At 36.3% G+C, this 57,671-nt stretch carries 42 protein-coding genes (2 of these 42 running past the window's edge); 18 read left to right on the plus strand and 24 right to left on the minus strand.

What is annotated here, in order from left to right:
• Nucleotides 1-713, plus strand: partial view of a hypothetical protein gene (locus KORDIASMS9_RS03990; protein ID WP_162819751.1) — the 3' end only. Its footprint begins 1,117 nt before the window's first position; only the last 713 of its 1,830 coding nucleotides appear in the window; the start codon falls outside the window, past its left edge; the stop codon is at nt 711-713.
• 20 nt (nt 714-733) lie between these two features.
• Nucleotides 734-2,134 carry a hypothetical protein gene (locus KORDIASMS9_RS03995; RefSeq protein WP_162819752.1) on the plus strand — a complete coding sequence of 467 codons (1,401 nt, stop codon included), beginning with the start codon at nt 734-736 and terminating at the stop codon, nt 2,132-2,134.
• A 203-nt stretch (nt 2,135-2,337) separates the two neighbouring features.
• Here the strand turns inward: KORDIASMS9_RS03995 and KORDIASMS9_RS04000 are convergent, their stop codons facing one another.
• The 4 genes from KORDIASMS9_RS04000 to KORDIASMS9_RS04015 all read right to left on the minus strand — a co-directional run bounded on the left by KORDIASMS9_RS04000 (nt 2,338) and on the right by KORDIASMS9_RS04015 (nt 11,045).
• Nucleotides 2,338-5,214 carry an alpha-amylase family glycosyl hydrolase gene (locus tag KORDIASMS9_RS04000; protein WP_114901601.1) on the minus strand — a complete coding sequence of 959 codons (2,877 nt, stop codon included), beginning with the start codon at nt 5,212-5,214 and terminating at the stop codon, nt 2,338-2,340.
• Nucleotides 5,215-5,428: 214 nt separating this feature from the next.
• On the minus strand, nt 5,429-6,490 hold the full coding sequence (locus KORDIASMS9_RS04005) for a SusE domain-containing protein (RefSeq protein WP_114901602.1): 1,062 nt from the start codon (nt 6,488-6,490) through the stop codon (nt 5,429-5,431).
• A gap of 12 nt (nt 6,491-6,502) precedes the next feature.
• On the minus strand, nt 6,503-8,083 hold the full coding sequence (locus KORDIASMS9_RS04010; RefSeq protein ID WP_114901603.1) for a RagB/SusD family nutrient uptake outer membrane protein: 1,581 nt from the start codon (nt 8,081-8,083) through the stop codon (nt 6,503-6,505).
• 31 nt (nt 8,084-8,114) lie between these two features.
• Nucleotides 8,115-11,045 (minus strand): TonB-dependent receptor, encoded by a 2,931-nt coding sequence (locus tag KORDIASMS9_RS04015; protein ID WP_114901604.1) that lies wholly within the window; start codon nt 11,043-11,045, stop codon nt 8,115-8,117.
• A 303-nt stretch (nt 11,046-11,348) separates the two neighbouring features.
• Between KORDIASMS9_RS04015 and KORDIASMS9_RS04020 the strand changes: the two genes are divergently transcribed.
• The 9 genes from KORDIASMS9_RS04020 (at nt 11,349) to msrA (ending at nt 27,716) form a co-directional block, all read left to right on the plus strand.
• On the plus strand, nt 11,349-12,389 hold the full coding sequence (locus KORDIASMS9_RS04020; protein WP_114901605.1) for a LacI family DNA-binding transcriptional regulator: 1,041 nt from the start codon (nt 11,349-11,351) through the stop codon (nt 12,387-12,389).
• Nucleotides 12,390-12,590: 201 nt separating this feature from the next.
• On the plus strand, nt 12,591-14,198 hold the full coding sequence (locus KORDIASMS9_RS23800) for an MFS transporter (RefSeq protein ID WP_240321120.1): 1,608 nt from the start codon (nt 12,591-12,593) through the stop codon (nt 14,196-14,198).
• Nucleotides 14,191-14,847: a beta-phosphoglucomutase gene (gene pgmB, locus KORDIASMS9_RS04030; RefSeq protein ID WP_114901606.1), complete on the plus strand. Its 657-nt coding sequence runs from the start codon at nt 14,191-14,193 to the stop codon at nt 14,845-14,847. The genes KORDIASMS9_RS23800 and pgmB overlap by 8 nt, the downstream gene beginning before the upstream one ends.
• Nucleotides 14,848-14,949: 102 nt before the next feature.
• A complete protein-coding gene (locus tag KORDIASMS9_RS04035; RefSeq protein ID WP_114901607.1) occupies nt 14,950-17,256 on the plus strand; it encodes a glycoside hydrolase family 65 protein in 2,307 nt (768 codons plus the stop codon).
• 357 nt (nt 17,257-17,613) lie between these two features.
• Nucleotides 17,614-19,575, plus strand: a complete 1,962-nt coding sequence (locus KORDIASMS9_RS04040) for a glycoside hydrolase family 13 protein (RefSeq protein WP_114901608.1) — start codon at nt 17,614-17,616, stop codon at nt 19,573-19,575.
• Between the two features lie 225 nt (nt 19,576-19,800).
• Nucleotides 19,801-21,867: an alpha/beta hydrolase gene (locus KORDIASMS9_RS23805; protein ID WP_240321122.1), complete on the plus strand. Its 2,067-nt coding sequence runs from the start codon at nt 19,801-19,803 to the stop codon at nt 21,865-21,867.
• Between the two features lie 3 nt (nt 21,868-21,870).
• Entirely contained in the window at nt 21,871-24,255 is a 2,385-nt protein-coding gene (locus KORDIASMS9_RS04050) for a TIM-barrel domain-containing protein (protein WP_114901610.1), read from the plus strand.
• 18 nt (nt 24,256-24,273) lie between these two features.
• On the plus strand, nt 24,274-25,713 hold the full coding sequence (locus KORDIASMS9_RS04055; protein WP_114901611.1) for an alpha-amylase family glycosyl hydrolase: 1,440 nt from the start codon (nt 24,274-24,276) through the stop codon (nt 25,711-25,713).
• Between the two features lie 1,463 nt (nt 25,714-27,176).
• Nucleotides 27,177-27,716: a peptide-methionine (S)-S-oxide reductase MsrA gene (gene msrA, locus KORDIASMS9_RS04060; protein WP_114901612.1), complete on the plus strand. Its 540-nt coding sequence runs from the start codon at nt 27,177-27,179 to the stop codon at nt 27,714-27,716.
• A gap of 97 nt (nt 27,717-27,813) precedes the next feature.
• On the opposite strand, the gene KORDIASMS9_RS04065 is transcribed toward msrA, so the two are convergent.
• The 9 genes from KORDIASMS9_RS04065 to KORDIASMS9_RS23915 all read right to left on the minus strand — a co-directional run bounded on the left by KORDIASMS9_RS04065 (nt 27,814) and on the right by KORDIASMS9_RS23915 (nt 32,075).
• Nucleotides 27,814-28,389: a DUF6624 domain-containing protein gene (locus KORDIASMS9_RS04065; protein WP_114901613.1), complete on the minus strand. Its 576-nt coding sequence runs from the start codon at nt 28,387-28,389 to the stop codon at nt 27,814-27,816.
• 59 nt (nt 28,390-28,448) lie between these two features.
• Nucleotides 28,449-29,522, minus strand: coding sequence for a grasp-with-spasm system SPASM domain peptide maturase (gwsS, locus tag KORDIASMS9_RS04070; protein ID WP_114901614.1), 1,074 nt, complete (start codon nt 29,520-29,522; stop codon nt 28,449-28,451).
• Nucleotides 29,523-29,526: 4 nt separating this feature from the next.
• Nucleotides 29,527-29,733 carry a hypothetical protein gene (locus tag KORDIASMS9_RS04075; protein WP_114901615.1) on the minus strand — a complete coding sequence of 69 codons (207 nt, stop codon included), beginning with the start codon at nt 29,731-29,733 and terminating at the stop codon, nt 29,527-29,529.
• 2 nt (nt 29,734-29,735) lie between these two features.
• A complete protein-coding gene (gene gwsG, locus KORDIASMS9_RS04080) occupies nt 29,736-30,737 on the minus strand; it encodes a grasp-with-spasm system ATP-grasp peptide maturase (RefSeq protein WP_114901616.1) in 1,002 nt (333 codons plus the stop codon).
• Between the two features lie 4 nt (nt 30,738-30,741).
• Nucleotides 30,742-30,924: a hypothetical protein gene (locus tag KORDIASMS9_RS04085; protein ID WP_162819753.1), complete on the minus strand. Its 183-nt coding sequence runs from the start codon at nt 30,922-30,924 to the stop codon at nt 30,742-30,744.
• Nucleotides 30,925-31,266: 342 nt separating this feature from the next.
• Nucleotides 31,267-31,428: a hypothetical protein gene (locus KORDIASMS9_RS23075; RefSeq protein WP_162819754.1), complete on the minus strand. Its 162-nt coding sequence runs from the start codon at nt 31,426-31,428 to the stop codon at nt 31,267-31,269.
• 35 nt (nt 31,429-31,463) lie between these two features.
• The gene (locus tag KORDIASMS9_RS23080; protein WP_162819755.1) at nt 31,464-31,634 is read right to left on the minus strand and encodes a hypothetical protein; all 171 of its coding nucleotides are present in this window, start codon (nt 31,632-31,634) and stop codon (nt 31,464-31,466) included.
• A gap of 36 nt (nt 31,635-31,670) precedes the next feature.
• Nucleotides 31,671-31,838, minus strand: a complete 168-nt coding sequence (locus KORDIASMS9_RS23085; RefSeq protein ID WP_162819756.1) for a hypothetical protein — start codon at nt 31,836-31,838, stop codon at nt 31,671-31,673.
• A gap of 75 nt (nt 31,839-31,913) precedes the next feature.
• Nucleotides 31,914-32,075 (minus strand): class IIb bacteriocin, lactobin A/cerein 7B family, encoded by a 162-nt coding sequence (locus KORDIASMS9_RS23915; RefSeq protein WP_114901618.1) that lies wholly within the window; start codon nt 32,073-32,075, stop codon nt 31,914-31,916.
• Between the two features lie 400 nt (nt 32,076-32,475).
• On the opposite strand from KORDIASMS9_RS23915, the gene KORDIASMS9_RS04095 reads away from it, so the two are divergent.
• Both KORDIASMS9_RS04095 and KORDIASMS9_RS04100 read left to right on the plus strand, forming a co-directional pair.
• Nucleotides 32,476-34,287 carry a helix-turn-helix domain-containing protein gene (locus KORDIASMS9_RS04095; protein ID WP_114901619.1) on the plus strand — a complete coding sequence of 604 codons (1,812 nt, stop codon included), beginning with the start codon at nt 32,476-32,478 and terminating at the stop codon, nt 34,285-34,287.
• Between the two features lie 411 nt (nt 34,288-34,698).
• Nucleotides 34,699-36,858: a prolyl oligopeptidase family serine peptidase gene (locus KORDIASMS9_RS04100; RefSeq protein WP_162819758.1), complete on the plus strand. Its 2,160-nt coding sequence runs from the start codon at nt 34,699-34,701 to the stop codon at nt 36,856-36,858.
• Between the two features lie 173 nt (nt 36,859-37,031).
• Here the strand turns inward: KORDIASMS9_RS04100 and KORDIASMS9_RS04105 are convergent, their stop codons facing one another.
• From KORDIASMS9_RS04105 to KORDIASMS9_RS04120, 4 genes are all read right to left on the minus strand, one after another.
• The gene (locus KORDIASMS9_RS04105) at nt 37,032-37,256 is read right to left on the minus strand and encodes a hypothetical protein (protein WP_114901621.1); all 225 of its coding nucleotides are present in this window, start codon (nt 37,254-37,256) and stop codon (nt 37,032-37,034) included.
• Between the two features lie 227 nt (nt 37,257-37,483).
• On the minus strand, nt 37,484-37,873 hold the full coding sequence (locus KORDIASMS9_RS04110; protein WP_114901622.1) for a hypothetical protein: 390 nt from the start codon (nt 37,871-37,873) through the stop codon (nt 37,484-37,486).
• A gap of 279 nt (nt 37,874-38,152) precedes the next feature.
• Nucleotides 38,153-39,559 carry a DUF5689 domain-containing protein gene (locus KORDIASMS9_RS04115; RefSeq protein ID WP_114901623.1) on the minus strand — a complete coding sequence of 469 codons (1,407 nt, stop codon included), beginning with the start codon at nt 39,557-39,559 and terminating at the stop codon, nt 38,153-38,155.
• Nucleotides 39,560-39,621: 62 nt separating this feature from the next.
• Nucleotides 39,622-42,429 carry a carboxypeptidase regulatory-like domain-containing protein gene (locus KORDIASMS9_RS04120; protein ID WP_114901624.1) on the minus strand — a complete coding sequence of 936 codons (2,808 nt, stop codon included), beginning with the start codon at nt 42,427-42,429 and terminating at the stop codon, nt 39,622-39,624.
• 138 nt (nt 42,430-42,567) lie between these two features.
• On the opposite strand from KORDIASMS9_RS04120, the gene KORDIASMS9_RS04125 reads away from it, so the two are divergent.
• A complete protein-coding gene (locus KORDIASMS9_RS04125) occupies nt 42,568-43,614 on the plus strand; it encodes an endonuclease/exonuclease/phosphatase family protein (RefSeq protein ID WP_114901625.1) in 1,047 nt (348 codons plus the stop codon).
• A gap of 253 nt (nt 43,615-43,867) precedes the next feature.
• Here KORDIASMS9_RS04125 and KORDIASMS9_RS04130 read toward each other — a convergent pair whose 3' ends face one another.
• The gene (locus KORDIASMS9_RS04130) at nt 43,868-44,308 is read right to left on the minus strand and encodes a hypothetical protein (protein ID WP_114901626.1); all 441 of its coding nucleotides are present in this window, start codon (nt 44,306-44,308) and stop codon (nt 43,868-43,870) included.
• Between the two features lie 125 nt (nt 44,309-44,433).
• Here KORDIASMS9_RS04130 and KORDIASMS9_RS04135 point away from each other — a divergent pair, with 125 nt between their 5' ends.
• Genes KORDIASMS9_RS04135 through KORDIASMS9_RS04145 form a run of 3 tightly spaced genes read left to right on the plus strand, consistent with a single transcriptional unit; the run spans nt 44,434 to nt 46,479 of the window.
• Nucleotides 44,434-45,495 (plus strand): lanthionine synthetase LanC family protein, encoded by a 1,062-nt coding sequence (locus KORDIASMS9_RS04135; RefSeq protein WP_114901627.1) that lies wholly within the window; start codon nt 44,434-44,436, stop codon nt 45,493-45,495.
• 10 nt (nt 45,496-45,505) lie between these two features.
• Nucleotides 45,506-46,255 carry a nucleotidyltransferase domain-containing protein gene (locus KORDIASMS9_RS04140; RefSeq protein WP_114901628.1) on the plus strand — a complete coding sequence of 250 codons (750 nt, stop codon included), beginning with the start codon at nt 45,506-45,508 and terminating at the stop codon, nt 46,253-46,255.
• A 29-nt stretch (nt 46,256-46,284) separates the two neighbouring features.
• Entirely contained in the window at nt 46,285-46,479 is a 195-nt protein-coding gene (locus KORDIASMS9_RS04145) for a hypothetical protein (RefSeq protein WP_114901629.1), read from the plus strand.
• A gap of 86 nt (nt 46,480-46,565) precedes the next feature.
• Here KORDIASMS9_RS04145 and KORDIASMS9_RS04150 read toward each other — a convergent pair whose 3' ends face one another.
• The 6 genes from KORDIASMS9_RS04150 to KORDIASMS9_RS04175 all read right to left on the minus strand — a co-directional run bounded on the left by KORDIASMS9_RS04150 (nt 46,566) and on the right by KORDIASMS9_RS04175 (nt 56,923).
• On the minus strand, nt 46,566-49,319 hold the full coding sequence (locus KORDIASMS9_RS04150; RefSeq protein ID WP_114901630.1) for a carboxypeptidase-like regulatory domain-containing protein: 2,754 nt from the start codon (nt 49,317-49,319) through the stop codon (nt 46,566-46,568).
• Between the two features lie 123 nt (nt 49,320-49,442).
• A complete protein-coding gene (locus tag KORDIASMS9_RS04155; RefSeq protein WP_114901631.1) occupies nt 49,443-52,016 on the minus strand; it encodes a TonB-dependent receptor in 2,574 nt (857 codons plus the stop codon).
• 157 nt (nt 52,017-52,173) lie between these two features.
• Nucleotides 52,174-53,817, minus strand: coding sequence for a glucose-6-phosphate isomerase (gene pgi, locus KORDIASMS9_RS04160; protein ID WP_114901632.1), 1,644 nt, complete (start codon nt 53,815-53,817; stop codon nt 52,174-52,176).
• 6 nt (nt 53,818-53,823) lie between these two features.
• Complete coding sequence (locus KORDIASMS9_RS04165) at nt 53,824-55,101, minus strand: peptidoglycan DD-metalloendopeptidase family protein (RefSeq protein ID WP_114901633.1); 1,278 nt, start codon at nt 55,099-55,101, stop codon at nt 53,824-53,826.
• On the minus strand, nt 55,098-56,063 hold the full coding sequence (locus KORDIASMS9_RS04170) for a tryptophan 2,3-dioxygenase family protein (protein WP_114901634.1): 966 nt from the start codon (nt 56,061-56,063) through the stop codon (nt 55,098-55,100). The genes KORDIASMS9_RS04165 and KORDIASMS9_RS04170 overlap by 4 nt, the downstream gene beginning before the upstream one ends.
• 83 nt (nt 56,064-56,146) lie before the next feature.
• The gene (locus tag KORDIASMS9_RS04175) at nt 56,147-56,923 is read right to left on the minus strand and encodes a DUF3108 domain-containing protein (protein ID WP_114901635.1); all 777 of its coding nucleotides are present in this window, start codon (nt 56,921-56,923) and stop codon (nt 56,147-56,149) included.
• Between the two features lie 255 nt (nt 56,924-57,178).
• On the opposite strand from KORDIASMS9_RS04175, the gene KORDIASMS9_RS04180 reads away from it, so the two are divergent.
• Nucleotides 57,179-57,671, plus strand: the 5' portion of a protein-coding gene (locus KORDIASMS9_RS04180) for a helix-turn-helix domain-containing protein (protein ID WP_114901636.1). 1,283 nt of this gene lie beyond the right edge of the window; only the first 493 of its 1,776 coding nucleotides appear in the window; the start codon lies at nt 57,179-57,181; its stop codon lies beyond the right edge, outside the window.

Here is a 57,671-nt window from a genome sequence, read left to right on the forward strand (position 1 = left end):
CTAAAATACAAGATTGTTTCAAGTTTGTACGTGGAGAAGTTCAGAACAAACCTAATCAAATGGCATATCCAAACAACATGATTTTACACATGATTATGGAAGTACCAGAAAGTTGGGACGATAGCATTACGCTGGAAGACTTTAAAGTATTTGGTAAAAAAATAACCTACGGTTCTCAAGTGATGGAAACCATCAAAGTACAATTGGCAGCCGCTGGGAAACCTGCTTCTGTAACAACCAAAGCCAAAGAACTCGATTGTACTTCCGATAATGGAATTGTAGGTGTTGACTATTTTGTAGATGCCAATATTTTGAAAACAAGTATTAGCAATTACAACAAGCTGAATGTGTATGCAAATGTAACGTGTAATATTACACAAGTTGCCCAAGGAACTACCGTGGACAATCTTGCCGTAGTAATTAGCAATGTAGTGGATAAGTTTGGCAATGGAATTCCTCCGAATAAATTTGACCCTAAAAACTTCAATATTAGTTTTCCAGATACCAATATAGAAGTGACTTCGAGCTATGTTGGAAATGACCCAGCGTATGCAACACTGACTAAAAATGAAGAATACACATTCAATATTAGTGTAAACGTTCCTGAGGATTTGCCTGTGGGACAGTACCCTATTTTAGTAACACATACTAATTTTGGACTCGCAGTTCCACACATGCTTGAAGTGGTCGCTGCGGATGCCATCGCACAGTAATAACCATTAAAATTTATACAATGAAGACAAAAATGATCAGTTTCGTAACTGTTGTAGCAATCCTTATGGTTATTGGCTGCAAAAAGAAAACTACAAAGTATACAGATTTAACAGCTTCTAATGCCTGTGGTGTTGGTTGTGACACCTTGGTTTTTTTACCAAACAATCCTATTGATGTAAAATTGTTGAATCAGCAATGTGCAAACACCTTTGCTTGGCAATCGTTTATTGCGTTGACATGGCCGTCGAGTCCTGTTGAAGCTGGACAACCAGATCGATCAAAAACTATTGAAGATTGGGGAAAACCGGGCGATTTAACGCCGATGGCTTTAGGAACGTATAAAAGTGCTGAAAATATTTTTACCAAGCACAAACCTACCCAATGGGGAAGCAATCTCGATCAATTGATGGACACCAATCCAGACGATAATATTTCGCACAGAGAAGTAGCCGATTTTAGTAAGTTTGATGATGATAAGGAAGTGGTAAACGAGTTGTTTCAGGCTTCTGGTGGAACTTCTTGGCTTACCGATCAGAATGGAAAGTTGATTTGGTATGAGATTAAAGTAAATCATACCGAGTTTGATTTTATTACGACGAATATGTTATACGATCCTGTGCATCAAAATAAAATGGCGGAAAATGGTGGTATTTGGATGCCAAATGGTTCTATTGAAATTAAAGCTTCTTGGCGTGAAATAGCGGATGAAGATTATGAAAAACTTAAAAATCGCTATAAGATTATTACGGCGTGGGTTCCACAAAATGTAGTCGTGAAAAGCAGAGAAGATGTAACAATGACCGATTATAAGGAAACAAAACTAGGTTTGGTAGGATTGCATATTATTCAAAAAACACCGACCATGCCACAGTTTCATTGGGCAACTTTTGAGCATGTAGATTTAGCACCTGAAAAACAATTGAAAGAATCTGAGGTTGATTGGTTATTGTACAATCCGGAGAAGTATACCGAAACACCTAATCAGACACCAACTGTTGGAAAAGATCCAATTGATCAACCAGTTCAAGTAATCAAAGAACATGAAGCTACCGTTGGGTTGGATGCGAAAGTACTGAACAAATTTGTACATGAACGCATTGCCGAATTGGCTCCAGAAAGTGTGTTTAAGTATTATAAATTGGTGGACAGTCAATGGCCTTCCAGTGCAGTTTCTGACGATGATAATGTAACGTTTACACCGTTGAAAGATGGAGGAAAAACACCCATAATTATGACCAATGTAACCATGGAAACATACATTCAAAAAATTTCATGCTTGGATTGTCATGTGGGCGCAGGAATTAATCACACTAAAGATGGACAAGAGTATGCTTCTGATTATAGTTTTATTTTCGGAATGGCGCAAACACAAGATTCCACCTCAGTGATGGCAAAGAAAAAGGTAAAAGCTTTAAAATAATACCAATTTACATTTAAAATGGTATAAAAATCAGTCAACTACAACAACGTGTTATCAAACGATAACTATACAAAAAGGTCGCTCACTGGAGCGACCTTTTTTAAACACTTTGTTCTCAATTTTTAAAGTTGTAATAACACTAGCTACGAACAAGTTTAGTCAAATAATGATAATATAGCTGATTCATTCATCAGAAAAAAGTGTTAGTCTATTAATAGTCTTTTAGTAGCTGTTCCTTGATTGGAAACAATTTTTACTAAGTATAAAGCGCGTGTCAATTCTGCCACATCAAAAGAGTGTCCGGCATTGAAACCGCCTGTAAATGTCTTGATTTGCTTTCCTGTAATATCGAAAATCTGAACTTCTTCTACGTTTTTGTCTAGTTTAAAACTGTCAGAAGCTGGATTTGGATATAATGAAAGTGTGTTGGAGTTTAGTTGGAATTCTTCCGTACTCAACACTGATTGTTGGTTTCCAAAGATTCTAAATTGTCCCGCAGGAATTGAAATTGGATCGGCCGTATTGCTGACGCTGATGCTTGTACTTCCTGTATCGTCCATTAAATCATACCAAGTTCCTGGATAAGGAAAATCTGGAACAATGGTCAAATCTGCCACAGAGAAGTTACATAAAATCACCACATTTTTTAAATCCGTAGCTGGAATGTTGTCATCAAAAATATAAATACGTTGTCTGATGTCATTGATATACGGACTGATAGCATAGTTTCCTTCAAATACAGGTTCATCTATTTTAAGTTGAATCAATCGTGCCCAATCATCGTAAATTTTAGCTCTGTTTGGATCGCCTAGCCAATTGTTTGTCCATTGCGGTTGTGGTTTTGTGTCTAGTTTACAATCGCCAGGTGTTGGATCGGCAGGTGTATTTACACTTCCATTGTTACACGTAAAGATAGAATTTTCCATTCCCAATGCTCCAAAGTGCCAAATCATTTTTGGTCCAGGAATCGTTAAAGAAGCCGCACCTAAAGCTGACATTCTTGATAAAGAAGTATTTAAGTCTTGCACATTATGAGAAGCTAGTGCAGCGTTTCCAAATTGCAAGTTTCTGTACATGATACGTTCTTCATCATGACTTTCAGCATACCCAACCAAACGTTTTCCGTTGAAACCTCTACTGGTGTGTCCCATTCTGGTTATGTCTGCATTGGAAGCAAATCCCATCGTTAATTGGTTGTACTGATCGGTCATTTTTCCCCACATCATAATTCCTTTTCCTTCGCCTAAACGGTAATCTGCCCATTCTTTTTCTTCGTTGTCTTGCCCTAAGTGTTCAAAGATTACATAGTGCGTATCGTCTAAACTCCATGAATAATCTGCATATTGTTTTAAGATGGCTACACGGTCGTTTCTGTATCCGTTGGTGCAACCTTCATCTGATGCAGTACATTCTTGTGTGAATCCTTTGGTTAAATCCCAACGAAAACCATCAATTTTGTATTCTTCAATCCAATGTTTTACTACACGTTCTGTATAGTATTGCGTTCTTGGTTGTTGGTGATTAAAATCAGAACCAACACTGTAACTGTGCGTTGCCACTTGGTTGAAATACGGGTTTTCTGAGCTTGGTTCTCCCCAACCATCGTTGTCTGGATCGTTCATCCACATACGTACCATTGGGTTTCTTCCAAAAGCATGATTTAACGCAATGTCTAAGATAACTGCAATTCCATTTTGATGGCATAAGTCTACGAATTCTTTGAATTTATCGGCTGTTCCGTAGTATTTGTCTAATGCCAAGTGGAACGATGTATTGTATCCCCAACTTTCATTGCCTTCAAACTCCATGATTGGCATGAGCTGAATGGCATTTACGTTTAAGTCTTTAAAGTAATCAATACGATCAATTAAATTTTGATAGTTTTTATCCGCATCAAAATCACGAATTAATACTTCATAAATGATTAAGTCTTCTTTTTTAGGCTTTGCAAAGTTTGGCACTTGCCAGTTGTAAGGTGTTTGACCTGTTTGTAATACTGTAACTTCGCGTTCTTGTCCCGCAGGATACGCAGGTAAGTTTGGATACGTCGTTGCCGGAATGAAAGGATCATCAAATGGTGATAATACTAAGGTAGAATATGGATCAGCCGCTTTCACTAATGATGGTGAATTTGCAATTGGGGTTTCGTCCACTACCCAATATTGGTATGTGTAGTTTTGTCCTGGTGTTAATCCTGTAAGTTCTATCCAGAATTTTCCAGAAGCTCCATCTTTTTTCATTGCATAACTTCCGTCTGGTTGCCAGTTGTTGAAGCTTCCTGCAACGTATACGAAATCTTTGTTTGGCGCATCTAAGACTAAGGTTGCTTTTGAAGTATCTGCATCATAATTGATTCCGTCTTCTAAACCTGCTGCCATGGATTGTGTTACCGTTCCAGGATTGATAACTACACTAAAAGTTCTTGTAATGGTTGTTCCACCTAACGTAACTTCTAATGCATAGTTTGTATTTTCTGTAATGTTAGTGTCTGTATATGAATACGATGTTCCACTACCGGAGTTGATCGTTGTTCCATTTGCTTTTAATACATACGCGGCACTTCCACCTGTGTTGTTTGCTGTAATTGTTAGGTTTGATCCTGAAGCTAATATGGTTGTGCTCCCATTATCTGGCGTTACCAATGTAGTTTGAAACGCTCCTACATCAAAGAAGAAGTCAGAACAACCGTTATCTTTAAATTCTTGTGTTCCGTTTTCGTTTCTGAACACCATTCCCATTTTGGTAATGGTTGCTGCTTGTGCAGTGGTTAATCCGTAGTGAGTTTCAGGCACAATGGTAATTTGCCATAGTCCGCCACCCATATCTGTCATTTCTCCAACGCCATCGTCTTGTCCCCAGTTTCCTGTAACATAGGTCCAAGGGTTGGCATCGGTTCCTACACCTGAGTGTAGGTATACTTTACCTGGATTAGTGATTCCGTCACAATCCGTTGCTGTACTATTGATATCAACCGTAATCGTGATCGATTGGTTTACCTCAAAAGGATTTGGTGAAATGGTTACTTGACCAAATGCAATACTCGCAAACAGCAAACATACAATAAGTAATTTTTTTTTCATTTGTGTCTTTTTTTGTCAGACAGAAGTTGCCATCCGAACGCAATTCGTCATGGCTATTTCATAGCTTTTGTTTGAACATTGATTGATTACTACCTTTTCTATGAAATATGATTCACTATCAGTTTGTCTCTCTGAATGATATAGTAGAATTGGTATAAGGATAAAAAAGGCTGTAACAGTTTGAGTAGTTACAGCCTTTTGGATGATCATTATATTAATTTTGCGTCAGTGTGTATGTGTATTCTCTTGGATTGCTCAAGTCTAATACCACTGTATAGTTTCCTGCTGCAGGCACTGGAATGTTATCACCTCCAGGATTTAAACGTCCGTCTGCTCCAGTATCTCCGTAGTTCCAATCCCAACCATCGTTTGCTCTAAACTTGATTTCGTCAGCTGTTAAATCAATTGTAATTGAGAATGTTTGTGTTGCTGGGTCATACGTCATGTCGTTATCACTATCCCAACCTGTTGGTGTTCCAGATCCAATTAATCCCCAGTTTGAGTACTGAGCAGCACTGTATGTTAAGTTTTCAGTATCTACTTGTAATAAGTAGTATCCTGGTGTTGCTGGCACATTTGATTCTCCATCATCTACTAAGATTCCAGAGAAACTTCCGTCATCTCCCCAATCTGTATTTCCCCAAGCGAAGTTTCCTGTTTCGTCTGGTGCTACAAATTTGTATTCAGTTTCTAACCAAACATATCCTTCATAATCAGAAGCTCCAAAGTCAGAAGCTGCTAATCTTGGTGCTGTTGCTGGATCCCATCCTTGGTGATCTCCTGGTACAGCGATCATTGGTAATGACGTTGTATATGGAGTTACATTTAATGTGATTGTTTCAGAAACTTGCTCTTGTGCATCTTGTGTTCCAATAGAAGAAATTACACGCACATCAATGTCACCTGCTACAAAAGGGCTCAATCCTAAGCCGATTGCTGCATCGTTTAATTGTAAGTGTGTCCAAGAAAGGAATCTTTCATTGGTAGATCCACCTAAAACTGGTACTGCAAAGTCTGTTCCTCCAAGTGCAATTTCTACATTGTATGTGATTGCAGTTTGCGCATCATAGTCTGCATCGTCCCAAACAAGGGTTGTTGCTACATCTTGTTCATTGTCAGCATTTAAAATTAATGCTGTTCCTGAACTTGGAGTTCGTAATTCTGGTCCTCCTTGAGGAGAAGCTATAATAAAGTTGTCATCATCGCTACATGCGTTAAATCCAACAAAGGCAACTATTGCCAAAAAGCCTGTAGTTATTTTGTTTAATTTTTTCATTTTTATTTTTTTTTAGTAACCTGGGTTTTGAGTTAAATTAGGGTTTGCGGTAATGTCTGTAGCTGGAATTGGGAATAAATCTCTGAATGCTTCAGTAGTTGTTCCAGTTTCTACATTTCCTTTCCATGGCCATACACCTTGGTCTGAGAATTGTCCAAAACGAATTAAATCCGTTCTTCTGTGTGCTTCCCAGTGTAATTCTCTTGAACGTTCTGCTAGTAAGAATTCGTCTGTAACATCTGCAAAACCTCCAATTGGGTTTGCGTTTGAACGCTGTCTTACCATATTGATGTATTGTACTGCTAATCCTTGATCGCCTTGACCACTTCTTTTTACTGCTTCTGCATACATTAAATACGCATCTGCTAAACGGAATAATGGGAAGTCTGTATCGATGAAATCTCCTCCTGCATCAGATCCAGGAACACCTTCACTTGTTACATTTTTAAACTTTTCAACAGCATAACCATCATTAAAGTTGAATACATCTTCGATTTCTAATTCTTGTCCGTCTGTAAAGAAATTTGCTCTAGCATCCGTTGCTAATTCAGAAGCTGAGAATTGATTTACGAATGCTTTCGTAGTTCTAATTCCGCCCCAACCTCCGTTGATACCGAATGCTGCTGCGCTCATGTTTCCTCCAACTGGTGCGTGTACCAAGAATGTCATTGCCCCAAATCCTTGCGTGTTTAATCCGTCAGAATTCAGCGTGAAAATCATTTCGTTTTGGGCTCCGTTGGTATCATTATCCGCTAAGAATAATTCATCATAATCATCATGCAAGGTATATCCTGCACCGATAATGTTTTCTAGGAGTGGAATTGCTTGTGCACTTTGATCAGTTCCTGTATACACTTCTGCATTCAAATACACTTTTGCTAATAACATCCAAACCGCTGCTCTATCAGCTCTTCCGTATACATTTTGGCGTGCGCCTACCATTAATGGTTCAATTTCTGTTAATTCAGAAACGATAAAATCATAAACTTCTTGGCGGCTTCCTTGTTCAGGCAAAAATGCGCCAATAGGATCTGCTTCTGTTACAAAAGGAACATTTCCAAACATGTCGATTGCATGCCAGTAGCTCATTGCTCTTAAGAAGCGAACCTCAGCTTTAAAAGCTGCTGGAAAGAATTCTGATTCTGGAATATCGGCAGTACTTCTTAGAAATTCATTCGAGATTGAAATCTGAAAGAAAATTCTATTATACATTGCCGTAATAAATTCGTTTGCTGGCGTCCAAACTTGCCAGTTAAGGTCATGGATAGTACCGTCGTTCCAAGCAATTAAGGCTTCATCTGTCGTTAATTGTTGGTGTTTCCAGTATTGTCTCAAATAGTTTGAGAACCCTTCATCAATTCCTGAAATATCAGGATTACCAGCAGGACCTTGTTGTCCACTTACAACAAAACCTGCATAAATTCTCGCAAGGAATTGTTCAATGGCTGCAGGATCGTCAAAAACGTTCGCTCCAGTCACTTCTATTACTGGCTCTAGGTCAAGTTCGCTTTCACAAGAAGTGAAACCAAAACTCGCTACGAGCAGTAATAGTACAATACCGATACGATTTGATTGTTTTCTAATTGTTTTCATCATTGTGTGTATATAATTTGGTATTACTTTATTATAGGTTAAAATTCAATCCCATCAAAATATTTCTTTGTCTAGGGTAGAAGTTGTTATCAATTCCTCCATTGATTTCAGGATCTAATCCATCATAATCTGTAATCGTGAATAAATTTTGTCCTGATACATACACTCTCAATCGCGCTTTATCGAATAAATCATCAATAGTGTATCCGATTGAAATGTTATCTAGTTTTACAAATGATGCATCTTGAACATAATAATCTGAAAATAATTGTTGGTTTTGAAAACCAGTGTCTAAAATAGATGTATTTACGTTGTTGATTGAGTTTGCACCAAATAAAGATTGTACGTTTCCTGTGTTTGAAGCTACGTTGTTGTATGCATAGTTTCCAATATTAGCTCTTAACGTAAAAGCAAAGTCAAAGTTTCCATATTGCATGTAGGAAGAGAATCCAATTACAGCATCTGGATTTGGGCTTTCACCTATATATCTATCACTATCGTTCACAACACCATCTCCGTTAATGTCTACATAAGCACCTTCAATTGGCGCACCATTCGCATCATATATTTGTTTAAATGTGTAGAAAGAGTTGATTTCATTACCTACAGAGTTAATTTGAATGGTATTACCAACACCACCTGCAATTCCTCCAGTTAAAACACCTGGTGAATCTGTATTGTCTGTTAAGAATAATTTTGTGATTTCATTGTCAAAGAAAGAAACATTGAAGTTGGTATCCCATGTGAAGTTTTCAGTTTGAACAATAGAAGCATTTAAGCTAATTTCTAAACCTCTTGCTTCTAAGTTACCAACATTGGTCAATAACATGTTAGAAAGGTTGGTTCCTGCTGGAATTGGAATATTATTTAATAAGTCCTCTACTTTGTTTTCATATACTTCTATGGAACCTGTTAAACGATCGTTGAAGAATCCGAAATCTACACCAAGGTTGATTGATTTAGAACGTTCCCAACGTAAGTTTTCGTCATATTCTTCTGGACGAAGTGTGGTTACAAAACGAGGAGAACCATCTGAATTGTATCCAAATTGGTATTGAACGCGTGCATCTCCAAACGTAAAACGTGGAAGGTATCCATAATCTTGTCCTGCAATTTCTTGCTGACCTGTTTCTCCGTAACCTGCTCTTAATTTTAATTGAGAGAATACTTTTGAATCTTTCATGAAGTTTTCTTCAATTATATTCCATCCTAAAGAAACACCTCCAAAAATATCAGAACGATCATCTGGATTTAAACGTGAAGAAATATCATTTCTAAGATTTACATTGAATAAATATTTACCATCATAATCTACATTTATTCTACCAAAGTATGATTCTATGGCGTTTTCTCCAATACTCTTAAATTGGTTTGTTACACCAACTCCCGTAGTTGATTCAGAGATGTTTGATCTGTAATAACGTTGAAATGAGTGTCCAACCGTTGCATCAACCGTAGTTTTAATGTCTTCAAAAGTTTGCTTGTAGTTCGCATATACATCTAAAAGTCTGTTTCTACTCAAGTTATCGTAGAATCCTGTAACTCCTTGTTGGTTAAAGTTAGAAGCCGCTTCCGCTGGAATAAACGTATTTCCTTTCACTTCATTATAGTCATACCCTCCAAGAGCTGTTAATTTTACATTTCTGAAAAATGGTAACGTATAGTCAATTTTCAAACTTCCTGTACTTCTTCTCGTGTCTGCGATATTACTGTTTTGTTCTAATAATCCAACTGGGTTACGTACTGCTATTGGATTGATGTCTCCATTTTGATCTACAATTTCAGTGTAGCCACCAAATGGGCTGTTTGGATCAAATACAGATTGCGTAGGATCAAAAGAAACCGCTGCTCCAATAGCACCAGTATTTGCAAAGGTATCTTCAACCAAAGCTCCTAAAACATTTGCTTCAATACGTAAATCATCATCTAATAGGCGCTGAATAAACTTTATAGAACCAGACCAACGATCTACTCTGGAGTTTCTTAAAGTTCCTTCTTGTGTTACATACCCAACAGAAGCTCTATAGCTAGAATTGCCAAAACCTCCAGATACAGTTACATTAGTATCCGCAGTTAACGATCCTCTATAAATTTCATCTTGCCAATCAGTACTTGTGCTTCCTAATTGTGAAATTTGGTTTGCATTTCCATTAGCGGTTACTAAATCTCTAAATTGAGTCGCCGATAAAACATCTACTTCATTAAAGTTATCTCCAACTGCCGTGTAGTGATTTACACTAATATTAAATGGTGACCCTGATTTTCCTTTTTTCGTCGTAATTAAAATGACACCTGCTGTTGCTCTAGATCCGTAGATAGAAGCGGCAGAGGCATCTTTTAATACTGTAAAAGATTCAATATCGTTAGGGTTAATGTAGTTTAATCCTCCACTTGTAGGATCTAAAGGAACTCCGTCAACAACAATTAAAGGATTTGTGCTTGCTGCTAATGAAGAAACTCCACCTCTTACTCTAATAGTAGAACCAGAACCTGGCGCTCCACTAGGAGGTGTTACTTGTACACCAGCAGTTTTACCCGCAATTAACTGTTCTGGCGAAACAATAGCTCCACCATTGAAGTCTTCTGTGCTTACCGATTCAACGGAACCTGTAACGTCTTTCTTTACAGCAGAACCGTAACCGATAACGACAACTTCATCAAGTTTGGAAGCATCTTCTTCCATCGCTACATTAAGAGTAGCCTGTCCTGTATATGCGATTTCCTGAGTTTTGTATCCCACATACGTAAATACAATGGTTTGGCCATTTGTAGCACTAATTTGATAATTACCATCAAAATCAGTGGTTGTTCCAGTGGTTGTTCCTTTGATAACCACATTCACTCCTAATAAGGGAGTTCCTGTAGATTGCTCAGTAACAACACCTGTCACTTTTGTTTGGGCAAGCATTCCGATGGGAATCAAAAAAGCCAAAAACAAAATAAATTTTTGCATTTTCTTCATTTGTCTAATTTTTTATTTTCAAAATTGTCGTAAAATAATCACGTTTTTTTCAATCATTTCTGATTCTTTTTTTTGACAAAATCCGTGATATTTTTGATTAAATACTTTATATTTTTACCTCTCGATGTTAAAACTATGTAAAATTTGAGGAAATCAAAATCTAGGCACAACTTTTGATTCCACGCAAACGTTTTCGTGTTGAAAACTTTTATAAACATTGGGGTTTATCCATTTAAAACAGTGTATTTTTAACAAAAAAATAAAAAATCGTAGCTTTAATTATTGATCTTATAATAAACCCGTATGAAGCGAAAAGTAACTCTCAAACAAATAGCCAAAGAATTAGATGTTTCTGTATCAACTGTTTCGAAAGCATTAAGAAATAGTAAAGAGATCAGTTTGGACACCAGAACGAAGGTTCAGGCATTTGCCAAACTCTATAATTACCGTCCAAATAACATTGCGTTGAGTCTCAAAAATAAACGCACCAAAACTATTGGCGTCATTATTCCCGAAATTGTTCACCATTTTTTCTCTAAAGTCATTAGCGGAATTGAAAAAGAAGCCAACAATCGAGGATATAATGTTATTATTGGACTTTCCAACGAGTCTTTTGACAAAGAAGTTATTAACATTGAAATGCTTGCCAACGGAAGTATTGATGGTTTTATCCTCTCTGTTGCTAAAGAAACACTGCTTTTACAGGATTACCATCATTTCTATGAAACGATTAATCAGGGAATGCCAATTGTGATGTTTGATAGAGTTGTAAATGAAATCGCGTGTGATAAAGTGGTGGTGGATGATAAACTCGGTTCAAAAAAAGCAGTTGCCAAACTGATTGATAGTGGCTGTAAAAACATCGCACTCATTACAACCAAAGATTATGTAAATGTTGGAAAACTGCGTACACAAGGATATCTCGAAGCTTTAGAGGAACACAAAATTGCACCCAAAGCATCGCTTATCATTAAGGTAGAAGAAAACAAAGACAAGGAAGTAGAGATTGAAACGCTAGAAAAAGAAATTTCAGCCTTGTTAGAAAAAGAGAAAGATATCGATGGAATTTTTGCTGTAAATGAACTCTATGCCATCTCTGCCATGAAAATAGCAATTCACAAAGGTTATAAAATTCCAGAAGAAATGTCAATCGTAGCTTTTACAGATGGAGTATTGTCCAAACATTCCATTCCTTCATTAAGTACCATCAGTCAGCATGCAGAAGAAATGGGCTCAAAATCAGCTACGATGTTAATTGACAAGTTAGAAGAACTAGTGGATGAAGAAAAATACCAAACAGAAGTCATCAACACCACATTAATTGAACGAGATACCACACGGTAAACCTATGATATTCAAGTGCTAAATTGTTAAATTTTGACCCAATTACCGTTCAGAATTGCAATTTTTTAGTGGCTGTTTCAAAAAAACAACTATATTTACAGAACAAAAATCAAGACTTATATTTTTACTTCTCACCCAAAAAGTAAGTTTTGATAAGTGTAAACGCTTATCGTATAGAGTACTAACTAATACATTACGATAATGGAAAAGCGTAGATTAAGTTTCTGGGAAATATGGAACATGAGTTTCGGTTTCTTGGGAATTCAGTTTGGATTTGCCCTGCAAAATGCCAATGTCAGTAGAATTTTTGAAACCTTAGGAGCCAGTAAAGACGAATTGCCCATTTTATGGCTAGCTGCGCCAGTGACAGGCTTATTGGTTCAACCCGTAATTGGGTATTTTAGTGACCGCACTTGGCATCCAAAACTAGGAAGAAGAAGACCTTATTTCTTAGTGGGAGCCATTCTGGCTTCAATTGCGTTGATCATCATGCCAAATTCACCCATGCTTTGGATGGCGGCAGGTACGCTTTGGATTATGGATGCGTCCATAAATATATCTATGGAACCTTTTAGAGCATTTGTTGGCGACTTATTACCTAAAGAGCAACAAACCAAAGGTTATGCCATGCAAAGTTTTTTCATAGGAATTGGAGCTGTCGTGGCATCAATGCTTCCTTATATGTTAAAAAACTGGTTTGGTTTTGTAGATGATCCAAGTGAGACAGGAATTCCCTCGTCTGTAAAATGGTCTTTCTATTTAGGTGCAATTGCTTTTTTTGGTGCTGTACTTTGGACTGTTATTTCTACAAAAGAATATCCTCCCGAGGATATGGAAGAACACGAAAAAGAAAAAAATGTGGGTGTTTTTAAAGGGCTTAAAGAATCATTCTTAGGAATCTTTAAGATGCCTAAAACGATGCAACAATTATCGTGGGTACAATTCTTTAGCTGGTTTGCATTATTTTCTATGTGGATTTACACAACGACCAGTATTACAAGTCACGTATACGATATGGACGTTTCTCAAGAACAATTTACTGAGATGAAACAAAGTTTTGATCCCTTAATGACTGAGGAAGTGAAGAAAAAAATCATAGAAGTAGAAAATCTTAGCTTCTCAGAAAAGATCAAAGGAATGTTTGTTCCCAATCCTGAACGAAGTAACCTAAAAAAACTAAGTGCTATTAATGGCGAATTGAATGCTACTGCCGATAAATATGCAAAGGAAGATAACGTTCTTCTATCAAAAGGACTCATTAGTTTCTTTCTAAGTAAAGACATCACCATAAGCGATACACTAAAAGAACGTCTTAACTACAACAATTCACAATACGAAACAGGAGCCGACTGGGTAGGAATTTGCTTTGCCGTATATAATGGTATTGCAGCTTTATTTGCGCTACTCCTTCCTTTTTTAGCAAGAAGATTGACTAGAAAAGTCACGCACATGCTATGCTTAATAGCTGGTGGACTCGGGTTAATTTCCATTCTATTTATTAGTAATGATTGGTATCTTCTTATTTCAATGATTGGCGTTGGAATTGCTTGGGCAAGTATATTGTCCATGCCGTATGCCATGCTTGCGGGCGTTTTACCAACAAATAAGATGGGATATTATATGGGAGTTTTCAATTTCTTTATTGTCATTCCACAAATAATATCCGCAGGAATTTTAGGATACTTATTGAACAAGCTATTTAATGGCGATTCAATTTATGCCTTAGTCATTGGAGGAATTATGATGATTCTTGCTGGAATATTAACATTACGAGTAAATGATAACCCAACAGCAGAAATTAATGAATAAAAAAGGATTTATATTTGATTTAGATGGTGTCATTGTTGATACTGCAAAATACCATTACCTCGCTTGGAAACAACTTGCCAACGAGCTTGGTTTTGACATCACACTAGCACAAAACGAACAACTCAAAGGAGTCAGCAGAATCCGATCACTAGAAATTATTCTAGGATGGGGAAATAAAACACTTTCCGAAGAAGAGTTCAACAAATACATGGCAGAGAAAAACGATAACTATTTATCGCATATTGCACAAATGGACGCAGGAGAAATTCTACCTGATGTTCCAAAAACACTCAACTATTTACAAGAAACACAGCAAAGAATTGCACTTGGATCCGCCAGTAAAAACGCGCGCAAAATTCTACAAAAAGTAGGCTTATTCGATGTTTTTGAAGGTATTGTAGACGGAAATGACGTCAGCAAAGCAAAACCCGATCCAGAAGTATTTCTCATTGCTGCCGAAAAACTAAACATCACACCGAAAAATTGTATTGTATTTGAAGACTCTGTCGCTGGCGTTACTGCCGCAAATACCGCCGACATGATTTCTATCGGAATCGGTTCCGAAGAAGCACTCGGTCATGCCGATTATGTCTTCAACGATTTTACCGAAATACAAACCAATTTTATAAACGAATTAATAAATAGATAGCTTGGAATCAGATCGCTTCTCGCAAAAAGCCTAAAAGCGTTCACACTGAGCGCAGCCGAAGTGAAGCGATCTAACATCTAATATCTAACATCTCATAAAATAATGAATCAGAATTATATACAGCCAGACAACTGGTCAATCATCGAAGAAGGATTTGATATAGAAAGTGTTAAATCTTCGGAAAGTCTCTTTAGCATCGGAAACGGCGCTATGGGACAAAGAGCTAATTTTGAAGAATACTACTCTGGACCAACGTTTCAGGGAAGTTACATCGCTGGAGTATATTATCCAGACAAAACAAAAGTAGGTTGGTGGAAAAATGGCTATCCCGAATACTTCGCCAAAGTACTCAATGCACCAAACTGGATTGGTATTAATGTAAAAATCAATGACGAAGCACTCGATTTGAATGCCTGCAAAGAAGTCAAAGATTTTCGCCGCGAACTCAACATGAAAGAAGGTTGGTACGAGCGTACATTTATAGCTACTTTACAAAATGATATCGAAGTAGCAGTTTCCGCAAAACGATTTCTAAGTTTAGACATTGACGAAGTTGGTGCTATCGCGTACAGCGTACAACCACTCAACAGCGACGCAACCATCAAATTGACACCCTATTTAGATGCCGGAATCAAAAATGAAGATGCCAACTGGGAAGAAAAATTCTGGGAAACCATTCAAGTCAAAGAAGAAAACAATCAAGCATTTATCGTTGCCAAAACCCTAAAAACAGATTTCTACGCATGTACATTCATGCACACAGAACTCAAACTAAATGATAAAAAACTTGACTTACCAACGAATGTTTCGCAAAAATCAACAGACATTTCGTTTCACTACACACAAGAAGTCAACGCAAACGAAACATTGACCATTCATAAATATGGTGGGTATACTGTTTGCACAAATCACGATAAATACGAACTCATTGCCGCAGCAAAAAAAGCATTGTGTGAAGCAACTTCACTAGGATTTGACACATTACTCGAAAACCAAAAAGAAGCCTGGGCAAAAATTTGGGAAATGGCAGACATTACCATTGAAGGTGATGTAAAAGCACAACAAGGAATTCGTTTCAATATCTTCCAACTCAACCAAACGTATTTGGGGAAAGATTCGCGCCTCAACATCGGTCCAAAAGGATTCACCGGCGAAAAATATGGCGGAAGTACCTATTGGGATACGGAAGCCTATTGCATTCCGTTTTACATGACTACAAAAGATCAACAAGTAGCACGAAACCTATTGCAATACCGTTACAATCACTTAGAAAAAGCCATTGAAAACGCGCAAAAACTTGGATTCAACAATGGCGCGGCACTCTATCCAATGGTAACGATGAACGGCGAAGAATGTCACAACGAGTGGGAAATCACCTTTGAAGAAATTCACCGAAATGGTGCTATTGCATTTGCCATTTACAACTATACACGTTATACGGGCGATTACAGTTACATTCCAGAAATGGGACTCGAAGTCATGATCGGAATTGCACGTTTTTGGCATCAAAGAGCTACCTTCTCTACCGCAAAAAACAAATATGTAATTCTCGGTGTTACAGGACCCAACGAATACGAAAACAACGTCAATAACAATTGGTACACAAACTACACCGCACAATGGTGTATCAAATTTGCCAAAGATCACATTGAAAAAGTAAAGCAAGAATACGCAGGCGATTACAAACGCATCATGCAAAAAGTAAGATTGTCCGATCAAGAAATCTCTTCGTGGATGGAAGTTGCCGAAAACATGTATTTCCCATACAGTGAAGAATACGGCGTATACTTACAGCAAGATGGTTTCCTAGACAAAGACTTGGTGAGTGTTGCCGATTTAGACCAAGCACACCGACCAATCAATCAAAAATGGAGTTGGGACAGAATTCTGCGTTCACCATACATCAAGCAAGCAGATACCTTACAAGGATTCTACTTCTTTGAAGATCATTTCACCAAAGACGAATTGGAAAAACACTTTAACTTTTACGAACCATTTACCGTTCACGAATCCTCATTGTCTCCTTGTGTGCATAGCATTCAAGCGGCAAAACTGAACAAAATGGACATGGCGTATACGTTCTATCTGCGTACATCGCGACTCGATTTGGACGATTACAACAAAGAAGTCGAAGAAGGGTTGCACATCACCTCCATGGCAGGAACTTGGATGAGTATTGTAGAAGGTTTTGGTGGCATGCGCATGAAAAACGATACGCTCTCTTTTGAACCACGAATTCCGTGGCAATGGAAAGGCTATTCGTTCAAAGTCAACTATCGAAATCACATTCTCAAAATCAACGTCACACACAACGGAACCTCGTTCGAGCTTGAAAAAGGCGATGATTTAGTCATTCTAGTCGATGGAAAAAAAGTAGCAGTTTCACCAAACGATTTGGTAACTGTTTGAATATAAAATAACGATTTGGAGCTAATTCCTGCTTTCCGTTGTATCTTTTTTTGCCACTTATAAAAGCAAAAAAAGGATGCCACTGCAATCAGGGCTAGTCAGAACCTTAAAGGTTTCAAACAAAATGTTGGAATATAGTAGTGAGTAGTGAGATATTAGTATTGAGATTTGAGATTTTTTGAAACGTCATTGCGAACAAAGTGAAGCAATCCGTTTCCTAAAAAACGAAAATCATCACTTCGAGTGATTTTTTGTCATTGAGCTTGTCGAAATGAAAAAATTTAGTATCGAGAAGTACTATGAAACGAAAACATCTCATTACGCAATACTAACATCTCATTACTAACACACAATCAGATGAAAAAAATAATCCTAGTTACACTATTAGTATTTTGCTTCTCTTGCAACACAAAAGAAGAAAAAACAAACATTGACACAACTGAAGTTTCATCATCAAAAGTGACAGAAGTCAAAAACGACCTCGAACGTGTTGAACCTCCCTATTGGTGGACAGGTTTCAAAAACACAAAACTCCAACTCTTAGTCAATCATCCAAGCATTTCAAAAGCAACACCAAACATCGCAAATGCAAATATCAAACTAGAAAAAGTTGAAAAAGGCGAAAGTCCCAACTATCTATTCATTGATCTAGATATTGCAAATGCCAATGCAGGACAATTCAATATCGAATTCAAACTTGAAAATGGTGAAACACTCACACAAACCTACGAACTCAAAAAACGCGCAAAAGCAGCCAACGACTATGTAGGTTTCGACAGTTCAGACGTTTTATACCTCATTACGCCTGATCGTTTTGCAAATGGCAATGCAAACAACGACATTCCTATCAAAAAAACAGGCACTGACGAGGTCGGAAAAAAAGTAAGCTTTCTAAAAGAAGCAACAATCAATCGTAAGGACGATTATGCGCGTCACGGTGGTGATATCACAGGAATCACACAACATTTAGACTATATTGACGAAATGGGTTTCACGGCAATTTGGTCGTGTCCGTTACTCACAAACGACATGCCACGCAGTTCCTATCACGGATATGCTATTACCGATTATTATGAAGTTGACCCGCGTTTTGGAACCTTTGATGAATACAAAGAATTGGCAGACAAAGCTAGAGAACGCGGTATGAAACTCATCATGGATCAAGTGGCAAATCATTGCGGATTGGGACATTGGTGGATGAAAGATTTACCTTTTAGCGATTGGGTAAACTATCAAAAAGACTTTGAAAACAATGAAAAAGTAAACTTTTCAAACCATCGAAGAACTTCAAACCAAGATTTATATGCTTCTAAAAGTGACAAAGAAGGCATGACAAAAGGTTGGTTTGTCCGTGCCATGCCCGATCTCAATCAGCGCAATCCATACATGGCAAACTACATCATTCAAAACAGCATTTGGTGGATTGAATCTCTAGGATTAAGCGGAATTCGCCAAGATACCTATCCATATCCCGACAAAGAATTTATGAGCAATTGGGCAGGCGCCATCATGACGGAATATCCTAACTTTTCTATTGTTGGGGAAGAATGGAGCTACAATCCGTTGTTAATTGGCTATTGGCAAACTGGCGCCAACAACAAAGACGGCTACGAAAGCAATTTAAAATCATCCATGGATTTTGCCATGCAAAGGAACACGGTACAAGCCCTCAACGAAGAAGAAGCTTGGGACAGAGGTTTGGTGAAAATTTATGAAGGTTTGGCAAATGACTTTCAGTACGCAAATCCAAAAGACATCATGATATTTCCAGATAATCATGATATGAGTCGCATCTTTACACAACTCAACGGTGATGTTGCCAACACAAAAATGGCGTTGAGCTATCAATTGATGCTTCCAAGAATTCCACAACTCTATTATGGAACGGAAATCTTAATGAACGACTTTGCAAAACCTGGTGATCACGGATTAATCCGAACCGATTTTCCTGGTGGTTGGGAAGGTGATAGTGTAAACGCATTTACTGGCGAAGGTTTGACTTCGGAACAAAAAGACATGCAAGCATATCTTAAAAAACTATTGAATTTCCGCAAAACTAGCAAAGCCATTCACGAAGGGAAAACAGTACACTTTGCACCATTTTTAGGAACCTATTTCTTATTTAGAACGTTGGGCGACGAAACGATTGTACACATCATCAACAAAAACGAAAAACCCATCTCTATAGATTTAAAACGCTATGCTGAAATGAATTTGACAGGAAAAACCTTGACAAATGTAATCACTGGTGAAAAATTTACATGGAACGATGAAATTGAGTTCAAAGAAAAAGGAAGCATCATATTAACGACGAAGTAGATTAGATATGAGAAGTGAGTAATGAGTATTGAGAGCAATTCAAATGTCAGTTCGAGCGCAGTCGAGAAGCCAATGAAACCAAAAAGGTAAAATAGCCTTGTCTCAATTCTCAATACTAAAATCTAAATACTAAAAAAACAAAACGTCACTTCGAGTGATTTGCTGTCATTGAGCTCGTCGAAATGAAGAAAATTGTATCGAGAAGTACTTGGAAAACCAAATATCATGAAAACAAAACTAGTCTTACTTATAATTCCGCTTCTTTTCTTCTCCTGCAAAGGACAACAAAAAGACGACAATACTGATGGTAAAAAATCGGTCACATTTGTGATCACTAATTTTCCAAGCGATCATGATTTTTCAAAAGACATCTATATTTCAGGCGATTTTGAAGGTTGGTCTGGCGGACGACCTGAGTTGAAACTAGAACAAAAAGACAGCACTTACTACAAAATAACATTGCCAAACCATCGGGAAACCATCAATTTCAAATTTACATTGGGAAATTGGGAAACTGTGGAATTGGATGAAAAACGTCAAAATATTGAAAATAGAACCTATACTTTCAAAGAACATCCTGAAATGATACAAGTTGTTATTGGCGCTTGGTCCAACGGAAGTAACAATGAAACTATTTCTAGCAAACAACCCAACGTAGAAACGTTTTCAGAAAACTTCAAAATTCCGCAGCTCAACAAAACTCGAAAAATTCAAGTGTATTTGCCGCCGAATTATGAAAGTACTGAAAAATCGTATCCTGTTTTGTACATGCACGACGGACAAAATGTATTTGACAAAGCAACGTCGTATGCTGGCGAATGGGAAGTAGACGAAACGCTCAATACGCTACATTATACGCATGGTTTACATATAATTGTGGTGGCTATTGACAACAGCGAAGAACGCATGCAAGAATACACGGCTTGGACACATGAAAAATACGGAACGCCGCAAGGAAAACAATATGTTGAATTTATTGCAAAGACTTTAAAACCTGCAATTGACGCAAAATACAGAACTAAAAAAGATGCCAAAAACACGGGCATCATGGGAAGTTCTATGGGTGGATTGATCTCACAGTATGCTGCATTTGCGCATCCAGACGTATTTGGAAAAGCAGGTATTTTCTCGCCATCGTTTTGGTTTTCTGAAAATACATTTACGTTCACAAAGGCAAATCTTGCGAAAGCCAAAAACTCAAAGTTATACTACGTAATGGGCGAAAAAGAAGGTGAAAATATGGTGAACAATCTCAATAAAATGCGAACACTTTTAGAAAAAAATAATTTCCCAAAAGACAATTTCACTTCCAAATTTGAACCAAATGGCACACACAGCGAAGTCTTTTGGCGAAGCGAATTAAAAACCGCATTACTTTGGCTATTTTCAGAAGATGTGACCATACAAACAAGTCAAAAACCAATCATTCGAGAAGCTAAAAATGTGCAATTGGCGAGTGGAAAACTAATGCGTGTTGTGGATTTTCCATCCAACTATATTCGTCCGCGAAATGTAGATGTTTGGATTCCTGAAAACTATTCAAAAGATAAAAAATACAATGTGTTGTACATGCACGACGGACAAATGTTATACGATGCTTCTACTACGTGGAACAAACAAGAATGGCAAGTGGACGAAGTCGCTTCAAAATTACTCAAAGAAGGCAACGTGCAGGATTTTATCGTGGTGTCTCCTTGGAATATTTCTGAAATTCGCTGGCAAGATTATTTTCCACAAAAAGCATTTGACTATTTGCGCGAAGATGTACAAAATAAATTTCGTGAAGAAGCCAAAAAGAATAATTTCTCTTTAAATTTTAATGCGGATAACTATTTAAAATTCTTGACGGAAGAATTAAAACCATTTATTGACGAAACATTCAATACCAAAACCGATCGCGAACATACGTTTGTGGCAGGTTCTAGCATGGGCGGACTCATTTCGATGTACGCCATGTGTGAATATCCAGAAGTTTTCAGTGCTGCAGCCTGTATTTCAACACATTGGGTTGGCATTAGTCCAATGGAAAACAATCCAATTCCAGATACGTTTTTTGCCTACATGAGCGATCATTTGCCATCGCCAAAAACGCATCGTTTCTATTTTGATTACGGAACCGAAACCTTGGATCAACATTATCCACAATATGCACCAATCGTAGATACAATTTTCAAGAAAAAAGGATATACCAAAGCAAACTTTCAAAATTTAAAATTTGAAGGAACCGATCATTCGGAAAAATCGTGGCAAAAACGATTGCACATTCCGTTTACATTCTTACTAAAGAAATAATATATGAAATTACTTAGAATACTATTGATATCATGTTTATGTGTTCAGTTTTCGCTGGCACAGAATACCAATCGAAAATTTGTCAGTTACACCGAAAGTGCCAACGTTCATATGATTGAAGTGTCTGATGGACGCTATTTTATTCGACTGATTAACAACGATATTATTGGCACAACCTTCATCCCAAAAGGACAAAAAATTACAGCGAAAAGTCATGCTGTTATTTTAAAAGATATTCAAGAAATGAAGTCAGCTACGGAAACGGATACTTCTGTAGATTTACTTTCGGAAGGAATTTCAGCACACATTCAAAAATCACCGTTTCAAATTTCATACAAGTACAAAGGACAACCCATTATTTCTGAAAAAACGGGCTATCAAAAAGTAGCAGACGGTGAAGCGATTCAATTCAATTTGACAGAAGATGAAGTTCTCTATGGCGGCGGCGCGCGTGCATTGGGCATGAATCGTCGTGGAAATCGTTTGAAACTCTACAACCGCGCACATTACGGATACGAAACACGTTCAGAATTAATGAATTTTACGCTGCCAATTGTGATTTCGTCCCACAAATACATGCTGCATTTTGACAATGCGCCTATTGGATATTTGGATTTAGACAGTAAAAAAGACAATACACTCACATACGAAACCATTTCTGGACGCAAAACCTATCAAGTGATTGCGGGCGATTCTTGGGAAAGTATTGTAGCTAATTATACGGATTTGACAGGAAAACAACCATTACCGCCACGTTGGGCGTTTGGAAACTTTTCAAGCCGATTCGGCTATCATTCACAAACAGAAACCGAAGCAACTATTAAAGCATTTAAAGAGGAAGAAATTCCTGTTGACGCCATCATTTTGGACTTGTATTGGTTTGGGAAAGAAATCAAAGGCACGATGGGAAATCTACAAGTCTACAAGGATTCCTTTCCAGATGTTAAGCAGATGATTCAAAACTTAAATGATCAAGGTGTGAAAACGGTTTTCATTACCGAACCTTTTGTGTTGACGACTTCCAAACGTTGGTATGAAGCATCTAATTTGGGAATTTTAGCGAAAGATTCTATCGGAAATCCGTTTAAATTCGATTTCTATTTTGGAAATACAGGCTTAATTGATATTTACAATCCGAAAGGTGAACAATGGTTTTGGAGTATTTATAAAGAACTCGCTGATTTAGGCGTTGCAGGCGTTTGGGGCGATTTGGGTGAACCCGAAGTTCATCCTGAAAAATTAATTCATCATACAGGAACGGCGAATGAAGTTCACAATATTTACGGGCACGATTGGGCGCGATTGGTATATGAAGGCTACGCTAGAGATTTTCCAAACGTACGACCGTTTATTTTGATGCGTGCAGGCTATTCAGGTTCGCAGCGTTACGGACTCATTCCTTGGTCTGGTGACGTGAATAGAACTTGGGGCGGATTGCAATCGCAACCAGAAATTGCACTGCAAATGGCAATGCAAGGTTTGAGCTATATGCACTCGGATTTGGGTGGTTTTGCGGGTGCGAATTTGAATGATAATTTATACATCCGTTGGTTGCAATACGGCGTTTTTCAACCCATTTACCGACCGCATGCACAAGAAGAAGTGCCGAGTGAACCTGTGTTTCGTTCCGATAGAGCAAAAAAATTAGCCAAACAAGCCATTGAATTGCGCTATCAGTTATTGCCGTATAATTATACAATTGCCTTTCAAAACAATCAAAAAGGAACACCGTTGATGCGTCCATTGTTTTTTGAAGAAAGCGACAACAATGCGTTATACACGAATGCTTCCACCTATTTATGGGGACATGATTTTTTGGTGACTCCGATTGTAAAAGATAGTGTGGAAACCAAAGAAGTGTATTTCCCGAAAGGTTCCGTTTGGTATGACTTTGAAACCGACGAAAAAGTGATTGGTGGACAAGCAAAAATGGTCAATACGAAAGAAAACTCAATTCCTGTATACGTTCGTGGTGGCGCGTTTATTCCGATGGCAAATCTGATGCAAACTACAGTAGAATATAACCCAAATGTATTTCAACTTCATTACTATCACGATGAAAGTATTGCCGAAAGCGAACGCGAATTGTATATCGACGATGGTAAAACCAAGAACGCGTACGAAAAAGGAATGTACGAATTGTTGGAATTTGAAAGTGAATTTAACAACAATCGTTTGGACATTGAATTGGAAGCTGAAACGGGCAAAAACTATGCAACAAACACCAAAAATATAGAAGTGATACTTCACAACATTACGAAACAACCTAGAAAAATAAAATTTCGCGGAAAGCGTGTCGATTTTAAGTGGAATGAAACGTATAAAACGGTAAAATTCGCAATTACTTGGAACACCAAAAAAGAACGTGAAATTACGATCAAATTATAGAAATTAATACATACACCAATGAAAAAACTAAGTCTATTTTGTATTTCAATCTTGTTTTTTTTCTCGTGCGATACGAAAAAGAAAGAAGCTGAAAATACGCCAACACCAAAAGAAGTCGCAATCGCGGATGTTTCTCAAGACATGATGGAAAGTGCCGTGATTTATGAAGCCAACATTCGTCAGTATTCGAAAGAAGGTTCTTTTGATGCATTCACCAAAGATATTCCACAACTGAGAGAATTAGGCGTAAAAGTGATTTGGCTTATGCCAATTTTCCCAATTTCAGAAACCAAGCGTAAAGCTACTGGTGGCGAATTTGCTAGTGAAATTGAAGATCCTGAAGAACGAAAGAAGTATTTAGGAAGTTACTACGCCGTGTCTGATTTTAGGAAAATAAATCCTGAATTTGGAACGATTGACGATTTTAGAAAGCTTGTAAAAACCGCGCATGATAATGATATTTATGTGATTTTGGATTGGGTTCCAAATCATACAGGTTGGGATCATACTTGGTTGAAAACGAATCCTGAATTTTATACTAAAAACGACAAAGGTGAGATTACCGATCCGTTAAATGAAGACGGAGTGCCTGTAGGTTGGGCTGATGTGGCTGATTTAAACTACGATAATAAGAAATTGCGCAAAGCCATGGTAAAAGACATGCAATATTGGTTGACGGAAGAAAATGTTGATGGTTTCCGTTGCGATGTGGCAGGTTCAGTTCCCACTGATTTTTGGGTAGAAGCAATTCCACAATTACGCGAAAAGAAAGCTATTTTTATGCTTGCAGAAGCTTGGGAACCGGAATTGTTGAAAGGGAATTTGTTTGATATGGCGTACGGATGGGACACGCATCATAAAATGAATCATATTGCAAAAGGTGAAGAAACCGTTGCCGATTGGGACAAGCGTATGCAACAGATTGATTCTTTGTACGAAGCTGATGATATTTTGATGAATTTTGTGACCAATCACGATGAAAATTCATGGAATGGAACGATTGAAGAACGTATGGGCGAAGGTGCCAAAGCGTTTACGGCTTTGAGTTTTGTAGCGCCAGGAATGCCGTTGATTTATTCAGGACAAGAATACGATATGAAACATCGTTTGAAATTCTTCGAGAAAGATGAAATTCCAAAAACCAAAGGTGACATGTGGCCTTTGTTGGCAAAATTAGGAACGCTTAAAAATACACATGTTGCCTTACACGGCGGAAAAAATGCCGCTTCATACACAAAACTTACTACAGGCGAATCCACTAAGGTATTAGCATTTAAACGTGAAAAAGACGGTAAGAAAGTGTACTATATTGGTAATCTGTCAAAAGAGCACACAAACGCTACTATTGATCTTTCTGGAGCGTTTACGGACTATATAACAGGAGAAAAAATAACTTTTGCCAAAAACGAAGATTTCGCATTACGTCCTTGGCAATATATGGTATTGCTTGCGGAATAATGTAACCACTAAGAAATACTCTCTGAAAGACTGTTTGAAAAGTTTGTGTAAAAGCTACTTTTTGGACAGTTTTTATTTTTTAAAGAAATATGATGGGTTCGATGTTGAAAAAGTCTGAAAATCTTTCAGTTGTCCCTTTTTGGAAACATTGTTGAAACAGTTATACCAAATATATTTTGATTGAAATACCTAGCGAAGCTTACGAGATTCAATAAAAACAATAGATTTCCTATGTTTCGCGTGAACTTCCCTTGGTATTTAAAAATTGCAGAGTTTATATACCTCCGATTTCTTCAATGATTGAACCGCCAACAATAAGTTGTGTGTTTTCGATTTGATACTGTGCTAATTGCTCTATTGTTTTCATGTGAATGTGTTTTAAGAATTTATAATACGGTTATATACCGTCATTTTCTTCAATGATTGAACCGCCAACAATCTGTTGTACATTTTCAATTTGATATTCTTCTAATTGATGTATTGTTTTCATGTGAATGTGTTTTTAAAATTTGTAATAGAATTAATGCTACTGAAAAAACTAAATTCCTCCGCCTTCTTCTATAATAAAACCACCAACAATGAGTTGTGTGTTTTCGGTTTGATACTGTTGTAATTGATCTATTGCTTTCATACTAAATAAGTTTATATGATTTATATTGAAAACTAAAGTATTAAAGTGCCATGACAGATACTAATAATGCATCTGACGATTCCGTGAATTATATGAAATTTGTAGTGGAAAAATATGAAATGCCTTTTTTCAGGGGAATCAGTTCGACTGACACAATTATATACACCTAACAGCCTCAAAACTAGCGCTTCACAAATGTGTTGAGTTTGTCAAAACCAAAGAGGAAAAAAGGATAAGATTCTTTCCTGCGAAGGAATCAACTCAACTATCATAATTATATACGCCTGATAGCTTCAAAATTGGCACTTCATAAAACGTGTTGCCTTCGTTAAAATCTAGGAGGAAAAAAGACTAAGATTCCTTCCTTCGAAGGAATCAACTCAACTTGCGGTTTTGTGTGCGTCTTCGACTTCTCAAAACCGAGTTTCGTTGAATCAAAAAGAGCCTCCTTACGGAAGCTCTTTTCTCTTACCAAAAATTGGTTATTATTATTTGGGGTCTTAGGGTAATAAGGGAAATAATTTATAACCAATAAATTACTTTAACCATGAAAAAAAGTTAAGTCCAAATATAACACCTCTAATTCATAAAACCCTATATATTAGACAATAACTTACATTCCTTCGATGAATGTCTAGTTTTTGTAGATGAATGTATATGCTTGTGTCAAATTAATGTTAAATCTTTTGCGCCGCGTGGGTTTCCAAGGTTCCTATTTGCTGTAATTTGCGCTATTTATGACAGAAAATAGCTGTTTTGTTGTCTTTCGTATCTTATAAAAAAAGAAACAGTTTTATCAGTATCTTTACAACCTTGTTATGAAGCATAAAATATGGAAGAAAAAAATTTACAAACAGCTACGATTGGCGGCGGTTGTTTTTGGTGTACGGAAGCCGTTTTTCAGGAAGTAAAAGGCGTGGAAACCATTGTTTCTGGATATACAGGCGGAACAGCTCCTGGTGTACCAACGTATAGAGAGATTTGCTCTGGACTTACAGGGCATGCCGAAGTGGTACAATTGACATTTGATTCGGATGTGATTTCGTATCAAGAGATTTTGATCATTTTTATGGCTACGCACGATCCTACGACATTGAATCGGCAAGGTGCTGATGTGGGAACGCAGTATCGCTCGGTTATTTATTATCATACTGAACAACAAAAGCAAACAGCCGAAGTTGTTATCAAAGAACTTTCTGAATATTATGATGATCCTATTGTAACCGAATTAACTGCGGCTGAAACTTTTCATAAAGCCGAAGCTGAACATCAAAATTATTACAGACAACACCAACAGCAAGGATATTGCAGTTACGTGATTACGCCTAAGCTAACAAAACTTCGCAAGCTGTTTGCCAACAAGTTGAAGTAATTTATAATACCGTTTTTACTAAAAAAGAGTACTAAATAAGTTAGTACTCTTTTTAACCACCTTTAATTTAAACTCTAGTCACTAAGGTTCTAGATTCTTAAAGCTCTTTATGCAATGCGTAGTTATGGGTTTTGGCATATTCTTCAATGGAATTGAGTCCTATGGCTTTTCTCCTTTCGTTTACTTTTTTGAAATTGGCAATTGGATATATGTATGTGAATCCTAATTTTTTATCTTTTTTTACTTGAGTTCCGTACCATTGTTTTTCACCTCGGCGCATTAAAATTCGATCTTTTAGAAAGGCTAAGTACCAACCGTCAGATTCATTATTTGCTACAGATGTTTCTAAGTAAGGCAGGTATTTTTCTTGGGTTTCAATTTCTGCATGTTGTACTACCAACCACAAGGTTTGATTTGCCATTTCGCCTACATTATTTTTACTGAGCCAACCATAGGTGTCAATGATTGCTAATACCTTTTTTTCGTTGATACTATCTTGATAATGGATCAGTTTCCAAACGTATCGTAACTCCTCAGAATCCATTCCGAATTTAACTTCTGCTTCCGGAAGCAATTGTCGCAACGTTTGATCTTCAACACGTATCGTTTCTAGTTGCATTTTGAGTAGCGTATAATCTACTGGTTTTGTTTTTATACTTGTTTGACTTTGCATAGTTATAAAACTGAAAATAAGGATAATGAATATATATTTTTTCATAATAGCACAGGATGTTATGCAAAAACAGTATTTACACTTTCTTCCTTATCTGCCCAAACTCCCGTGTAAGGATCGTATTGACATTTTGCAGGTTTGGAATGTAAGTCTCCATCAGTAGTGTAGGCTCTACAGTCTGTACAGATGTATCTGTATTCGCAGTCTTTACAGCCATCAATATTGTCTTTGTTGATATTCCATGGTTTTTGGAATTCTGTATCATCTGCAATTTTTGTCAAGGAAATGTTGTTTACATGTCCGTATGATTTTTCCATAGAAGGGCAGTTTTTGATGTTTCCAGTTTCATCAATTGAGATTTTTCTATTTAGGCATCCGTTGTGTTTTATGTTTTCGGTAAATCCTTTTACATCTCTAATTCGCATTGAGTTGATATTGACCAATCCGCAACCTTCACAACCGCTCACTTTTTGTTTGGTATAGCCCAAACTTCCATGATATACTTTTGCTCTGTTTTTAGCTTCAGGTTCTTCATCAAAAAGCTCCATTTCATAAGTGTGGTACGTAACTTGAGCAATTTCATATTTGTCTAATAGTGCTTTTATTTCTGCTTCTTTCCCGTCGTATTCAATTAAAAAGTCAACAGATCTAAAGTTTTTTCCAACAGTGAGTGCCAATATTTCTTCTAGTTTGGAAACTGGTAATTGACAATATGCTCTAATTTGGATATGGTAACATGCCAAGACTTCTAATTCGTTAAAAATCTTATTAAAATCGTGCATTTCGTCACGAATGTCTATGATAGAATTGATAATTTTTGATGGATGATCCCATTCTAATTCCATTGACGGGAATCGATCTAGAGTATCCACAACAATTGCCAACTCAATATCTAATAAGTAATCAATAAATTCTTTAAAGTAGATGAGATCTTCTTCTCCGTCGAGCATTTGGGCAACTGTCCCAATATTGTTGTCTTTTAATACTGATAATAATTCATAGTATGAATTATCTACAAAGTATACTTTTTGTCTAGAAACATCGCATAGCATTGTTCTTGTGTGTCCTTTTACAGGAAAACAATCTGCGAATAGATAGAGATATTTATCTTGTATGGTGGCTAATTCTTTCATCTTATTATCTTTTAATTTCTGTGGTATCTACAATTTTTGAAATTGGTTTATCGGATCCTGAATAGAAAATAATACTACTGTATTTTTCACTGTAAGCGGTTCTATAAAAAGGATCGGAAGGCAGCATCTCATTATATATAAGGTAATTATAAAATAATGGTAAGTTTTCTAATTGTGGTTCGCTAATTGGTAATTTCTTTAATTTTATCATGGTTACAAGATTTTAGCAATTTTTCGTTCTAAGTAGTAGTTACAAGGCGCCGACGTCATTCCAAATTGTCCAACAGGATTTACTTCTAAAAAGATGTAATTATTGTCTTCATCGACCAAAATGTCTATGGATCCTGTGTTTAATTGCAGCTCGTTCATGATATCAATCAATCCTTGTTTTACATGATGTGGTAAATTATATGGCACTTTCCGTTGTGGATTTTCTTGATCGGTATGTTTTCTAAAATCAACTACCGTATCTGCACGTTTTTGCGAGAAAATTGCCATTGAGTAGAATTCTTCATTGAGATAAAAAACTCTGAGTTCGTATTTTTTCTTGATTTCTTCTTGGAGTAATGATGGGAAGAAACGATCTGGTAGTTGGTCCAAACTCTCTTCTGTAATTCGCTCGGTATATGAATAATATCCGTACGAATCTGTAAAGTGATATACACCTTGACTGATGGCTTTGGTAACTACAAAATTTGCATCTGTATTTGCTAAAATTCTACGAATTCCGTCTTTAGTTGTAACTACATAACTTTTTGGAATAGGAACGTTGTACTTTTTAGCAATTTCTAATACAATGAGCTTGTTTACATCTGTACTGATATAATTTCCAATTGCTGTTACATCTTGTTGTAAGATATAGTGAAAATACTCCATGAGTACTTTATACTCTGAGTTGATGTGATTTTTGTGATAGTTTGGTGTATCAAATAGGATTCCTTTTTCAAGTTCGTCAAAGTTGATGGCTACATTTTTTAATGAAAAACCTCGTCTTCTATGCCAAATGGATGAAATATTGAACAAGTTATGCTCTTCTCCATGTTTGGAAACGGTCAATTCTCTATCGTCAATATCAAGAAAATGCAAACGTGCTTTGTCATCGTCCGTATTGAGGCGAATGTATGGCTTGTTGTATTTTACAAGCCATTCTATTACATTGCTTGTACTTCCATCATCTTGACGGCTAAGTACTAGTATTTTTTCATCGTTTTCCATGTTGTTAAAATTTTCCAGGAGTCATTGACTCATACTCAAGATCAACTTCCGTTTCTGCCATCGCTTTTAACGTATGGGTTTTTGAGTAGGTGTCTTGTGTACTTTTAGTTGGTTCAATAGCACCAGCTCTGATCGCTGATAACTCCATTTTAGACATTTCTTTGATTTCTGATTTTGCTAGTTTCATAATGACTGATTTTTGTGGTTTAAAGATGTGTTTGTAATACAAATTTGAATCAGTAATACGTGTAAGCAACAGCAAATAATCTGTTGTTAGGAATACATAGCAAAGTGATGTAGAAGATTAGCGTTTCGCTTAAATTAGTGTGGTAAATATCGTTAGATCACTTGTGTGCTTGCTTTCTAATTTCCTAAGTTTTTAAGAAGAATATACTGTATTAACTTTGTGTTACGTACTGATGATTCTTTGTGTGTTTTGAAATGTGTAGGCAATACTATTTACATTGCCTACACGTACAATATTTAGTAAATAGTTTGATAATTACTGGTATTTTAGGCAAATTCAAGACTAGTTTCCGTATTCTCCTTCCGCTTCAGCTTCAGAAGATGAACGTGCACTGTATGAATCTGTGTTTGTTTGTGTTTGTCCATCTGAACTTTTAACACCACCAGCAATCACTTTTAGTTTTTCTGGTTGCATTTCTTTGATGCCTTTTTTGTTGATTTTCATAAGAATTGATTTAATAGTTAGTATAGCAATCAATACTATTTTGTTGATGTAGGCATAGGTGTCTCGTATTCCGTTTCTATGGGCGCACGAGCACTTGCTCTTCTCGAAATAGTTTGTGTATCACTATTTTCTTCTTTTTTTCCACCACGAATTACTTTTAATTCTTCTGGCTGCATTTCTTTGACCTTCTTATTATTAAGTTTCATGAGAATTGATTTAAATAGTTAAGATTTCAGTAAGCACTAGCATTTTGGTGCTGGTGTTTCACAGTCTGCCTCTACTGAACTGGTAGCTTTTACCCTTATGGTAACTGTATAGGTATCATCATCAGAATGTTTTTTTATACCGCCACGAATTGCTTTTAGCTGCTTTGGTTTCATTTCTTCGATACCTTTTTTACTGATTTTCATATTGTTGGGTTTTGTTTGATTGTTATATACTAATGACTGCTTTGTTGGAAGCAGCCATTAGTTATAAATTAACTATTACTTAGAAGCTTCTGCTTCTGCTTCTGCTTCTGCAGATGAGCGAAAACTTGCTGTTGCTGTTGCAGTTGCAGTATCACCGTCAACTTTGCTTAATCCTCCAGAGATTGCTTCTAATTCTTGAGATGTCATTTCCTTTACGTTCTTTTTATTTAATTTCATAATATTAAAGTTTTAAAAAATTTTGGTTCCTACTCTGTTTTAAGGTTTTTCGGATTCCACCTTTTCGTGATTGTTGCAACGAATCGACAGTGCTAATTAATGGCGGAATTTTGTCATTTTCAAGTGGTTAGCACTGACGTTTATAAATCTCATGCAACGGATTTATAAATATCATGATGCCAAATATTACGCAATCGCACTATACATAATAGCTTTATGAATATGTGTCTTTATTCTTGCATAAAATGATATCTTTATACACATTTGTAGTAATTTTAAAAATATTGCTGTTTTTAGCAATTAATTTATATGTATTAACCTACAATTTTTATTGAATTTTAATCGTTATAGTTCTTGTTCAGTATCTTTTTTAGGTTGGATTTTAAAAAAAACGTGAAAAGTGAAAAATTATACTCAAAATTTAGTCCCTTTTGCATGCATTTTCGCAGGTTTTTTCCGCGAAAAACGCAAGGTTACGTTTCAATTCTTCACTTTTTTATTGCTTTTTTCTTCAATTTCAGTGCATGCACAACTTAGTTCGGGTACTTTTGAGGATCTAAAATCAGCGTTTCATAATGCTCCTAAAGGTTCTACAGCAGCCTTAAACGCAGCAAATATGTATCTGGCGAAAGCCAAAGAAGTGAATGAAGTACGGCGAATTGTAGCTGGTTATGAGTTATTTATTTCCTATCATAGTCATACCCCAAAAGCGGTTTCTTATACAGATAGTATCATTTTATTAACCAAAAACACCAAGCTTGAAACGTATCAAGCGGAAGGTTATTTGTTGAAAGGAATTCAGCTATACTACAATTCTCAGTACAATGATGCACTTACCAATTTTGCAACCGCGAATGATATGGCGCTTGCTACTAAAAACATTAGACAACAAATTTCCATTAAACATTATATAGGATTGCTTAAAAATGTAAGCGAAGAACGTGAAGAAGCTTTGAAGATTTTTCAAGAGAATATTGACTTTATTCGCAAGAATAATTTTGAAAAGAAAAACCCTGAACAATATTTAAAGTCATTATTTGCATTGGCGAACTCCTATAATAAGAATCGTGTATTAGATTCTGCCGAAGTTGTAAACCAGCGCGGTATTAAAGCCAGTCTACAACATCCGAATCAATATTTGTACCCTTGGTTTTTAACCTCTTATGGTGTTACTTCTTATTATAAAGAGAATTATAATTCTGGGATTGACAGCCTACTGAAAGCCACTAAATTTTTAAAAAATAACGAAAAAGCCTTGTGTTCTAATTACCTTTATATATATAGGTGTTTGGAAAAGCAAGGTAAAAACGATGCTGGAATTAATTATTTGTATAAGGTAGATTCTATATATCAGCAAAAACCAAAGGTTATTTTTCAAGCTAGGGAAGCGTATGAGTTTTTAAATAGAGAATATAAAGCCGCAAACAATCCGGAGAAACAATTGGCAACTATTGAAAAGTTGTTGGCTGTAGATGAAAGTATTACAGACGAATATCAAAATTTAGGAAAAGAAATCGTTCAAAAGTATGATACACATTTAATGATTTCGGAAACAGCCGTTTTACTCAATCAAAAAGAAGAACTCATCCATCAATTACAAGACAAAAACTTTTTATCACAGAAAAAAGTAACGGTACTTATTATTATATCTATCTTATTTTTGTTGATCATTTTTTACTTTTTTAGAAGAAATGTGGTGTACAAAAGACGCTTCAAAATATTGATGCAAACCTATGACCAAAAGAAACTTGAAAAAGAAAATGCACAAAAGGAAACCACTACTAGTATTGAAAAAGAAATTGTAGTCTCATCTGCTCAAAAAGAAAGTATTGGATTGCCAAAAGAAATTGTAGCACCAATTTTAGTGAAGCTTAAAAAGTTTGAAGACACACATCGTTATACCAAAAAAAATTACACACTTACTAAACTGGCAAAAGAGCTTGATACCAATAGTACCTACTTGTCAAAAATTATCAATATGACCAAAGGAATGAACTTTGCCAAGTATATGAATGAGATCAGAATTGATTATGCAATTACACGATTGAAGGAAGATAAACGCTTTCGTTCCTACACAATTAAAGCTATTGCACAAGAAGTTGGTTTCAATAATGCACAGTCATTTTCCATCGCTTTTCATAAAAAAACAGGGATTAATCCATCGTACTTTCTAAAGCAACTTGAAAATCAAAAACAAGTATTAACTACTTGATTTTCAGTTTTTTAAAATTTTATTTTCATCATGATATTTATAAATATCACGATACTTCGTTATAATTGAAGCGTGTTTTGATATACATTTACATCGTAATCAAAATAACTTTAACACCATGAAAACTACAAACAGAACTTTAAGAAAACTAGCACTCTCAAAATTAATGATCGCTAAAGTTGGAGACCCAAAAAAAATATGTGGAGGATCACTTCCAAAAGCCACAGAGAATTGTACTAGCCAAAATATATGCACATTACTTTGTGGAGAAGACACTATAGACACACAATAGTAGAAAGAATTTATATTTCTCTTTTTTCATAATCAAAGAATGCTATTTCAAGTGTGATGCACACCCATCATCTTGATGTAGCATTTTTTTTTGAAAGCATAACGTTAAAAAACTACCAAATGAAATACATATCGGCTCTTTATGTAGTACTCTTTATATGGAGTACAGGGTGCAATACCAGCAAAAAAAAACCTTTTCTTGCCACTGAAAAACCTGTTACTAACACTTATTTTTCAACCACGGTAGAAGATCCGTATCCATATTTGGAAAATTTAAAAGACTCCGCAGTATTGTCGTGGCTGGTTTCACAAAATACACACACTGAAAACACACTACAACAAATTCCTGGTCGTCAGCAACTTATTGATAAGATTCGTTTGCACGACGAAATGCGCTCGGAAAGTATTTTTGATTTAAAAGTGCTTTCTCCAGAAGCGTATTATTATTTGCGATATTCTGAAAATCATGAAGCCAATATTTTGTATTTTAAAGCTGGAGTTGACGGTGAAGAACAAGAAATTTTTAATTCAGAACAGTACAAGTCAAACTCAAAAGAGACGTATATTATTAATTATTTTCAGCCAAGCTGGAATGGACAAAAAATAGCCATTGGTTTTACAAAAAATGACGAAGAGTTTTCAGAGATCGTTATTTATGATGTGCTTACAAAAACTTTTCATAAAGAAATCATAGATCATTCATGGCCATCAGAATTGGGTGGTGTGCATTGGTTGCCTGATAATACGGGCTTTACGTATTTACATATTCCTGATATTGATACAACTTCCCCCAACTATATTTTAAATTCGGCAACCGTTTTATATCGCTTAGGAACTAATCCGAAAGAGTTACACATTCTTTTTTCCAGAAAAACACATCCAGAACTCAACTTAAATCCTGAAGATTTCCCCATTGTGAATATTTTTGGGCAACATCCCAACTATATGTTTGGTCGCGTTGGTGGTATTGGATTTAAAGATTATTACTATGCACCAATCACTGAATTAACCAAAGAAACAGTCACCTGGAAACCACTATTTCAGAAAAAACATAAGGTTGAAAAGTTTCTCCCGTTCAATGACAGCATTTATTATACAAGCGCGCAAGAAGCATCTAATTTTGGTGTATATGCCACTTCTTTGACGGAGGTAAATTTTGATGCTCCAATCGAAATTATTCCTCCATCGACCGACGAAATTTTAAAAGATTTTACTATTACTACTAATGGATTATTTTATACAACCGCAAAAAATGGTGTACAAGCTCATTTGTATCAGCGAAAAAATCAACAGATTGAAAAATTAATATTGCCAAGTGCCGCAGGAAGCATCAGCCTTTCAACAATTGGAACTAAGTTTCCGCAGTTATGGATAGAAACCCAAGGCTGGACAAGTCACCAAAACAGATATCGTTTTCATGCGCAAAAGAAGATGTTTACGAAAGAGAATATTTCCAAAGTGGTAAGTTATCCAGAATTAGCAGATGTCGTTGTAAAAGAGATTGAAATTACGTCCCATGACGGTGTAAAGGTTCCATTGTCAATTATTTATAAGAAAGGAATGGTTCAACACGGTAACAATCGTGTATTGCTCAACGGTTATGGTTGTTATAATTGGATTAATGCGCCTATGTTGTATCCGTATTTGCTGTATTGGTTGTCTGAAGGTGGTGTGTATGCCGTTGCACATGTGCGCGGCGGTGGCGAAAAAGGCGAACAATGGCATAAAGCAGGGTATAAAACCACCAAATCCAATTCGTGGAAAGATTTTATTGCGTGTACTGAATATTTGATTGACGAAGGCTATACTTCTCCTGAACGATTTGCCGTTTGGGGCGGAAGTGCTGGCGGAATTACCATTGGTCGTGCTATGACAGAACGCCCTGATTTGTATGCTGCCGTCGTGATTAGAGTTGGTTTGTTGAACACTTTACGTTCAGAAATTGCGCCAAACGGACAGAATAATGTAAAAGAATTTGGCACCGTGAAAGATTCTATTGAGTTTGAAGGTTTGTTAGCGATGGATTCGTATCATCATATTGAAAAAGATGTGCCGTATCCTTCGGTTTTTTTGACGTCTGGCATTAACGATTCGAGAGTTGCTGCATGGCAACCTGCAAAGTTTGCAGCACGTTTGCAAGCGGCTACCAGTTCCGATAATCCTATTTTGTTATCTGTCAACTTTTCGGAAGGTCATGGTTTTGACAGAACTCAGAAAAGCAAGCGTGAAGAATTGGTGGATATTATTTCGTTTGCGTTGTGGCAGACGGGGAATGAGTGATTTAGTTTGAAGTAGTTTTGGTTGTTAATTTGCTGGTTTGTTTTTACTCTTAACTTTTATCTGTTGTCAGTTTGTCGCTCTTTTTTGCCCGTTTATTTTTATTCGTGTGAAAAGTAAACTCATAAATATGAGAAACCAGTACTTATATTTTATAAGTACTGGTTATTGAAGTTCTATTCTTCTTCTGGGATTTCATACATTGGACTCATATCATTTTTCTCTTCGTCTGTAAATGCACGAAAGCCACCTCCTACCAAGCAGTTATGTTCTTCTGCCCATGAAATTATCATTTCTAGGAGTTCTGATGGAACACTTCTTTTAAGTGTTCCATCATCGGAGTCATGATGTAAAGAGAATCCAAAATTCCATACTTCTTGTTCTTCTTCAGTTTCTTTCATAATTTTAATTTTTTAAAACCCTGCCTGTTTCATAATGTCTTCAATTATTTTCTTGTTTGTTTTATTACCTTTAGGACTGTGTGGTATTATAGTTACTAATTTTTTTCCATCATATACTTTAAGATGTTTTCCTCCAGCCTTAATAGTAAAGCCTGCATTTCAATAAAGTTGAGATGCTGACTTTTATATTAGTTTAAATAAATGATTTTACTTTAGCTCATTTATTTTTAAGGAAAATCTAGACTTTGAAAATCTCCAGTCCATTCTTCTACAGGGATATAATTATTATTTTTTATGTGTTCTAAAAAGCTTTTTGGTATAGCAACATTATATTTTTTAATGTAGTAAGGTAAATTATTAAGCCATAGCCATACACCATCTGTTATATATGTATCACTGCCAAACATTATTTCACCAGTAAATGCGTCAGGATAGCTACTTGTTGCTGCCAATTCTTGTGAATTGAGCAGATATTTTTCTATATCATTTAAAGAATATGTACTTACTAAATCTGCATCTACAAATTCTTTGACACTTGGGCAAGTTTCATACCCTTCTCCATACTCTTTCCACATACCAAACCACTTATGAGGCCAATTATTGATTAATTTATTCATATATCAAAAATAGAAAATTATACAAAAGTCCTAGGGAAAAACCTTTAAAAACTCCCGTATTTACATATTCATTACCAATGCGCCAAGCCCCTTTCCACATATAAATTATACGATTAGGCGCAATAACAGGTACTCCTAATTTATTTGATAAATTTTTTATAGTTGGTCAGAGTCTGAGACTCTGACTAGCATTTTCAATACTAATTGCTAAATACTGCAAACAAAAAAGAGTGCTATTGCTAGCACTCTTTTTGTATGAAATACGTTGTTTCAAGAATTTTACATTCCTGTTACTTTAACATCGTCAATATGGTATCTTGTTTCTGCACCACCATCAGCACCTAAGTATTTGAAGGCTACGTGAACGTCTCCGTCTAAACAAGAAATGTTGATGTTTGATCCTACAAAGCTTCCAAATCCGCTTCCTCCTACTGGAATGTTCGCATCAAGTACTGTCCACTCTGTTGTTAATGGGTCTCCTGTGTATGCATTTGTAATGAACGCTTCTAAGATCGTTCCTGTTTCAAAGTTTGCAGAAATTTCAAAAGATAATTCTTCTTGCGTTGTTGCATCTAAATTGATTGCTGGTGTTACCAACCAAGCTTCTAGTGGGCTTTCTCCTGTTCCGAACGCAGAAATTTTCATGTATGTATCACCTGAGAATGAACTGTCTTCATAACGCTCAGAACCTCCTGAAACATTTATGTTTGTCCATCCTAACGCATCTAATTGTGCTTCGTTGGTGATTGATTGGAAATCTTCTTCAAAAATTGTCGTTGCAGAAGAAACTGGTCCTTCACATTCTAACAAGTTAGGATCACAACGAACCGTTTCTGTAAAGTTGATATCTGTCAATGTGTTAATTACTAAAACGTTGGTATCGTCTCCAAAATCTCTAGTGAAAACTCCTTGAATAGTTCCTTTGTTTTCGTCGATTGTCAACGATTTGAAGTCTGCAAATGTACTTGTTTGTAAAGCAATCAATCCAGAATTGTCACACTCTTCAATTGTTCTAAATCCGTCAAAGTTATCAGAAGCTTCTCCTGCATACGTTAATCCAAGATCATTTCTACTGAATTGTACGCTTTCAAATTGAACGAAAGTATTTTCATCCGCAGATGTCAACTCGCCAATTGTAGTTACTTTTGGTGTAATTTGAGCTACTTCAGTACCACGAACTACGAAATTTTCCAATTCAAATGGTTGAATTTGATCAATATCGTTTCCATTTGGAATTCCGATTGCATACACACCATTTTCAACTCCAATAGCCAAACCATTCATTTTGATATAAATTTTTCTACCAAATTCATAGCTATTTGATAAAGCTGCTTGGTTAATATCTACGCGGAAACCTAATCGTGGGTCAGCATCTGGGTTTGATGCATCTTTTTTATTTTGAACTACTAGTTCTTCAAAGAAGTTTCCAGCTTTGTCGCTAGATACAACATATCCTTCAATGATGATTTCTGCTTCATCAGTTGCAATTACTGCAATTTCCTCACCATCTCCAACTGCTTGTTGGTATCGTGCTACCATGTTTTGAAAAGTAGAAGTTGCGGTTAATCCTGGATCAACAGCCGTTGTTCCGTTAGGAATTGCAAATTCATCGTCTTGAACACAAGAAGTAATACCTAATCCTATAGTGAAGACCGCTATTAAACTAAAAATTTTATTTGCTTTCATCTGTTTATTTTTATTATTCTGCGCTATCTAAAGATACGCAATCTTTATTTTTTTTGTTTTGTTTAGAATCTAAAATATAAGTTTAAGAAATAGGTTCTTCCTCTACCATACCAGTATCTGTTACCAAATACTCTAGTTGGCAATGCAGAATCATCTCTTAATTCTCTGAAGTTAGCATTTCTTCCTTGCTCAAAACCTCCAGTTCTGTACTCTTTGTCAAATACGTTGTTGATACTTGCAAAGAAACCAACATAATAGTCACCTAGTTTCCATGATTTTCCACCCACTAAGTTTACCAACATGTAATCGTCAAATTGTTCTTGTTGTAATAATTCACGTGCCAATTCTGGATCGTAATCATTAAATACTTGTCCATCAAAGTCAGTGTAGAAGTTACTACTTCTTTGCAATGGACTTACGTCGATGTATGCATTTGAGAAAAAGTTACTTGTAGCTCCAAACCACCAGTAATCTGGATCTCTATATTCAAATCCTACCGAGAACGCTCTTTGTGGTCCTCCAGCAATTCTATAATCTTTTAATTCTACTTGACCAAAGTCTAGCTTTCCATCCACAAAACCAGCAGCTCTTGCATCTTGATTGTCTTCTGTAGTTACAAATAAGTTTGGATTGTTGGCAAATGTAAATTGACCTAAAGACGCTACACCTTTTAATTTGATGGTTGATGTAATTTGTGCTTCAAGACCTAACTCTCCACCAATATGCTGTCTGTCTACACCTTGTAAAATTTCTTGTACAAACGCTTGATTGTCTCCTCCAATACCGTCGGCAAAGAAGAAAGAGATTTCGTTTGCATCTTCCATTTTTGTATAATACCCAGTTAATCTCGCTTTCACGATTGGTGAACGGTAGATGTAACTTGCATCAAATGATGTAATTTTTTCTTCCGTAATGTCTGGTACGATATTGTTGTTTTCTCTTGAGTTTGAGAATGTGTTACGAATAGATGGTGCTCTGGTTACATATCCAGCATTGAAATCAAATAAGTGACGCCCTGTTAATTTATAGGTCAATCCACCTTTGGCTCCAAAACCAGTAAATGATAGTTTTTCACTTTTCCCAAGTGAATTTGTTGGGAAACCACCATTTCTATACAATCCTTCACGTTGATAAGTTGTGTTTTTTACACTAGCACCTACAAAGAAATCTACTTTTTTGTATTTAAATTGTGCTTGCGCAAAACCTCCAATCGTATTGGAACGAATTTCAAAATTGTAACGGAAACGATCGCCTTCTGTCACAACTCTATTAGGATTGTTTAAATCGTTTTGTACCGCTCCAGGATCTACATCTAAATCACTTGCAAAAGGATCTACATCTAAATATCCTGTTCCTCCTAATAAATCTGTTATTTCCGCAAAGTTTTCAGAAACTAAGGAAGTAAAGTTCACATTTGCATTAAATGTAATATTGTCGTTAATGGCTGTATTTAAGATTGTATTTGCCGTAAATTGTCTGTCATCTGCTCTGTCTTCGTATACAATATTAACGGCGTTTCCACCATTTACCAAGTTATTTTGGTTGGCAATGTACAAGGCATTCCAATCAAGTTGTCCGTCATTTACAAACGCTTCTTGCGCTTGAAAAGCTAACAATGGATTGTCGGGGAAGTTTCTTGTAAAGTAACTTGGTAAATTTTGGTAGTACGTAGGACTTGGATTTGCAGCGTTTCCAATTGGGAAACCACTTCCTGGATCAATATCCGTTCCTCCAAAGTCTAAACGACTTCTACCTTGCTCACCAAATTGGTATGCTATGTTTGTATTTAACGTTGTATTTTCTGCAATGTCCCAATAGTGATTTAACATCAAAATTGGCTCAATAACTCTACGTACTCTTGAATTACGCTTTTCTCCATCCTGGTATCCCCAAAATTCGTTGTAACGAATTCCTTTTAAGTCAAATACTTCTTGTGTATTTGCAGAAGATAAACCTCTTCTATTTGGCGCATAGATTCCTGTAAAGTTAAGACTGTGGTTGTCGTTTATTTGTTTTTCAACGGAAAGGAATAAAGAATTTGCATCGTAGAAAGTACCGTCGTTAAAACCTTCATCTCCCCATCTTCTTCCTGCTGAAATTGTATACGCCCATCCACTTTCGAGTAAACCAGAAGAATAGGTTGCTATAATTCTATTGGTATAACTTCTATCTGAAGATGAATAGGTTACCCTACCACCTTCTCTGTATTGAGAAGCTCTTGTGTTGATGTTTGTCGTTCCTAAAATTCCTCCAAATGTGTAATCAGAAGCGGTTAAACCATTTGTAAGTTCTTGATTTCTTACAACATCATTCAATCCTCCCCAATTACTCCACTGTGGTCTTCCGTTGAACGCTTTGTTCATTTCAATACCATTGATAAGTACAGTTCCATTTTCCGAGTCTAAACCTCTTACTCTGAAGAAAGTTGCTCCGAACTCAAAAGCCGCAGTACGTAAGAAGACATCTCTTGACGATTGTAATAATCCTGAGATGTTGTCTGCTGCCGTTGAATCATCATTCAATTCATCATCTGTCAATGCTAAAAGGGTAACATCTTCTTGGATGAATTTCTTTAACAAGATTGTACCTAAGTCAAGTGTTTGACCGTCGGTAACCGTTACGGGCATTCTCAAAACTGAATATCCGTCTTTGGTAAATACGATATCCACTTTGCCTGCCGCAACATCTGTTAACTTAAAAGCTCCTGATGCATCAGTAACAACCTCTTTGTTGTTATTCCCCGCAACTGAAACTAAAACATTTTGAATTGCATCATCGGTATTGGCATCAAGTACGATTCCCGTAATTGAATTTTGTCCACTGACAAACCAAACTGATAGCAACCCAAATAAAAAAATAAGTTTTTTCATACTGTAATTTGCAATTAATTATTATTCGAGTTTAAAAAATCTTTAATAACGACGCGCAAATGTACATTTTTTATAATTAATACCTACTTTTGGTCTATCTTTTGTATAGATTGTTTAAGATAACATAACATTCACTAAATGAAAAACCTTAAATCCCTAGTATTACTAGCCTTTTTACTAGTGTTTACCCATTCTTGGGCACAGAAAAAGAAGCAGTATAAAGTACAAACAATTGCATTTTATAACGTAGAAAACTTGTTTGACACTATTAATGACCCGTTGAAAGACGACGAGAAGAGTCCGATGATGGAAATTCAAAAAGATCGTTCGAAGATTTATGAAGATAAACTTTCAAAACTTGCCCGTGTCATTTCTGATATTGGCTACGATGTTTCGAGAACTACACCTGCTATTTTAGGAGTTGCGGAAGTTGAAAATAAGAAAGTATTGGAAGACTTGATTGCGCATCCTAAGTTGAAAGATTCTGATTATGGCATTATTCACTTCGATTCACCAGATAAACGTGGAATTGATGTTGGATTGCTATATAAGCAAGGCGTTTTTCAACCGCATAGCTTTTCAAAACATCCTTTGTATATATATAATGGTGATAAGCGAGTGTACACAAGAGATCAATTGTTGGTTTCTGGTGTGTTAGATGGTGATGAAGTCCATATTATTGTAAATCACTGGCCATCACGAAGCGGTGGAGAAGCTAGAAGTAGACCAAAACGTGTAAAAGCTGCCGAACTGAATAAACGCATTATTGATTCTTTACAAAATGCTGACAAACATGCCAAGATTTTTACGATGGGCGACATGAACGATGATCCTTTTAATGTAAGCATGAAAGAGGTTTTGAAAACCAAAGAAGATCGTAAAGATGTGAAAGGAAAAGATTTGTTCAACCCAATGGAAGCAATGGCAAAAGAAGGAAACGGAACGCTTGCGTATAGAGATGGCTGGAATTTGTTTGATCAGATTGTGATGTCTGCACCATTATTGAAGAAAGATTTTTCAGAATACCGTTATTATAAAGCGGGCATTTACAATAAAACCTATTTATCCAATAAACGCGGACGTTATAAAGGCTATCCTTTTAGAAGTTTTGCAGGTGGCTCGTATACAGGAGGTTATAGTGATCATTTCCCTGTGTATGTACATGTGATTAAGGAAGTGAAGTAAGTTAGATGTTAGACCGGCTTCACTTCGACTTCGCTCAGTATGAATGCTGTTAGATTGCTTAGACTTCTTAGGACGAAATTATTATTAAAAAATCCGTATCGTGTTTGATACGGATTTTTTGTGTTTGGATGTTGGATCGCTTTTAGATTGTTATACCAATTTACACATAAAATGATGTTTATAAACTCATTCATTTGGCAGTTTAGTTCTTTGCTGGATTTTTTTAGATGCGAAAGTATCTTCTTCTGTAACGTTATGATAAGCCTAGCCAAATTTTCCATGGCAATCTTGAAAGAATCAATAATAAACCAAGTCCATAAAAGAAGGCTATTTTACCAAAAGCGCGTTTGGCAGTTTCTTGTTTTTTGTGTTTAGACCAACCAATCGTAATAAATACTATGGCTAAGATTCCTACTACTGGATGTTCTAGGGCGAGTAAACGACTGGCACTATCTAGTTTCATTCCGTTGGCTTGAATCATTTGAAATCCTTTTACAGATACAAAATAGAGAATGATTCCCACAACGAGTTGCAAGTGTGTAAAGATGAGCGCAAATAGTGAAATGCGTAAGTCTTTTGCAGTAAATTTTTTGTTCGTTGTAAATCCAATGATAGCATTGGCTACTGCTACGATTAACATAAGCAGTACAAAATAGGCAAAGTAAGAATGCAGCGTTTTTATAGCTTCGTACATAAGTTTGTTTTTAGTTGATGTACAAAGGTACTTATTTTTTTAATGTGTTATTGTTTTACTAAAGTTTAAAAACCGTACGAATTCCTGTATTTTTTGTCATAAATTTATACTTTATATGCTCCAAAATGGCACTAACATCCAATGTATCCGAACTTATTTTGCAAAAGCTTGCACAACATACAAATGTTGAAAAAGCGGGACTTTTGGATGGACTTGCAGGCGAAAGTTTATATTATTTTTATAGAAGCGAACTGCTTGACGAAGCTGCTTCTGCAGAAAAAGCAATTTTAACGCTTCAACAAGTTATTGAAGTGATGAGCAATACAAAAGCACACACCACTTTTTATAATGGATTGGCTGGGATTGGCTGGATGATTTGCCACCTAAACGAAACTGATATTGCAGCTATTGATGTGGAAGATTTTTTAGATACTTCCGTAGATGCGCTTCTATATGAAGAGATGATTCAGTTTTTGAATACCCGCGTGTATGATTTCTTTTATGGCGCTTCAGGAATTTGCTTTTATTTTTTGAAACGATATGTAACGACACAAAACTCAGCTTTAAAAGAAACCTACAAAACATATATTACCCATTTTCTGTTTTATTTGGAGTATATCAGTATTACTGACGCGAATGGCATGTATTGGAAACAGCATTCGTATCCTTTTGAAACAGACGAGATGGCGTATCAGTTGAGTACTGAAACTAATATTTCTGGGCTAATCCTAGTATTGTGCGAAATTGCGAATACCAATGATTTTAATCCTGTTTGTTCGCCATTACTGGAAAAATCGAGCAAATGGCTATTGCATCAACTTGAAACAGCAGAAATTGCACGAATTGATCAGGCGTTTTGTTTGTGGAAAGCTGGAAACATATTGAAGGATGCAATGTTGGCCGAAAAAGCAATGCACTTTTTAAAAGCAACTGCCAATAATCTCACGGAAGTGCAACCTAATTCACTAGCTAAGTTCGCATTAATTTATCAGCAAGTAGGACAACAAACTGGAGAACCTTTTTTCGTTGAAAAAGCAGCAGCGTGTTTTCAAATCATAGTGGAACTAATTTCAAAAGAAGACCTAGCAGATACTAGTATTTGGAAAGGATATGCAGGAATTGGCTTGACGGCACTTTCGTTGAATTCACCTAACACAATACATTGGTCAACTTGTATATTGATTTAATTTTTCATCTATGGAAAAAGCTTTAGAACAATTTATTACACATTGGAAAACACAAGTAAACGTAAGAGGCATTCTGCTTACGGGAAGTTATGCTGTTGGTATTCAGAAGGAAGATTCTGATGTAGATATTCGGTTGATTTTAGACGATACTGTGCAAGAATCATTTAAAGGTTTGGAAACGATAGACGGCTTTAGTTTTTCTTTTATTGGACGAAGCAAAGCTGTGACTTTGAAAAAGTTTAACCGACAATTTTTTTCGCATGTAAAGATGGAAGCTTGCATTTATAATGTTGGTAAAATTTTACACGATCCGTTTGGCGATATCTCCGAAATTATGAAAGTGGCTAAGATTTATGTAGAAACACCACTGATTGTCAATGAAGTTTCTGAAGCCGATTTGAAATTGTATATGTATTCATTGTATAAAAAGTACAGCTATATTATAAGTACTGATCCGGAAGATCCTTTTTATATATATAATTATATGATGTATTTAAAAAGTGCGCTGAAATGCTATGCCGATGTTATCAACGCAGAAGTTATGTTTGAGAACGATAGTAAGTTGCATCGTTTTTTAACAGACGATCGCTATTTGGCTGCGTATGGGTATTCTAAATTCCCTGATCAAGACTTCATGAAATTATGGCTCGCTGCATTGAAAGAAAAAAGCACCAAAGGAATTACAGAAATTCACAAATATTTAAGACAGAATTTGCATAACTTTAACGATAGCAATACTATCATCTCATGGCGTGATTGATTATCTTTGTAAAAAGAAAAAAATTAATCATGAAAAAGAGCAAAACAAAGTTAAATTTAAAAAAGATGTCCATCTCCAACTTAGCAGTTGTTAGAGGTGGAGGAACAGTTTGGTGTACTATTACCATAGGTGGTGGTGGCAACTATACAGCGGGATGTCCTCCAACAGAAGAAAGTCAATGTTGTGATACACGTATGGATACATACTGTGATCGTGAAACCTGATTTTTGTACATCAACACTAATTAGATAAAACAAAAAGCCTCGTCAATATTGACGAGGCTTTTTTTATGTTCTTTTTTAGTAGTTGACTAAAATGTATAACGTACGCTAAAGTTCCACGTTCTTCCAAATCCGAAGAATGCTTTGTTTGTTGTATTTACTCCATTAAATGTAGCATCGCCTTCATCAGCAAAGATGTTTGTTTGCGACTCTACGATGTAGGTATGGTTGAATAAGTTGTTTACGTTTAATCTGAAATTAATTCGTTGACTTTTTTCTTTTCCTACTAACCATAAGTATGACATACCACCATCAAATAAGTTGTATGCTGGTAATTGCAAGGAACCTCTATTGTCTGCTTCATCAAAGTCTTGTGCTCTAATGTCTGCATATAAGTTGTCTGCTCTAAACCAAGCAATGTCAACTTTAAAGTTTTCTATAGGTTCTACAATAGCAGCCAAACGCATGGTAGTTTGTGCAGCATTTCCAACTTTTACATCGTCAAGGAATAAGGTGTTTTCTCCAACCACACGGTTTTGATCATTGGTGTCAAATGCAGGTCCAGAAACGGTTCCTCCATATTGCCAGTCTCCAATTGATAACATTCCTCTGAACGTTAAATAGTCTAAAGGACGATACGTTGTTTCCAATTCTACTCCCATGTGTACTTGCTCAATTCCAACGACGTTGGTACGTCCTTGAACCGTTTCAGTTGCATCATCTGGATCAGGGAATTCACCAAATATTGTTTGGAATCTATCTTTCCAAGAAGTTCTATATAAGTTTACGTTTGCACTTAATTTTTCAGATGTATATCCATATCCAAGTTCAATTCCGAATACTTTTTCGTTACGAATATCTTCATTCAAGTCGTTGGTATTGTTTAAATATACTGCATCAAACAACGGTTGCTTTGAGTAATAACCTGCGTTACCAAATACATTGTGGTTTTCGTCGATGTTGTAGTTCAATCCACCTTTGATGGTTCCTCCTAAAATATTTTCCCAGTCTGTACGCTGACCTTGCTCTGGCGTAAGTAAGAATAAATCTTCTCTACTGTATGCTTGATTGGCTCCTGAAAACTGAACAAATGCAGAAATATCATCTCTTTTGTATTCTAATTGACCAAAGAGTCCGAACCAACGAACATATCCAATGTTGTAGTAGTCAATTTTATCTTCGTTATCAATGTCTTGAAATACATTTACAATAGAAGAAAACTCAGAAGAATACGTTCTTGTTAAAGCGATGTTTGGGTTGTTTACGTTTCCGTTATCAATATATCCATCTGCACCTAAAAGGTTGTCTAATCTTCTGTAGTGGAACCCTTTGTAGGTTCTAGCGTCAAATCCAACATCTAACGTTAAGTTATCGTTTAATTGTGTATTTAAGTTGGCTAATAAACCAAACCAGTTGTGCGAGTTGATGGATGCTCTACGTACAATTCCGTTGCTTCTTGCTTGTACAAATTGATTTCCGTTTGCATCTGGCTGATTTAGTTGAATTTGATCATCATCAGTTCCAGTAAAAGAAGTGGATTGCCCAGCATTCCATTGTGCTATTTCATCAAATTTCACCAATCCAGTAGCCGCATCTCTAAATGCTGAGTTACTAGCAAAAGCGGAATTTCCACCACCAGTTCTACCACGACCAATGTCACCAGTTCCACCACCACGACCATACGAAGCGTATAATACAGATGATAATTTTGTTTTTTCAGAAATATCCCAATCCCAGTTTAATGATAATACTGGTTTGTGGTAAAAGTTTCTTCTCCAGTTAAATTCTTCACCGTTTAATGTACCGTTGTTGAAGTTATACTTGTCTCCATATTGTAAGTACTGAGCTAAGGTTGCTGCATTAAAGAAGCTTGTAGTTCTTTGGTTGTGTACCTGTGGCGCTCCCGTTAACGTAAATTGAATGTCATGTGTTCTTTTTTCATTAGACCAACCAAAACCTAAGAAGTAGTTGTATCCTTCAAACTCAGTCCCATCAATATAACCATCTCCAGCAGTTCTACTGAACAATCCTGTAAATGCAAATCCGTTGTCCATTCGTCCTGTAGAATAGGAAGCAATTGTTTTAATGTAACCATCGTTACCAACAGTAGTTCCTACAAATCCACCTTCATTTCTTTCGGTAGTTTTTGTTACAATGTTTAACGTTCCACCAACCGAAGAAATGGCTAGTTTTGAGGAACCTAAACCTCTTTGTACTTGAATGGCAGAAGCTACATCTGCTAATCCTGTCCAGTTACTCCAGAAAACAGCTCCATTTTCCATATCGTTTACGGGCACACCGTTTACCAATACAGCGGTATTTCTTTGATCAAAACCACGAATGTTGATTCTTGAATCTCCAAAACCACCACCCGACTTTGTAGCGTATACAGAAGGGGTAGCATTTAACAATTCTGGAAGTTCTTGGTTTCCTAATCGTTCTACAATTTCTTCTGCTTTAATGGTAGAAACTGCTACGGGCGTTTCGCGCTCTTTAGCGATATCAACCACACCAACAATAACAACCTCATCTAAAGAATTGTCAGATGCTAAGGTAATAGTTCCTAAATTTTGTGTACCGCCGCTAACATTGAAAGGAATTGATTTTGTTCCGAATCCTACGAACGATATTTCGATGGTTCCTGTAGCACTGCTTACATTCAGTGTAAAATCTCCATTGAAACCTGTAGATACACCATTTGTTGTTCCCTTCACTATCACACTTGCTCCAGGTAATGGACCTGTCTCATCTACTACTTTACCAGTAACTGTGCCTTGGGAAAAAGCAACCGATGCAATGAAAAACATCGCTACTGCTACAAATACATTGTACTTTTTTTTCATATAATAATTTAATTTAATGTGCTTTTAACTTCAGTTAGGTTATAAGCACTAAAAAAGCCGAACCAAATGAATGGTTTGACTTTTTTAGTCTTGTAAAAGTTTTATTTTTAAAACTGTTTTCTTTTAGAAATTATATCGTAAAGATGTGTTGAATGTACGTCCAGTAATTGGGAATGATCCAAACTGGTCTGTATCTTGAATTCCTCTTTTATCAAATAAGTTGAAAATGTTTCCTCTAAAAGTAAGTCTCTGACCAGCGATCGTAAAGTTATACGTAAGACCAAAGTCAACTAATTCAAAACTATCAATTTTTGGGAAGTTTCTTGTTTGCGGTGTCCCATCAAAATCTCTATCATTTCTGTAGTGATTTCCAAAGTGCTTTGCATTTACATCAACAGATAATCCTTCCATTACGTTAGCTCTTGCCGTAAGACCTGCTGTAAATTGAGGTGCAGTAGTAATTTTAACACCATCTCTATTGATTCCCGTTTGTGAAGAAATTAATGTATTTGTATCATCATTAAATACTTGTACATTACTACTTCCTTTAAATTGCCAGCTTCCAGCAGAAACGAATCCTCTTAACTCTAACCAATCTGTTGGTCTTGAATCCAATTCCAATTCAACTCCTCTGTGTACTTGACGAACGCCTCTTTCAAAAACATTGATGTTCGTTTCAGAACCATCTGTGTTAACAAGTGTTCCTCCTGATAATAATACTCTGTTATCCCAGTCAGTGTGATAGAAGTTAAATACAGCTCTAAATACACCGTCAATTTCGAATTTATATCCTGCTTCAATACCTGTAATTTCTTCGTTATCAACTTCTGGTTCAACTAATGCATTAGATCTACGAATGTTTGTAAACACATTGTCTAAGAATGGTTGTCTTGAATAGAAACCTGCATTCACATACACTTGATTGTCTTCTGCAAACTCGTATGCGAAACCACCTTTTAAGTTATATCCAATCTTACTTAACTTATCTGATTTCCCTAAATCTCCCTGAAAACGTCCTTCTCTTTGGTAAGACTGGTTAGAAATTGCTCCTTGGAAGAATGCAGAAAATCTATCTGTTGCGTACTCTCCTTGTGCAAATAAACCTTGGTATGTAATTGTTTCAGAGTAATCGTAATCCAATCTGTCTCCTTCATCTGCAAAGTTGAATAACGCTGCCCATGGATCTGGACTGTATTCTTCTGTGTATGTTACACCATCTTCTTGCCATGAACTTAAACCGTATAAGTTTGCTACTTGGCGGAAGTGATCTCCTACGTAATATCTTAAATCTGTACCCACATTGAATGAGAAGTTTTCATTTACATCGTGGTTAAAGTTAGATACGATTCCGTACCATGCGTGATTATTCATAGAAGCTCTACGAATGTATCCGCTTTCTGCATTGTCAAATCCACCGTTTCCGATAGCAGCATTTGATTGCTCAATAGCGAAATAATCTAACTGACCGTTAAGATCTCTAGTTCTGTCTCCTCTAGGTCCAGTTCCACCACCACGTCCCCATGATGCGTATAATACTGTCGATAATTCTGATTTATCACTAATTGTCCAATCCCAGTTAATGTTCATGACTGGTTTGTGGTAGAAGTTTCTTCTTTCAGAATCGATCTCAGAAGTATAGTTGTTTCCTTGTAAGTTTGAAGTATAACCCCAGTGTTGGTTGAACTTAGGATCATTTAATGTAGTATTGTCACTTTGTGACCATTTTTGTCCGTGAAACTGAGGTGCACCTGTAATTAAGAAATTAAACGCGTGTCTCTCATTTGGTGTGTATCCAACAGAAAAGAAATAGTTTTGTCCTTGTCCAAAAGTTCCATCTCCCCATCTTCTGTGTGCTTGCCAGTGATCAAGTAATACTGAAAAAGCCCATCCTTTTTCATTGACACCTGTATTGTATTCTGCAGTTCCTTTAAAGTAGCTATCGTTACCTGTTAAGAAACGAACTGAACCACCTTGTTTCTTTTCAGCAGCTTTCATTACAATGTTTACCGTACCACCTACAGAAGAGATTGCCAATTTAGAAGCTCCTAAACCACGCTGAACCTGTACTGCGTTAGCAATATCTGCCATACCTGCCCAGTTGCTCCAGAATACACGTCCATCTTCTTGTGCGTTGATTGGCTGACCATTTAAAAGTACCGCTGTATTTGTATCGTCAAATCCTCTTACCAATAATCGTCCATCACCAAAACCAGTTTGTCTAGAGATAAAGACTGAAGGTGTGTACTTGATAATTTCAGGTAATTCAACATTACCAACCGCTCTTTCTTGGATTTCTCTTTTCTTAATTGTAGATACTGCCACAGGAGTTTTTCTGTCCTCCGCTAAGTCAATAATACCACTACCTACAATGACAACTTCATCGAGAGAGTTGTTTGAAACTAAAGTGATAGTTCCTAGATTTACAGTTCCTCCATCAACTTTAAAAGATACAGTTTTCGTGTCATATCCAATAAAAGATACTTGAATACTACCGGAAGCCGATTTTACATCTAAAGAAAATTTTCCATCAAAATTGGTTGATGTTCCATTCTGTGTTCCTTTCACAACTACACTTGCACCGGGAAGTGGCCCTGACTCTGCATCCACTACAGTACCTGTAATTGTTCCTTGAGCTAAAGCAACAGATGTTGATAAGAACATCGCTACTACAAAAAACAAAGTGTTAAACGTTTTCATAAGTTTTATTAGTTTATTTAATGCCGCAAAAATCGTGTTTATTGTGCATGCATATATTAAGCGAATGTTAAATGTTTTAACATTTTTACCAAATTTACACTAATTAGCTATTTAATTGTTTTGCAATGAATTAAGATATAAACCGAATTATTAACATTTATTTTTGATTTTCTTTGAAGTATCTCAAAAGATTTGCTGTAGAAGCGTCATGTTCCGCAATTTCAGGACTCTTAATGTCTGTTAAAATTTTTGTGGCGAGTTGTTTTCCAAGTTCAACTCCCCATTGATCATAACTAAAAATATTCCAAATAACACCTTGTACAAATATTTTGTGTTCGTATAAAGCGATCAATGCTCCTAAACTTTCTGGCGTAAGCTTATCTATTAAAATAGTATTGGTAGGTTTGTTACCTTCAAATAGTTTGTATGGAAGTAATTTTTCTATTTGTGAAGCTTCCATTCCTTTTGCCGTAAGTTCTTCTACAACCTCTTCTTTTGTTTTTCCGTTTAACAACGCTTCTGTTTGTGCAAAGAAGTTTGCCATTAATTTATCGTGATGGTCTGTATTTCCATGTAACGATTGTACATATCCAATAAAGTCTGCCGGAATGAGCTTGGTTCCTTGATGAATTAATTGAAAGAACGCATGTTGTGAGTTGGTTCCAGGTTCACCCCAAATTAAGGTTCCTGTTTCGTAGTTGACACGATTTCCCGCTCTGTCCACACTTTTGCCATTACTTTCCATGATGCCTTGTTGCAAATATGCCGCAAATTGGTGTAAGTATTGTGTGTATGGAATGATGGCTTCACTTTCAGCACCATAAAAATTATTGTACCAAACACTTAGTAATGCCAATACCACAGGAATATTTTCATCAAACGAAGCGGTTTTAAAATGTGTATCCATTTCGTGTGCGCCTTTTAACAACTTGTCAAAGTTATCATAGCCAGTTGCCAAACTAATGGTTAAACCAACGGCACTCCATAAAGAAAAACGTCCGCCAACCCAATTCCACATTGGGAATACGTTATCGGATGCAATTCCGAATTCGTTAATTTTTTCTAAATTGGTTGACACTGCCACAAAGTGCTTTGCAACCGCAGCTTCTGAAGCATGTGTTAAAAACCATGTACGAATGGTCATTGCATTCGTTAAAGTTTCCTGCGTTGTAAATGTTTTAGAAACAATCACAAATAAGGTCGTTTCAGGATTTAGATTTTTAATAATTTCCTGTGCATGATCACCATCAACATTGGATACAAAATGCACATTGAGATGATTTTTATAATATTGTAACGCTTCTGTAACCATGACAGGACCTAAGTCAGAACCACCGATTCCAATATTTACAATATCTGTAAACGCTTTTCCTGTGTGTCCTTTTTTATCACCAGAAATGATCGCTTCTGAAAATTTTTTTATTTGTTGTTTGACTTTGTATATTTCAGGAATGACATTTTTGCCGTCCACCAATACTTCGCTGCTTTCTTTTTCGCGCAAAGCGGTATGCAACACAGCTCTACCTTCCGTTTCATTGATACTATCGCCGCCAAAATACTTTTCTATATTTTCTTTGAGATTCACTTCTTCTGCCAATTTCAATAGCAAATCCATGGTTTCTTGAGTGATTCTGTTTTTGGAATAGTCCACATAAAAATCTTTCCATTTAATAGTAAAACGATCCGCTCTTTGAGCATCCGTTGAAAAATAGTCTTTCATCGCAAACGATTTCGTTGCATGGAAGTGCTCCTGAAGTGTATTCCAAACTTCAGTTTCTGTGGGGTTTATGTTTGTTAACATGAGTTGTTAGTTTATTGCAGTTATCGGCGCTTCCTCCATTGGAAGCGTTATTTGAATGCCATCAATTTGAGTTTTTAATGGCTGTATGTATTTTAAGTATGCTTCTTTTAATTTCGCATCTATCGGGTCGGCATCGGGTAATTTTTGCTTGAATGGATCTACTTGGCGCCCATTTTTCCAAAAACGATAACATACGTGTGGTCCAGAAGTGTTTCCAGTCATTCCAACCCAACCAATAACATCGCCTTGCTTTACAAATTCACCCACTTTTGCTTTTCGCTTTTTCATGTGCAAGTATTGCGTAGAGTACGTGCTGTTATGTTTTATTTTGACATAATTTCCATTTCCGCCTCTACGGGCAGATTCTACCACAACACCATTGGCTGTTGCGATAATTGGTGTATTAATTGGTGCTGCAAAATCAGTTCCTTTGTGTGGTCGTATACGATTTCCATACAGTTTGATGCGTCTGCGTAAGTTGTAACGTGATGAAATTCGCACTTGTTTGAAACGCACGGGCGCTTTTAAGAAAGCACGGCGTAAGTTTTTAGCATTTTCATCAAAATAATCTACAATTTGATTGAGCGAATCCGTCTCAAATTCAAAGGCATAAAACGGTTCACCATTGTGCTTAAAATATGCAGCATGAATTTTGTCAATTCCCACGAAAGTGGTGTCATTTATATATTTTTCCGTATAAATTAACTTGTATTCGTCACCTTCTTGCAGTCTAAAAAAGTCAATCGTCCATGCGTAAATGTCTGACATGTCGTACGCCAAACGCTGACTTAAACCTGCTTCGTCCAAAGATGCGGACAACGAACTTGTAATAACGCCTGAAGCTTCTTTTTCTACAATTTTTACAGGTTTGCTTTCCGAATATGCATTGATGGAATCTTTAAATTTGATCACTACGTAATCTACACTATTTTTTTGATAGATGAAACATTCAGGTCGTTGTAACGAATCGCCTTTTGTGCAAAGTAAAGTATATGGTTTTCCAGCAACTAATTTGCGGATGTCAAAAGTATCTTTTGTTTTTTCGGCAATTTGAAAGATTTTCGAGTAGCCAATGTGATTTTTTTCTAAGATTTCACCAAAACTATCTCCTTTTCGCACCGTATCACGCACGACAACATAGTCATTTAGGTTAAAACCAAACTCCATCGGATCTGGTGCTGGCACTTCTACGTGTACCGTTTTTGTAGATTCTTTCTTTTCACCTCCACAAGCGTAAGCTCCTATAAATACTAGTGTTAGCAGTATAATTTTCCCTATTCTCATCGTTTCTTTTCTGTGTTGAAGACATGGTTTACCCATTCTTTTCCCCATTCGCTTTTTTCATTTTCGCTCCAAATTTCGGGAAAAAAGATCACTTTTTGAAAACTTGGAGGCAAGTATTCTCTCCAATTGGTTCCGCCAGTGGCTTCAATCGTGGTTTTTTCGCGTCGCAAATAGCGATATGCCGAGCCCATGTGCATCAATGGCCAATTGACATTTGCGTTGAGATCGAGCTTTTTGAGCGCATCAATTAGATTCTTATTTTGTTTTACCTGTTCAGGCAACGCTAAATAGCGATGATATATGGTGCTTTGTTGAACTTGTGTCGCAATTCGCATGAAACGCGGTGTGTAGCGATATTCAAATTGTTTGAGTGTGAGTGTTTTTTCGCCTGTTTTGCTATCGGTAGCCCCTTTTTTCCAGTAGATATTTTCGTAAAGATCGTCCAAACTGTTTTCGGCTGAAAATTGGTCGCGAACGGTGTGATGCACTAAATTTTCCATAGGTGTAGAGTACAATTCAATCATTCGGTATTGTGCGGATTGAAATCCGCTTGCAGGCAACAGCGACATTCGGTAGTTAAGGAATTGTTCGCGTTCCATTCCGTTGATCATAATTTCGAACGAAGAAATGAGCGCTTTGAAGTAATTATTGATTCGGTGAATGCGTTGTGTGAAAAATTCTGCTGTTTGGTCTTTGTCATCAATGATTTGCTTTTGCTCGTGAATAATGAGCTTAAAGTACAATTCGGTAATTTGATGATACATGATGAAGATTTCTTCATCGGGGAAAAATGTGCGTGGTATTTGTAAACTTAATAAGGTATCGAGGTGAATATATTCCCAATACGTAAGATATCGTTGATGTAGTAAACCGTCGAGATAGGCGCCTAAGTCTTGCCCAGAATTTGTATATTTTTTTTCTAATTTTTCAATTCGCGCTGCAATTTCTGGAGAAATTTTCATCTGATATTTTTATGTTAAACCTATTGGCAGATGTAATGTACCACTATTTACAAATAACAAAAAATGTTAGTGACTCATCTTCATTAGTCTACTAGTATTTTAAAAGGATGTTTGAGTCCTTTGAAAGCGTCTAAATCTGCTTTTAGCGAACCTACAACCAATTTTGCTTTGATTCGAATTGGCACTTTGTTTTCATCATCAGAAACCCACAATGTTAAGCTTTCACTTTCTTTAAATACGCGTCCTGCTTGTACATACGGACGAAATTTTAAACAGGGAACTTTCCCAAATTTGGTCCGCATCGTTTCTCTTCCTAAGAATTTCAATTTGAATTTAAAGTTTTCTTTGTCAAAAAACATGTTCAATACTACCTCATCGCCTTCTTTGATGGTAGAAACATCGTAATTGTTTCGCAAGTAATAAAACGCCGAAACCATGTCTTGTACATTTTTTTCGATGTCAATTTCCTGTTTTGTCTTGTGTTTTTTATTGTTGACAAGTGCTTTTTCTTTTTCGTGATTGAATTTGATTTCAACATCTTTCGTATGGCCACCTTCATCAATTTTACGAATAAACTTGTACGGCATTCCAGTCTGTTTGTCAAAAAAGCTTTCGTAATTATCATCTACCTTAAAAAAGATGCTAGCAAAACCTGTTGTTTTTCCTTTTCCAACCACATGATACACGTCTTTTCCATTTAGGTAATCTTCTTTTACTTCAAGTGTGGCATAACTTGCATTGATAAATCCGTAGTGAATTCTGAATTTAAACCATTCACCCGTTTCAAAAGCGGCGTCTTGTTGTTGTGCTTGCAGTAAGAAGCTTATAAGTAAGAAGAATATAGTAAGTGTACGTTTCATGTTCAATAAATAGGTTTGTAAAAATAAGAAAATAGTCTTTACATAATTGTTAATTTATGTTAGCATTACAATTACTATTCCAAAAAAAATAGTTTCACCTTACTAGTACAATAGTAAAAGCTTCTTTTTTTGTGTTTTCATAATGATCAGAACAACTTGTAACGATTAAAAATAACGTGCGACACATTATTGTATTCAATTTTATATTGTATATTTCTGATAACTCTGTGAGCCGAATTCTTACAAACCTACATTATGATGAAGCATATTGTTTGCATACTACCATTTATTAGAACTCAAGCACGATATTTTATCTTTTTGTTGCTGTCGCATTGTATGCTGGCGCAAGAAGCAACTATTGCCAAAGAGATGCAATTGTTTATTTCTGAATCTGACTCTTTGGATCGGATTGAAGAAATGATTCAAGATACTTTTTACCAAGAAAATGATATCGCTTTAGGATTGGAGTATTGCAGGCTGTATTTAGAAAGGGGAAAAAAGGAAGAAAATGATGCGATTCAGCTTTTTGCTAACTCTCAAATTGCATACATCACGTTTCAGCAAGCAGATTATCATGAAGCATTGAAGCGTTCGTATATTGCTGCTAGATTTGCAGAACGCGCAAAAGATACTGTTAGTAGCATACAAAACAATGTTTTGCTAGGTAGCACTTGGTATGTGATGGGAATTTACGACGAAGCGTTAAAACCGTATTTGATTGCCAAAGAATTAGCTGCCGAAACACAAA

It is taken from the genome of Kordia sp. SMS9 (assembly GCF_003352465.1).
Classification (GTDB): Bacteria; Bacteroidota; Bacteroidia; order Flavobacteriales; family Flavobacteriaceae; genus Kordia.

Excerpts from the sequence above, each read along its gene's own strand:
- KORDIASMS9_RS23085 (WP_162819756.1), bottom strand. The coding sequence starts at position 31,838 with ATGAAAATCAGTAAAAAAGGTATCGAAGAAATGAAACCAAAGCAGCTA.
- KORDIASMS9_RS04120 (WP_114901624.1), bottom strand. The coding sequence starts at position 42,429 with ATGAAAAAACTTATTTTTTTATTTGGGTTGCTATCAGTTTGGTTTGTC.
- KORDIASMS9_RS04110 (WP_114901622.1), bottom strand. The coding sequence starts at position 37,873 with ATGAATAAATTAATCAATAATTGGCCTCATAAGTGGTTTGGTATGTGG.
- KORDIASMS9_RS04015 (WP_114901604.1), bottom strand. The coding sequence starts at position 11,045 with ATGAAGAAAATGCAAAAATTTATTTTGTTTTTGGCTTTTTTGATTCCC.
- KORDIASMS9_RS04000 (WP_114901601.1), bottom strand. The coding sequence starts at position 5,214 with ATGAAAAAAAAATTACTTATTGTATGTTTGCTGTTTGCGAGTATTGCA.
- KORDIASMS9_RS23915 (WP_114901618.1), bottom strand. The coding sequence starts at position 32,075 with ATGAAATTAAATAAAAAGAACGTAAAGGAAATGACATCTCAAGAATTA.
- KORDIASMS9_RS04055 (WP_114901611.1), top strand. The coding sequence starts at position 24,274 with ATGAAAAAACTAAGTCTATTTTGTATTTCAATCTTGTTTTTTTTCTCG.
- KORDIASMS9_RS04130 (WP_114901626.1), bottom strand. The coding sequence starts at position 44,308 with ATGTACGAAGCTATAAAAACGCTGCATTCTTACTTTGCCTATTTTGTA.
- KORDIASMS9_RS23800 (WP_240321120.1), top strand. The coding sequence starts at position 12,591 with ATGGAAAAGCGTAGATTAAGTTTCTGGGAAATATGGAACATGAGTTTC.
- pgmB (WP_114901606.1), top strand. The coding sequence starts at position 14,191 with ATGAATAAAAAAGGATTTATATTTGATTTAGATGGTGTCATTGTTGAT.
- KORDIASMS9_RS04100 (WP_162819758.1), top strand. The coding sequence starts at position 34,699 with ATGAAATACATATCGGCTCTTTATGTAGTACTCTTTATATGGAGTACA.
- KORDIASMS9_RS04150 (WP_114901630.1), bottom strand. The coding sequence starts at position 49,319 with ATGAAAAAAAAGTACAATGTATTTGTAGCAGTAGCGATGTTTTTCATT.
- pgi (WP_114901632.1), bottom strand. The coding sequence starts at position 53,817 with ATGTTAACAAACATAAACCCCACAGAAACTGAAGTTTGGAATACACTT.
- KORDIASMS9_RS04170 (WP_114901634.1), bottom strand. The coding sequence starts at position 56,063 with ATGAAAATTTCTCCAGAAATTGCAGCGCGAATTGAAAAATTAGAAAAA.
- KORDIASMS9_RS04040 (WP_114901608.1), top strand. The coding sequence starts at position 17,614 with ATGAAAAAAATAATCCTAGTTACACTATTAGTATTTTGCTTCTCTTGC.
- msrA (WP_114901612.1), top strand. The coding sequence starts at position 27,177 with ATGGAAGAAAAAAATTTACAAACAGCTACGATTGGCGGCGGTTGTTTT.
- KORDIASMS9_RS04125 (WP_114901625.1), top strand. The coding sequence starts at position 42,568 with ATGAAAAACCTTAAATCCCTAGTATTACTAGCCTTTTTACTAGTGTTT.
- KORDIASMS9_RS04035 (WP_114901607.1), top strand. The coding sequence starts at position 14,950 with ATGAATCAGAATTATATACAGCCAGACAACTGGTCAATCATCGAAGAA.
- KORDIASMS9_RS04065 (WP_114901613.1), bottom strand. The coding sequence starts at position 28,389 with ATGCAAAGTCAAACAAGTATAAAAACAAAACCAGTAGATTATACGCTA.
- KORDIASMS9_RS23080 (WP_162819755.1), bottom strand. The coding sequence starts at position 31,634 with ATGAAACTTAATAATAAGAAGGTCAAAGAAATGCAGCCAGAAGAATTA.
- KORDIASMS9_RS04175 (WP_114901635.1), bottom strand. The coding sequence starts at position 56,923 with ATGAAACGTACACTTACTATATTCTTCTTACTTATAAGCTTCTTACTG.
- KORDIASMS9_RS04010 (WP_114901603.1), bottom strand. The coding sequence starts at position 8,083 with ATGAAAACAATTAGAAAACAATCAAATCGTATCGGTATTGTACTATTA.
- KORDIASMS9_RS04135 (WP_114901627.1), top strand. The coding sequence starts at position 44,434 with ATGGCACTAACATCCAATGTATCCGAACTTATTTTGCAAAAGCTTGCA.
- gwsS (WP_114901614.1), bottom strand. The coding sequence starts at position 29,522 with ATGAAAGAATTAGCCACCATACAAGATAAATATCTCTATCTATTCGCA.
- KORDIASMS9_RS23075 (WP_162819754.1), bottom strand. The coding sequence starts at position 31,428 with ATGAAAATCAACAAAAAAGGCATCAAAGAAATGCAACCAGAAAAACTA.
- KORDIASMS9_RS04005 (WP_114901602.1), bottom strand. The coding sequence starts at position 6,490 with ATGAAAAAATTAAACAAAATAACTACAGGCTTTTTGGCAATAGTTGCC.
- KORDIASMS9_RS04050 (WP_114901610.1), top strand. The coding sequence starts at position 21,871 with ATGAAATTACTTAGAATACTATTGATATCATGTTTATGTGTTCAGTTT.
- KORDIASMS9_RS04075 (WP_114901615.1), bottom strand. The coding sequence starts at position 29,733 with ATGATAAAATTAAAGAAATTACCAATTAGCGAACCACAATTAGAAAAC.
- KORDIASMS9_RS04155 (WP_114901631.1), bottom strand. The coding sequence starts at position 52,016 with ATGAAAACGTTTAACACTTTGTTTTTTGTAGTAGCGATGTTCTTATCA.
- KORDIASMS9_RS04085 (WP_162819753.1), bottom strand. The coding sequence starts at position 30,924 with ATGAAACTAGCAAAATCAGAAATCAAAGAAATGTCTAAAATGGAGTTA.
- KORDIASMS9_RS23805 (WP_240321122.1), top strand. The coding sequence starts at position 19,801 with ATGAAAACAAAACTAGTCTTACTTATAATTCCGCTTCTTTTCTTCTCC.
- gwsG (WP_114901616.1), bottom strand. The coding sequence starts at position 30,737 with ATGGAAAACGATGAAAAAATACTAGTACTTAGCCGTCAAGATGATGGA.
- KORDIASMS9_RS04165 (WP_114901633.1), bottom strand. The coding sequence starts at position 55,101 with ATGAGAATAGGGAAAATTATACTGCTAACACTAGTATTTATAGGAGCT.
- KORDIASMS9_RS04145 (WP_114901629.1), top strand. The coding sequence starts at position 46,285 with ATGAAAAAGAGCAAAACAAAGTTAAATTTAAAAAAGATGTCCATCTCC.
- KORDIASMS9_RS04115 (WP_114901623.1), bottom strand. The coding sequence starts at position 39,559 with ATGAAAGCAAATAAAATTTTTAGTTTAATAGCGGTCTTCACTATAGGA.
- KORDIASMS9_RS04140 (WP_114901628.1), top strand. The coding sequence starts at position 45,506 with ATGGAAAAAGCTTTAGAACAATTTATTACACATTGGAAAACACAAGTA.
- KORDIASMS9_RS03995 (WP_162819752.1), top strand. The coding sequence starts at position 734 with ATGAAGACAAAAATGATCAGTTTCGTAACTGTTGTAGCAATCCTTATG.
- KORDIASMS9_RS04105 (WP_114901621.1), bottom strand. The coding sequence starts at position 37,256 with ATGAAAGAAACTGAAGAAGAACAAGAAGTATGGAATTTTGGATTCTCT.
- KORDIASMS9_RS04020 (WP_114901605.1), top strand. The coding sequence starts at position 11,349 with ATGAAGCGAAAAGTAACTCTCAAACAAATAGCCAAAGAATTAGATGTT.